A 56,369-nucleotide genomic window follows, 5' to 3' on the forward strand; every position below is an offset into this window, starting at 1 on the left:
GGCCACGCTCCTTAGCGCTCCCGCCGCGCCTTGGCAAAGCCGGCCGCGCAGTCCCGCGTTGACAGGAACGCTTCGGCAGGTCATCGCTAGAGTTCGATTTTCCGAACGCCTGGACCGGCAAGACAAATCCTACTGCCGAAGCGGACGATATGAGCGATCTCTCCCCCAGCCTGGCCGATCCGCAGAAGGAGGCGAACGAACCCTCCAGCCCGGTCGCGCGCTTCGGGCCCGAGACGCCGCTCTTGATGGATTGCGGGGTGGTGCTCGACCATTGGCAGATCGCCTACCAGACCTATGGCACGTTGAATGCAGCGAAATCGAACGCGGTGCTGGTCTGCCATGCCCTGACCGGCGACCAATATGTCGCGAGCCGCAACCCGATCACCGGCAAGGGCGGCTGGTGGACGGCGATGATCGGGCCTGGCAAGCCGATCGATACCGACCGCTTCTTCGTGATCTGCGCGAATGTCATCGGCGGCTGCACCGGCACCACCGGGCCGGCCTCGACCAACCCGGCCACGGGCAAGCCCTGGGGCCTGTCCTTCCCGGTCGTCACCATCCGCGACATGGTGCGGGCGCAAGCGGCGCTCGTCGACTCCCTGGGCATCGAGACGTTGTTCTGCGTCGCCGGCGGCTCGATGGGCGGCATGCAGGTGCTGCAATGGGCGGCGAGCTATCCGAGCCGCGTGTTCTCGGCGCTGCCGCTGGCAACGGGAGCCAAGCATTCAGCCCAGAACATCGCCTTCCATGAAGTCGGCCGGCAGGCGGTGATGGCCGATCCGGAATGGCGGCAGGGGCGCTATCTCGAAGAGGGCACGCGCCCGGCCAAGGGGCTGTCGGTCGCGCGGATGGGCGCGCATATCACCTATCTCTCGGAGCAGGCGCTGCACCGCAAGTTCGGCCGCAAATTGCAGGACCGGGAAGCGCCGACCTTCTCCTTCGACGCCGACTTTCAAGTGGAGAGTTACCTCCGCCATCAAGGGCTGAGCTTCGTCGAGCGCTTCGACGCCAATTCCTATCTCTACGTGACGCGGGCGATGGATTATTTCGACCTCGCCGCCGACCATGACGGCGTACTGGCCCGGGCCTTCGCGGGCACCAAGACGCGCTTCTGCGTGGCCTCCTTCACTTCCGACTGGCTGTTCCCGACGGCGGATTCACGCGCGATCGTGCACGCGCTCAACGCGGCCGGCGCCTCGGTCTCCTTCGTCGAGCTGGAGAGCGACAAGGGTCACGACGCCTTCCTGCTGGAAGAGCCCAATCTCTTCGCCACGACACGCGGCTTCATCGGCGCGGCGGCACGGGCGCGGGGGCTTTGAGAATGCGGAAACCCTGCCGTCATTCCGGGGCATCGCGCAGCGATGAGCCCGGAACCCAGAACCGATGCCATTCATCCAGAGGGCATCGGCTGGCAGGCGGCTTGATGAACAGAAACTGCGGTTCTGGGTTCCGGGCTCGGGCCTTTGGCCCGCCCCGGAATGACGGCAGTGGATTCCGCGCGAAAGAAAGCCTTTCCGGATGACCCTCCCCGACAGCACCCAGACCAACCGCATCGACCTGAGGCTCGTCGCCGAGATGGTGCAGCCGGGCACGCGCGTGCTTGATGTCGGCTGCGGTGACGGCGCCCTGTTGGCGTTGCTGGCCGAGACCCGTCGGGTCGATGCGCGCGGCATCGAATTGTCGCGCGAGGGCGTGGCGGATTGCGTCGCGCGCGGGCTCTCGGTGATCCAGGGTGACGCCGATACCGACCTCGGCGACTATCCCGATGACTCGTTCGACTACGTCATCCTCTCACAGACGATCCAGGCGACGCGCAATCCCCGCCTCGTGCTGGAGCAGATGCTGCGCATCGGCCGGCACGCCATCGTCTCCTTCCCGAATTTCGGGCATTGGCGGATGCGCTCGCAGGTGTTCTTCCAGGGGCGGATGCCGGTGACGGACGCCCTGCCCTATGCCTGGTGGGACACGCCCAATATCCATTTCTGCACGATCCGCGACTTCGTCACGCTGTGCGACCAGATCGGCGCCCGCAAGGAGCGCGCGGTGGCGCTCGACGCCGCCGGCGGCCGGGTCGGCGTCAACGCACCCTGGTGGTTCTGGAACCTGTTCGGCGCGCAGGCGGTGTTTCTGCTGAAGCGGGGATAGCACCAACCTGCCCCCTCTCCCCTTGCGGGAGAGGGTTGGGGTGAGGGGTCGCGCGACGGTCACCGTCATTGCGCGCGTAGCGGAGCAGTCCAGGTAAACGGTTCAACCGTTCCCATGGATTGCTTCGTCGCTTCGCTCCTCGCAATGACAGAAAAGGCCACGCGACCCCTCATCCGTCTCGGCTTCGCCGAGCCACCTTCTCCCGCAAGGGGAGAAGGGAAGGCAACCGCGTCAGTTCAGCGCCACGCCAGCCGGGCGCTTCTCCTTCACGCCGGGAACGGCCCCCAGCATCAGCGAGCCCGGCCCGACGGTGATCGGCACGTCCTCGCCGTCGACGATGTCGCCCGCGAGGATGGCTTCCGCCAGGGGATCCTGCACCGACTTCTGGATCACGCGCTTCAATGGGCGCGCGCCATAGGCCGGGTCGTAACCCTTGTCCGCCAGCCACTCGCGCGCCTCCTTGGAAAGCTCGAGCGTGATCTTGCGATCGACCAGCAGCTTCTGCAGCCGGGCCATCTGGATATCGACGATCGCGTCCATGTCATTCCGCCGCAGGCGATGGAACAGGATGATGTCGTCGATCCGGTTCAGGAATTCCGGCCGGAAGGCGTGGCGGACCACGCCCATGACCTCGTCGCGGACGGCATCGCTGTCCTGGCCGTCGGGCTGGTTCACCAGGAATTCCGAACCGAGATTCGAGGTCATGATGATCAGCACGTTGCGGAAATCGACGGTGCGGCCCTGGCCATCGGTCAGGCGGCCGTCGTCGAGCACCTGCAGCAGGACGTTGAACACGTCCGGATGCGCCTTCTCGACCTCGTCGAACAGCACGACCTGATAGGGCCGGCGCCGCACGGCTTCCGTCAGGGCCCCGCCCTCCTCATAGCCGACATAGCCGGGAGGCGCGCCGATCAACCGGGCGACCGAGTGCTTCTCCATGTACTCGGACATGTCGATGCGCACGAGCGCCGTGTCGTCGTCGAACAGGAACGAGGCGAGCGCCTTGGTCAGCTCGGTCTTGCCGACGCCTGTGGGGCCGAGGAACATGAAGGAACCGATCGGACGGTTCGGGTCCTGCAAGCCCGCACGGGCACGCCGAACCGCGGTCGACACCGCCTCCACCGCCTCCTTCTGCCCGACGACGCGGGCACCGAGAACCTCCTCCATGCGGAGCAGCTTCTCCTTCTCGCCTTCGAGCATCCGGTCGACCGGCACGCCGGTCCAGCGCGAGACGACGGCAGCCACGTGATCGGGCGTCACCGCCTCCTCGACCATGCCGGCGCTCTCGCCCTTCTCCTCGATCTCGGTCAGCTTCTTCTCGAGCTGCGGGATCTCGCCATAGGCGAGCTCGCCTGCCCGCTGGTACTCGCCCTTGCGCTGCGCCTGAGCGAGCTCGTTGCGGGCATTGTCGAGCTTGGTCTTGATCTCCGCGGCGTGGCCGAGCTTGTCCTTCTCGGCCTTCCACTTGGCCGTGATGGTGTCTGAACGCGACTCCAGGTCGGCCAGCTCGGATTCGAGCCGCTTCAGCCGCTCCTTCGAGCCGGCATCGCTCTCCTTCTTGAGCGCCTCCTGCTCGATCTTGAGACGGACGATCTCGCGGTCGATCGAATCCAGTTCCTCGGGCTTCGAGTCGACCTGCATGCGCAGGCGGGCCGAGGCTTCGTCGACGAGGTCGATCGCCTTGTCGGGCAGGAAGCGGTCGGTGATGTAGCGGTTCGACAAGGTCGCAGCCGAGACCAACGCCGAATCCGTGATGCGGACGCGGTGATGCTGTTCGTACTTCTCCTTGAGACCGCGCAGGATCGAGATGGTGTCCTCGACCGTCGGCTCCTCGACGAAGACGGGCTGGAAGCGCCGCGCCAGCGCAGCGTCCTTCTCAACATATTTGCGATACTCGTCGAGCGTGGTCGCGCCGACGCAGTGCAGTTCACCACGGGCGAGTGCCGGCTTCAGCAGGTTCGACGCATCCATCGCGCCGTCGGTCTTGCCGGCGCCGACGAGGGTGTGCATCTCGTCGATGAACAGGATGACGCCGCCATCGGAGGACGAGACCTCGGTCAGCACGGCCTTCAGCCGCTCCTCGAACTCGCCGCGATATTTCGCACCGGCGATGAGCGAGCCCATGTCGAGAGCGAGCAGCTCCTTGTCCTTCAGGCTCTCGGGCACGTCGCCATTGACGATGCGCAAGGCGAGGCCCTCGGCGATGGCGGTCTTGCCGACGCCAGGCTCGCCGATCAGGACGGGATTGTTCTTGGTCCGGCGCGACAGCACCTGGATGGTGCGGCGGATCTCCTCGTCGCGGCCGATCACCGGGTCGAGCTTGCCCTCGCGCGCCGCGGCGGTGAGATCGCGCGCGTATTTCTTCAGCGCGTCATAGGCCTGCTCGGCCGACGCGGAATCGGCGGTGCGGCCCTTGCGGATCGCCTCGATCGCGGCATTCAGTGCCTGCGGCGTCACGCCGGCCTTCGACAGCGCCTTGCCCGCCTCGCTGTCCTTCTCGATCGCGAGAGCCAGCAAAAGCCGCTCGACCGTGACGAAGCTATCGCCGGCCTTCTCCGCCGCCTTCTCGGCAGTATCGAAGACGCGTGCGAGGCCCGGCGTCAGGTTGAGCCCGCCCGAACCGCCCGAGACCTTCGGCAGCTTGGCCAGCGCCTGGTCGACAAGCTGCAAGGCGACGCGCGACTGGCCGCCGGCCCGGTCGATCAGACCCGCCGCCATGCCCTCGTTGTCGTCGAGCAGGGCCTTCAGAAGATGTTCGGGGGTGAACTGCTGGTTCCCCTCCCGCAAGGCGATCGTCTGCGCCGCCTGGAGGAAACCCTTCGCGCGATCGGTATATTTCTCAATATTCATTCAAATCACTCCGCCCGCAGGCCACGCCCCGTAGCAACGTGAACCTGCTGCCCTTTCATCAGGATGGGGCGCCGCGATGGGCCGCCCCTCGCCCTCCAAGATAGTGTGACATTGGCGCAACGGAAGAGGGCCGCCGCAGAATTGACCTGGCGCAAGCGGCGGGCACAGATCGGGCATGGCCGGGACCAAGCGACAGCAGGCGATTCGGAAAGCCTTGAGGGCGGTGGCGCCGGGCATTCCGCTGTCCGATGCCGAGGCCGTGGTCGCCTTGGCGGAGCGGCGCCACATGAAGGACCTGCCACCCTCGACCGCGCTCTGGCTCGCGCTCGGCAGCCATGTCCGCCATGTCCATACCGATTACGAGCGCTTGCTGGGAGAGGGCTACGACCGCGACGCCGCCCGCTTCTTCGTCGCGGATGACACCGATGCCGTGCTCGCCGGCTGGGGCTGCCAGCGTTCGGTCAGTGACGGCGAAGACGAGTAATGTGGCATCGGCTCCCCCGAAGGCCGATTCCCACTATTCGGGCCGATGCCGGGAACTGATCGAAACGGATACAGAATTTGATCTGTCAGGACCGCCTAGTACGGCTATGGTCCGCCACCTTGCCTCAGCCGGACCCGACCATGCGCATCGAGACACTCTACCGCTATCCCGTGAAGGGGCTCTCGCCGGAACGGCTCAAGCGCGCAGCATTGCCGGCCGGCGGCTTTTTCCCGGGCGATAGGCTTTTCGCCATCGAGAACGGCCCCTCCGGCTTCGATGTGGCCGAGCCCGTGCATCAGCCCAAGATCAAGTACCTCATGCTGATGCGCAACGAGTCGCTGGCCCGGCTCAAGACCCGCTACGACGACGCCAGCGGCGATCTCGTCATCCATGAAGATGGGCAGGAGGTGCTCCGCGCGGCGACCGCCAACGAAGAGGGCCATGCCGCAATCTCGCGCTTCTTCACGGGCTTCATGCCCGAGGAGCTGCGCGGCGAGCCGAAGCTGCTGACCGCGCCGCCGACTTACCGCTTCACCGATTCACGCTCCGGCTTCGTCTCGATCATCAACCTCGCCAGCGTCGCCGATCTCGAAGCGCGCCTGGGCCAGCCCGTCGATCCCCTGCGCTTCCGCGGCAACCTGATGGTCAGCGGTCTTGCACCCTGGGCCGAGAACGATCTTGTCGACCGCGAGTTGACCGGCCCGGGCGGCCTGCGCCTGCAGGTGATCAAGCGGATCGAGCGCTGCGCCGCGACCAATGTCGACCCCGAGACCGGCGCGCGCGACATGCAGATCCCGAGGGCGCTGATGAAGAATTACGGCCATGTCGATTGCGGCATCTATTGCCGCATCCTCGCCGAAGGCACGCTGAGCGAAGGCGACAGGCTGACGGCCGCGGACGCGCCGGCCGAACTCGGCATCGCCTGACACTCGGCCGTCATGCTCGGGCTTGACCCGCGCATCTCAGGAAGGAGAGGCGCCTCATCTTGCACGGGATTCTCGGGTCAAGCCCGAGCATGACGGCCGTCCCAACGGGTATCGGCAACGTGCAGCAAAGAAAAAGGGCCCGAGAGGGCCCTTTCTCATATCCAAACGCTGCCCCGGGAACGGCTTACTCGGCAGAGCCGTCCGTCTCCGAGCCCAGCGCATCCATGACCTCGCGCGGCGAACGGCGGCGGCGGGTGCGCTTCGGCGCCGCTTCCGCAGCCTCCTCGGCAGGCGCGTCGGCTGCAACCGGCTCGGCTGCCGGGGCCTCGACCGGCTCCGGCGCAACAACACGCACGGGGTTGGTCAGGAAGGACGGCAGTGCGGCGGCGACGTCGTCACCCGCATCGGCCTCGGCTTCACGCTCGCGGCGCGGGCGACGCTCGCGCTGGGGACGCTCGCTCCGCTCCGGGCGCTCGAAACGACGCGGCTCGCCCTGGGCCTGCTCGGGAGCCGCCTCGATGGCGCCGCCTTCGCTGACCGGGATGTCGGAGCGCGGCGCGTCGGGGCGCGGCGCATAGCCGCCGGGAGCGCCCTGTCCGCCCTCGGCATTGCGGTCGAAACGACGCTCGCCGCGATCCTGGCGATCGAAGCGACGCTCGTTGTTATTGTTGTTGCGGTCGTTGTTGAAACGCTCGCGGCGGTTCTGGCGATCAAAGCGCTGGCCGCCCTGCTGCTGGCCTTCACTGCCGTCGCCCTCGGCACGCTGGCCGCCATGGCCGTTATAGCCATTCGGGTTGCCGTAGCCATTGGAGCGCATCTCCGGCTGCGGGCCGGTGCCGGGCTGGAAGGCCTGGCCTTCCTCGTCGCCCTCTTCCTCGCCCTCGTCCGCATCTTCGACGAAGGCGCGGTTCGGTGGGAAGGAATGGCCAAACTGCTGAGTCATCTGCTCCTGCGCCGCAAGCAGGATGCGATAATAGTGCTCAGCGTACTGGAAGTAACTCTCAGCAGCAACGGTATCACCCGAAGACTGGGCATCACGCGCAAGCTGCAGATACTTCTCGGCGACATTTTGCGCCGTACCGCGAACCTTTACGTCCGGCCCGTTGGATTCGTAGCTACGCTGCAGCGGGTTGGGAGATTTGCGATTACCGTTATTGTTGCCGCTGTTATTGTTGCGGCCGCGCATACGCCGGTTCTGACCTGGTCTCATTCGCGTCTGTCTCGCGCTTCTGTGTTCAAAGCAACCGTGGTGCCGTCATGCGCGTCGCGAAGCACAGCGGGTTGCGACGCTGTGTCGTGCTAAGGTGACCTGAAGGGGCGATACGCCGTTCCTGGTCTTCACGCGCTCTTTTCCAAAAAAGGGGCTTCAACCCCACGAGCCGATCGGCGCCACGCGCCTTCGGGGCTCCATCCGGCTTGTCAGCTGCACCATCCCGGGAACACGCCCGCAAACGATGCCGAACTCGAGCAAATCCTGTACGATCGGGAACTGCCCAGAAGCCCGGCTCTGACGCCACCAGCTTCGGCTGAATGCTGCATAGCTGCTTTTGGCTGCTTCTCCAAGCGAAATCGACCAAAAGCCTGTGCATTCTCAAGCGAGCGTGAAGATGAGTGCCCGCTCATGCCCTCCAAGATCGTAGCGGCTGCCCCGGAATTCAAGCCCTCCCGCCTGCATCAACGCAACGACATCCGGCCCCTGCCCTGCCCCGATTTCCAGAACGATGACGCCGCCCGGCGCCAGCAAGGGCGGCAGCGACGATGCGAAGAGGCGGTAGGGACCGAGCCCATCGGCACCGCCGTCGAGCGCCAGCATGGGATCGTGCTCGCGGACCTCGACGGAAAGCGTCGCGATCTCGGCCAAGGGGATATAGGGCGGGTTCGAGACGATGAGATCGAAGGGGCCGACGAGGCCTTCGGTCCAGTTCCCCTGCCGGAATGCCACCCGGTTCTCCAGACCGTTAAGCGCGGCATTGCCGGCCGCGGTCCGGCAGGCTTCATCCGACAGGTCGATGCCGAGACCGCGCGCCCGCGGCAATTCGCTGAGCAGCGCCAGCAGCAGGCAGCCGGTGCCGGTACCGAGATCGAGCAGCGCCAGCGCTTCATCGCGGCGACCTTCCAGCTGGACGAGCGCCGCTTCGACGATCGTCTCGCTATCGGGCCGGGGCTCCAGCGTCGCCGGCGAAAGGCGGAAGGTCAGCCCCCAGAACTCGCGCTCGCCGAGGATGCGCCAGACGGGCTCCCGAGCGAGCCTACGGCGCAGAAAGCCATCGAAAGCCGCGGCAGCTGCCGCATCGAGCGTATGGTCAGGATCGAGATCGCGCGTAGCCAGCACACCTTCGAGCAGTAGTCGTGCATCGAGCCCCGCCGACTCGATGCCGGCTTCGCGCAAAGCTTGAACGGCCAGGCGCCGCGCCTCCCTCACGGTCGGCACGGCGCCCTCCCCTTTAAGGAAACCGGACGAACGAGCGGACCTACATGGTCCCGTTCATCTTTTTGTCCATGCACTGGCGCATCTTGATATTCAGCGAGCTCTTGCTTTCGCGCGAGCCGCTCAAGTCCATCTGACAGGATTTGCGCGCCTGCGCCTGGGTCATCGAGCCGTGCAGCGGCGCGGGCTGCCCAGCGGTCATCCTGCGGAAGACCTTGCTTTCCTGGGCCTGCGACGTCGCCGTCATCGCGGTCGTCATCAGTCCAGCCACGGCAAGAGCGGAAAACAGCTTCATCATGGGAGATCCCCCTCTTCGCTGGTGTCGGTACGTCACCAACGCTCTCGACGCGATTTGGTTTCATCTCAAACGACGCCTTCATCAGCGAGCAATTTCGCCTGATGCTCGGCAGTCAGCGCATCGATGATCTCGTCCAGGACGAGCCCCTGCATCATCTCGTCGAGCTTGTAGAGGGTCAGATTGATGCGATGGTCGGTCACGCGCCCCTGCGGGAAGTTGTAAGTGCGGATGCGTTCCGAACGATCGCCGGAGCCGACCTGCGAACGCCGATCGGCCGAGCGTTCCGCATCGATGCGCAGGCGCTCCATGTCGAAGAGCTTGGCGCGCAGGAGTTCGTAGGCCCGCGCCTTGTTCTTGTGCTGGGAACGCTCGTCCTGGACCAGCACGACGGTGTTGGTCGGGATATGGGTGAGGCGCACCGCCGATTCCGTCTTGTTGACGTGCTGGCCGCCGGCACCGCCCGAACGCAATGTGTCGATGCGGATATCGGCATCGTTGAGGGTGACGTCGACATCGGTCGCGAGCGGCAAGGTTGCGACCGTCGCGGCGGAGGTATGGATGCGCCCGCTCGCCTCGGTATCCGGCACGCGCTGGACGCGATGGACGCCGGATTCGAACTTGAGCCTGGCATAGACGCCGCGCCCGTTGATCTCGGCGACGACCTCCTTGAAGCCACCCATCGTCCCCTCGCTCTCTGAGAGGATATCGACGCTCCAGCCCTTCTGGGCGGCGTGGCGCTGATACATGCGCAGCAGGTCGCCGGCGAAGAGCGAGGCCTCGTCGCCGCCCGTGCCCGCCCTGATCTCGAGGATGACGCCGCGCTCGTCGGCCGCATCCTTCGGCAGCAGGGCGACCAGGATCTCGCGGGCGCGCGCGTCGATCTCGGCGCGGGCCGCGTCGCGCTCCTCATAGGCGAGGTCGCGGAATTCGGCATCGGTCGCGGGATCGGCGATCAGCGCCTCGGCCTCCTCCAGCGAGACCTGCGCCTGCCGCCAGGAGGCGATCGCCGCGACCACCGGATCGAGCTCGGCCAGTTCCTTGGCGAGCTCGACGGTGCGCGCGGCCTCGGTCGCATGGTTGATCTCGTCGGTCGCGGCGGCATGGCGCGCCACGATGACGTCGAGACGGTCCTGAGGAAGCTGAAGGGACATTCAGTGAACTCGTGAAACGAATGGAAGAGGCGACGGCGCAAGCTACGTCGCTAGACCGGAACCTTGAACTCGGCCGCGAAAGCCGCGAGCTGCGGGCGCAGGTTGGTCGCGCCTTCCGGCGAGGCCAGCATCCAGTCCATGCGCTCGCGCAATTTGCCGGCATCGAGCGCGCGCAGCATCGCCTTGACCGGCCCGATCGAGGCCGCCGACATCGAGAAGCCGCGATAGCCCAGGCCGATCAGGGCCATAGTCTCCAATGGCTTGCCGCCCATCTCGCCGCAGACGGTGACGGGGCAACCGGTCTCGGCCGCAGCCTCGATGATGCGCCGCAGCGCCCGGAGCGGACCGACGCCCAGAGGATCGAAGCGATCGGCGACGCGCTTGTTCTCGCGATCGGCGGCGAAGAGGAACTGCATGAGGTCGTTGGTGCCGATCGAGAGGAAATCGGCCTCGCGCGCGATCTCCGGCAATTCGAAGAGCAGCGAGGGCACCTCGACCATGACGCCGACGCGCAGGTCGCGCGGCGGCGCGACGCCCTGCTTCTCCAGCATCACCTGCTCGCGGCGGATGATCATGCGGGCGCGACGGAACTCCTCGGTGGTCGCGACCATCGGCAGCATGATCTTGAGGTCGCGACCGGCGCCAGCGCGCAGCATCGCACGCACCTGCGCCCGAAGCAGCCGCGGCTTGTCGAGGCCGATGCGGATCGCGCGCCAGCCCAGCGCCGGGTTCTCCTCCTCGACGCGCTCCATATAGGGCAGCACCTTGTCGCCACCGATATCGAGCGTGCGGAAGGTGACGGGACGCTCGGCCGCAGCCTCCAGCACGGCCGCGTAGAGCGCCTGCTGCTCGGCGGTGGTCGGCATGTGCTGCGCCACCATGAACTGCAATTCGGTACGGAACAGGCCGATGCCGGAGGCCGCGGTCGCCTCGATATTCGGCATGTCGACGATCAGGCCGGCATTGATCTGCAGGGTGATGTCGACGCCGTCGCGAGTGACCGCCGGCAGCTCCTTCAGCTTCTGATACTGTTTCTGCTTGCGGGCGCGCAGCCGTGCCTTGTCCTTGTAGGCGTTCTCGACATCGGGCTGCGGGCGGATCTGCACCTCGCCGGCCTGGCCGTCGACGATGATGGCGTCGCCGGACTCGACCAGCGCCGTCGCGTTGACGACCTCGCCGACGGCGGGGATGCCGAGCGCGCGGGCGACGATGGCGATATGGCTGGTCGGCCCGCCCTCCTCCAGCACGAGCCCGCGCAGATGGGCGCGATCGTAGTCCAGCAGCGCCGCCGGCCCCATCGAGCGGGCGACGAGGATGGCGTTCTCCGGCAGGTTCTCGCGGGCGACCCCGTTCGCCTTGCCGACCAGCGTGCGCAGCAGGCGATTGGCGAGATCGTCGAGATCGTGCAGCCGCTCGCGCAGATAGGGATCCGTCTGGCGCAGCATCTTGGCGCGGGTGTCGGACTGGACGCGCTCGACCGCCGCCTCGGCGGTCAAGCCGGTCATCACGACCTCGCGCATGCGGCGCAGCCAGCCCTGGTCATGGGCGAACATGCGGAAGGTCTCGAGCACGTCGCGATGCTCGCCGGTATGGGCGACATCGCCGCGCTCGACCAGTTCGTCGATCGAGGCGCGCATCTCGCCGATCGCCGCCTCGAGCCGGCCGACCTCGGCCGCAGGATTCTCGGCGATGAGATTGGTGATCGCGACGCGCGGCTCATGCAGCACGGCATGGCCGAGGCCGACGCCATCGGCCAGCGCCACGCCGACGCCATGGATCGGCCGGTCGAGGCCGATCGAGGCGCCCGGCGCCGCCAGCGACTTGAGGCCGCCGGCCGCGATCATCTCCGCCATCAGCATGGCGGTGGTCTGGAGGCTCTCGACCTCCTCCTCGGAATAGATCCGCGAGGCCCGGTTCTGGATGACGAGCACGCCCATCACGGCGCCGCCGCGCAGGATCGGCACGCCGAGGAAGGAGCGATAGACCTCTTCGCCCGTCTCCGGACGGTAGGAGAAGGAGGGGTGCGCCTGCGCGTCCGACAGGGCCAAGGGCTCGGCCTCGCTCGCGATCAGGCCGACGAGGCCTTCGCCCGCGCGCATGGTGGTGAGGTGGACCGCCTCGCGGTTGAGACCTTCGGTGGCGTAGAGCTCGAGGGAGCCGTCCTCGCGCAGGACGTAGACGGAACAGACCTCGGCGACGAGATTGCCGGCGATCAGGACGACGAGGCGATCCAGCCGCTCCTGCGGACTGATCGATGCCGCCATGACCTCGCGGAGACGGCGCAACAGAACGCCCGGTCCTCCGAGAGCGCCTCGCATCGATCTCAGCCCTCCGCCCGCCTCCTCAGCCATCGACGATACGATGCCTGTCCAGACCTGAGTCGCCCACTCCGATCATGCTGCCTTCTAGCGACGAAAGACCTTATTCGGCAAGGGCCGCGAGCAAGATCCCCAGCATCCCCCCAAGATTTCGGTCGTTTCCGGGCCTCAGCGCCAAGTCTCAGGGACGCACCAACGTGAGATGAGAGCTCCCAAAAGCCCTCTGCTTGCGGCCCGCCCCTGCCGACATCTTGCGTACACCGGCTTCCGGCCCAGCCGATGACGCGGCGGATGCCTCGCCCCGGTTTGCTCGCCGCGCCCCGGCTCGCGGCTCCTTGCGCGCACCGCCGGCGACCGGCGCCTCGGCGACGGCATCCTCCCCCGACAGCGCCAGCAGGTATTGCCGCGTCCACCAGTCAATATCGGTCGAGGCGATGACAGCATAGAGCTTCTCGAAGCGCCGGATACGCTCGCTCTTCGGCATGGCGAGTGCGGTGCGGATCGCTTCCGCCACCTCATAGGAATCAAACGGGTTCACGATCAGCGCCTCGTCCATCTGCTGGGCGGCGCCGGCGAAGCGCGAGAGCACGAGCACGCCGGGGTCGGCAGGGTCCTGCGCCGCGATATATTCCTTGGCGACGAGGTTCATGCCGTCGCGCATCGGCGTGACCAGGCCAACCTGAGCGCGGCGATAGAAGCCCGCCAGCGCCTTGCGCGAATAGGCCTTCTTGACCACGCGGATCGGCGTCCAGTCGAACTCGCCGAGCTGGGCGTTGAGGCGTCCGGTGACTTCGTCGGACTGGCGGTCGAGTTCGGCATATTCGGGCACGTCGCTGCGCGAGGGCGGCGCGATCTGCAGCAGGCTGACCCGGCCGCGTTCCTGGGGGTGGTTGCGCAGAAACTCGCCGAAGGCTTCGAGGCGCTGCACGATGCCCTTGGAATAGTCGAGCCGGTCGACGCCGATGACCAGCTTGCGCTCGCCCAGCGATTCCTTGGTGGCGCGAAGCGGCGTCGCAGCCTGGCGGGCGGAGGCGACCGCAAGCCGGCGGAAGCCTTCGACATCGATGCCGATCGGGAAGGCCTGCACCGACGTTTCGCGGGCGCCGAGCCGCACGCGCCTTCCGTCCGAGCGGGCACCGCAGAGCGACACCAGCCCGCCGATCAGATTGCGGGCGTCGACTTCGGTCTGCATGCCGACGAGATCATAGGCGGCCATGGTGCGGATCAAGGTCGCGCTGAAGGGCAAGGCGCCGATGACCTCGGCCGCCGGCCAGGGGATGTGGTGGAAATAGCCGATACGGTTGGTGACGCCGCGCCGGCGCAGCTCCGCCGCCAGCGGGATCAGGTGGTAGTCGTGAATCCAGATGAGGTCGTCGGGTTTGATCAGCCCGGCGAGCGCACGGGCGAAGCGGCGATTGACGCCGAGATAGCCCATGTAGTCGCTGCGCTGGAACTCGGTCAGGCCCAGGCGATAATGCATCAATGGCCAGAGCGCCCGGTTCGAGAAGCCGAGATAGTAGCTCTGCCGCTCGGCCTCGCTGAGATCGGTGACGGCGTAGGTGACATTGCCATGCTCGACCTGCCGGACCTGCGTCGGGCCGCTCTCGCTCACCGTCCCGCTCCAGCCGAACCAGAGGCCGCCCCGCTGCTCCAGCGCCTCGCGCAACGCGACGGCCAGACCTCCCGCCATCACCTTTTCATGGCGATCGGGAATCGTGACGCGGTTGGAAACGATGACAAGACGCATAAACTCGCATTCTCCGGCAGGGGCCGCCCGCATTTCGCCATCGGCGGCAGGAACAGAACGCTTCCGAAAGCGTAATGTTTCCGTGGTGCGGACGCGGTCACATGGCAGCGCTGTGGCAGCCGTGCGGTGAAATCGCGACGACATGGTAGGCTTTCGACAGATCGAGGCAACCCCTCGAACCCTATTTTCGACAAGGCCGCGGCCCGTCGAAAAGACAGAAAAGGATGTCCTTGGCTGTATGGCCGCTCTTCTGCCGCCTTCTCTGCCCAGATACGAGACGATGACGACCTTGATCGAACCCGATATCGCTGCAAACGTTCACGAGATCGCTCTCGCGGATCGTGAAATCGCTCTGTTCCTCGATTTCGATGGAACGCTCGTGGAGATTGCGCCCTCTCCGGAGGATGTCCAGCTCGACCGGCGCGTGGCTCCGGCGCTGACAACGCTGCGCACGCAGCTCGGCGGCGCGCTGGCGCTGGTCTCAGGCCGCCCCATCGGTTTTCTCGACGAGATGCTGGCACCGCACCGCTTCGACACCGCCGGACTCCACGGCGCCCAGATTCGCGTCGGCGACGAGATCCTTTCGCGGGCCGACTCCCATGAGGGCATCCGCGCCGCCCTGCGCGATCTCGTCCGCTTCGCCAACAGCCATGTCGGCATCATCGTCGAGGACAAGCGCATTTCCGTCGCGCTGCATTGGCGCCTCGCTCCGGCACTGGAGGACGAAGCTCTGGCTCTGATGCGCGGCATCGCCAAGCGAATGGGGCCGGGCATGCGCCTGCAGGAAGGGAAAGCCGTCGCCGAGCTGGTTCCGGCCGGTGCCAGCAAGGGCCATGCCATCGCCTGGCTGATGGCGACCCCGACCTATGCCGGCCGCCGGCCGGTCTTTATCGGCGACGACATCACCGACGAGGACGGGTTCGAGGCGGTCAACGCCATGGGCGGAATCTCCGTCCGCATCGGCACGGACCGCGAAAGCCATGCCACCTGCCGGCTGCCTTCGCCCACCGCGCTCAGGCATATCCTTCTCGAAGCCGCCGAAAGCGGCCATCTTTCCGCTGCCAGCTTCAAGCAGGATTGACCGACCATGACCGTGACGACCTCGGCCGCGGGGCAGCACTCCGCCTCGCTCGACCTCGGCGTGATCGGCAATTGCTCGATTGCCGCCCTTATCGACCGCCGCGCCCGCATCGTCTGGGGCTGCTTCCCGCGCTTCGACCGCGACCCCGTGTTTTGCTCGCTGATCGACAACCAGGCCGAGGGCGGCGATGCCGACCCCGAAAAGGGCTTCTTCGGGATCGAGCTCGTCGGCATGACGCGCTGCGAGCAGGGTTATCTCGACAACACCGCGATCCTGTCCTCCGTGCTCTCGGACGACCAGGGCAACGCGATCGAGATCCTCGATTTCGCGCCGCGCTTCGTCCGCTACGAGCGTTTCTTCCGGCCGCCGCAGCTGGTGCGCCGAGTCCGGCGCGTCTCGGGCCGGCCGCGTATCCGCGTGCTGGTCAAGCCCTGTCTCGGCATCGGCGAGAAGCCGGACGAGATCACCCGCGGCTCCAACCATGTCCGCTTCGTCGGCGCCGACCAGACGATAAGACTCACGACCAACGCACCGCTCTCCTATGTCGTCGAGGGTACGCCCTTCGCCGTGGACCAGGCCTATTCCTTCTTCATCGGCCCCGACGAGGCGCTGCGCGCCGAGATCGAGACGACCTCGCGCGAGTTCCTCGACAAGACTACCGACTACTGGCACGACTGGGTGCGCTCGCTCTCGATCCCCTTCGAGTATCAGAAGGAGGTGATCCGGGCCGCGATCACGCTGAAGCTCTGCTCCTTCGAGGAAACGGGCGCGATCGTCGCGGCCTTGACGACCTCGATCCCGGAGGCGCCGGGCACCCAGCGCAACTGGGACTATCGCTATTGCTGGCTGCGCGACGCCTATTTCGTCGTGCATGCGCTGAACCGGCTCGGCACGACGCGGACGATGGAGGACTATCTCGGCTTCATCACCAATATCGTCGACACCTTCTCCGAAAGCGGCGCCGAGCATCTGCCGCCGCTCTATCCGATCACGCGCGGCGGCTCGCTCACCGAGTTCGAGGCGAGCAACCTGTCAGGCTATCGCGGGCACAAGCCGGTGCGCTTCGGCAACGGCGCGGCCGTGCAGATCCAGAATGACGGCTATGGTGCGGTCGTGCTGGCGGCGACGCATTCCTTCTTCGACCGACGGCTGATCCAGCCCGGCAAGGAGACATTGTTCGGGCAGCTCGAACGCATGGGCGAGCTCGCCATCGCCGTGTTCGACAAGCCCGATGCCGGCCCGTGGGAATTGCGCGAGAAGGAGGCGGTGCATTCCTTCTCCAGCGTGATGTGTTGGGCGGCCTGCGACCGGCTCGCGCGCATCGCCGGTACGCTCGGGCGCGCCGACCGCAAGGAATTCTGGAAGAGCGAGGCCAAGCGCCTGAAGAGCACCATCGCCGAGCAGATCTGGAATGAGACGAAGGGCCATTTCGCCTCGACCTTCGGCGGCGAGGATCTCGACGCTACCTTGCTGCTGCTCGCCGAGCTTGGCTTCGTCAAGCCGGACGACGCCCGCTTCGTCGCCACCGTCGAGGCGATCGGCCGCGATCTCAAGCGCGGCGACCTGCTGCTGCGCTACGCCACGCAGGATGATTTCGGCTACATGCACACCGGCTTCCTGATATGCGCCTTCTGGTATGTCGATGCGCTCAATGCGATCGGGCGCAGCGACGAAGCCAAGGAACTGTTCGGACGCATCCTGCAGCGGCGCAACAGCTTCGGCCTGCTCTCGGAGGATGCCGACCTGAAGACAGGCGAGCTCTGGGGCAATTTTCCGCAGACCTATTCGCATGTCGGCCTGATCAACTGTGCGATGCGCCTCAGCCGGGATTGGGAAGAGGCGTTCTGAGCGCCCGCCGTCATGGCCGGGCTTGACCCGGCCGTCTCGTGACGAGATCGCTCTGGCTGGAAGCGCTCCATTCTGCCTGAGATGCTCGGGTCAAGCCCGAGCATGACGGCTGCTCGCCGTCACCCCACCTTGGCGGCGGCCCGCATCACGGCAAGCGCCAGCACCTGCGCCGCCGGGACGATACTCTCGACTTCCAGGAACTCGTCCGGCGTATGGGCCATGCCGCCGATCGGGCCAACACTGCACAAGGTCGGGGTGCCCTGTGCGGCGGTGAAACCGGAATCGGCGCAGCCGCCGGTGAATTCCGCGGTGACACCAATGCCGAAGGCGGCCGCCGCCTCGCGATAGGTGTCGTAGAGCGCGGCCGATTCCGAGGAGCGCTCCAGCGGCAGGAACTCACCCTTGATCGAGAGCACGGCGCTGGTGCCGGCCACCTCCGGCGCCTCGACGATCGCCTTGATCTTGCCGACCATCTCGTCGCGCTGGGCGGCGGTGACATAGCGCAGGTCGATCTCGCACCAGGCGCTGGGCGCGATGGTGTTGACGGTCTGGCCGCCGCCGATCAGGCCGACATTGACGGTGATGCCCTTCTCCAGATCGGTAAGCCCCTGGAGCTTCGGGATCTTGTGGCCGAGATCGACGATGGCTGAGGCGCCTTTCTCGTAATTCGCACCGGAATGGGCCGGCTTGCCGGTGAATTCGGCGCGCATGAAGACGCCGCCCTTGCGGCCGCTGGTGACGGACTGCTTCTGATCCCTGGCGAAATCGGTGCCGGCCGGCAAGCGGCTGGGCTCGGCATTGAAGACGCAGCGCGACTCGCGCGCAGCCGCCTCGATCACCGGACGCGACGACGGCGAGCCGATCTCCTCGTCGCTGGTCGTCAGCATCAGCAGCGGCGCGGCCAGGCCGCCGCATTCGGCGAAGGCGGCTGCGACGAAGGCCGAGATCATCACCCCCGCCTTCATGTCGGCGACGCCCGGCCCATAGGCGCGCGCGCCCTTGATCGTGAAGGGCCGGCGCGTCGGCTCGCCCTGCGGGAAGACGGTGTCGCGATGGCCGAGCAGCATGACCGGACGCTGGTCATTGGCGGTGGGGTTGGGCAGGCGCGCCCGGACCGCGTCGCCGAAGCGGCTGTCCGGCACGATCTCGACATCGAGCCCGTTCGCCTTGTGGAAGCGCGCGACGACATCGCCGGCCCGGTCGACGCCGGCCTTGTCGTAGGAACCCGAGTCGGTATCGACGAGCTCGCGCAGCAGCGCGACCATGCCCTCCTTGCGGCTTGCCAGCCACTCGGTGACCTTCTTCTCCTCGGGGGTCAGGGCGCTTTGGCTCAGGGCGCTCATGGGCTCACTCACATTCGTTCCGGATGGGACAATATGGGCAGCTTATCGCCATTGCGACAGCCGGCAATGGCAAGCGGCGCCAACTATGCCATTCATGCGGCGCATGGCCTCGACGCTTCGTCCTTTCGGCATGCAAATCAGGCGATGCCGACAGACCAGGCCAGGGCATAGGCAAGCGTCCCGATCGCCATCGGCACAAGCGGATTGACCTTCGAGCGATAGGTCACGAGCGCGGTCGCCGCCGTGATCGCATAGCCGACGAGGCCGGCATCGGCGGCAAGTGTCGCGACCACGCCGCTCGCCAGCATCAGGCCGAGTGCGATCGGCACCAGTGCGAGCGTAACGATCCGGACGAGGCGGCTGCCCCCGAAGCGCTGCAGGCCGCGGCTGGAGGCGAGCGCCAGCAGGCAGGAGGGCAGCAGGAGTGCCGTCGTCGCGACGAGCAGGCCGGTCGCGCCGGCGACATGCCAACCGATGACGCTGCCGAGCATGATATTGGGGCCGGGTGCCGTCTGCGCGATGGCGAAGAGGCGGGCGAAGGTCGGCGCATCCATCCAGGCGAGGATATCGACGACCTGGCGGTGGATTTCCGGCACCACGGCATTGGCGCCGCCGATCGCCATCAGCGAGATCGTGCCGAAGGTGACGATCAGCTGGAAGTAGATGCCGCGTTCCATCAGATACGCCGCGCTCCCAGCGTCGCCGCGACCAGCCCGAGCGGCACGAGCACCAGCAAGGTTGACAGCATCGGCAAGCGCAGCAGGCCGACCGCGACGAAGGCGGCCCCGGCCATGATCCAGGCCCAGCGCGCGAGGCCGGCCTTCGTCAAGAGCCGCAAAGCAGTGCCGAGGATCAGCCCGGCGGCGCTGGCGGCGGCGCCGGTCAGCGCGACCTGCGCCAGGGGATGGCCGGAGACGGCGTCATAGCCGTTCGCGAGCGCGACCAGGCAGAGCAGCGGCATCGCCATCAGCGCGAAGACGCAGGTCAGTGCGCCGATCCCGCCACGGAAGCGGTCGCCCAGCATTACGGCGGCATTGACGGTGTTCGCGCCGGGCAGCGCCTGGCAGATGCCCATCAGTTCGGCATAGCCGCGATCGTCGAGCCAGTTGCGCTCGCTGACGATGATATGGCGCGCTACCGGCCCGACGCCGCCGAACCCCATCAGGCCGATCTTGAGAAAGCCGGTGAACAGGTCCGGCAAGCCCGGTCGAGGCGTTTTCGATGCGGTTTCGAGCGTCGACATCCCGAGTGGCTAGCGCCGCGCTTCCATCGCCATGCGCAAGGCGAAGCCGGCGAGCACCGTGCCCATCAGCCAGCGCTGCACCAGCGACCAGAAGGGTCGCGTCTTCAGGAACAGCGCGACGCTGCCGGCTGCCGTCGCGATCAGGGCGTTGACGCTGCCACTGATCGCGATCTGAACAAAGCCGAGCACGACCGATTGGCTCAGCACATGGCCGGCGGCCGGGTCGATGAATTGAGGCAGGAGCGCGAGATAGAACATCGCGATCTTCGGATTGAGCAGGCTGGTCAGGAAGCCCATCGCGAAGAGCTTGCGCGGCCCGTCATGGGGCAAATCGCGGACATGAAAGGGCGAGCGCCCGCCCGGCCGCACCGCCTGCCAGGCAAGCCAGAGCAGATAGGCCGCGCCGCCGAGTCTCAGCACGTCATAGGCATAGGGAACGGCGAAGAGCAGCGCGGTGATGCCGAAGGCGGCGCAGAACATGTAGACGAAGAAGCCGAGGATGACGCCGCCCAGCGAGATCAGCCCGGCGCCCCTGCCCTGCGCGATCGAGCGCGAAATCAGGTAGATCATGTTGGGGCCGGGCGTCAGCACCATGCCGAGCGCGATCAGCGAGAAGGTGATGAGGGTCGTCGTCTCGGGCATGCGAAGCGCTCCGGCGGAACTCAGCGCTTGGACCATGGATCGCGAGAACCGGCAATCGGCTGCGTCATGGGAACGGCCATGCAAGGCCCTCTTACCGCACCTCGTCGACCAGGAAGAGGTCGGTATCGTCAGGCTTTGCTCCCGCCGCCGTCAGCATCGCATGGATCTGGCCTCGGTGATGGGTCTGGTGGTTGAAGAAATGGGCGATCACGAAGGCACGCGGCCTGCCCATTTCGCGGCCGGCCGCGCGTGAGTACCAGATCAACGTGCCGCGCAGCCAATCGGCCGTAACGCTTTCGGCCCAGTCGAGAATGAACTGGTCGCGCTGGCGCCGGCGCGCGCAGAACTGTGCCCAGCCATCGAAATAAACCGCCGAGTCGCGCCCGCCGACAGAGGGCTTCTCGCTGCCGGCGAGGCGGCTGAGCCAGGTCTCATCGCCCCAGAGCACATGATTGAAAGTGCCGTGGATCGACTTGAAGAAGGCGCCGCGATCGAGCTTGCGCGCCTCGTCGGTCAAGCCGTCCGCAGCCGCCATCAGGCTGCGGTTCTGCCAGGCATTGTAGCGGGCCATGGTCTGGACGAAAGCGGGATCGACCATGGCAGCCTCCTCGTCAGATGACGTTGGCCTCCTTGAGCGGCCGGTTCGCAACGATGCGCTCGTGGCCGAGATCGGCAAGATCGAGCGAGCGATAGCGGCCATGCGCGATATGCTCGGCAAGCCCGCGCCCCACAGCCGGCGATTGCTGCAGGCCATGGCCCGAGAAGCCGTTGGCGAGATAGAGGTTCGGCAGACCGACAGCAGGGCCGACGATGGCGTTATGGTCGAGCCCGCACATGTCGTAGGGCCCGGCCCAGGCGCGGCCGGGCTTGATCTGCTCGAAAGCCGGGATGCGGGTGGCGAGCGCAGGCCAGACCACCTCCTCGAAGAAACTCCAGTCGACATCCTCGGCGGCGGGATCGGTCTCGATCCATTCGACATCCTGCTCCGGCGTCAGAGGCGAGCAGCTGCCGATGAAGAGCTGGCCTTCCGCCGTGCGCTTGCCCTCCTGCCGGCACCAGGCGCCAGTCGTGTCGATCAGGAGCGGGCAGCCATCGACATCGCCCTTGCAGGTGAAGGAGAAGACATAGCGCTTCATCGACTTCACCGGGATTGCGACACCTGCCGTCGCGGCGAGCTTTGCGCCATGGGTGCCGCTGGCATTGACCACGGCGCCGCAGGCGATGCGGCTGCCATCGGCGAGCTCGACCGCAGTGACACGGCCGCCTTCGGTGACATAGCCGGCGACCTCGCCCTGCCGATACTCGACGCCGAGGCTGCGCGCCTTCTTGCGAAAAGCCTGGAGCAGCGCCCAGCCGTCGAACCAGCCCTCACCGCTCACGCCGAAGGTGCCGCAGGCGAGATCCTCGGTATTGAGCCAGGAGAAGCGCTGCTTCAGCGTCGTGGGATCGTAGAGCGCGATATCGGCGCCCTCGGCTGCCTGCAGCTTCTGGTTGGCCTCCAGGATCGGCGCACCCGCTTCGCTGGCGAGATAGAGATAGCCGCCCTCATGCAGGTCGATGGCCGGAACCTCGCCATCAACAGCGAGATGCTTCCCGATATTGCGCAGGAAATCGATGCCGAAGAGCGAGATGCGGATATTCACCGCGCTCGAAAACTGCTGGCGGATCGAGGCGGCCGAGAGCGCCGAGGCCGAGAAGCGGTAGGTCGGGTCCTTCTCGATCACCAAGACCTTACCCGTGAAGCCGGGATCTGCGGCGAGATGATAGGCGACGGAGGAGCCGATCGCGGCGCCTCCACAGATCACGACATCGGCGCTTTCGGAGACGGGCGGCATGGCAGGCCTCGCGCAGCCGGCTTCGATGGAAAAGCCGGGTTGGTGAATTTCGCGCATGAATGAACGAGCGCGAGGCGCTTGTCGAGAGGCGCTTCAATTCGGCGGCGCGCATTCCCCGAGCAGCCAATCACGAAAGGCGATCACGGTCGGCAGATTAGCCTTCTCCTCGGGATAGACGAGGTAGTAGCCGTCCTTGCCGGTCACGGGCCGGTCGATGGGGATGACGAGGGCGCCAGAGCGCAATTCCTCCTCGACCAGGAAACGCGGCACGATGGCGAGCCCGAGGCCCGCCACTGCCGCCTGCGCGATCATCGCGAACTGCTCGAAGCGCGGCCCCATCAAGGCTCGCTCCGGCGCGAGCCCCTGCTGCTCCAGCCAGTTCGCCCAGGCGCGCGGCCGGGTCGATTGCTGCAGCAGCGGCGCCCGCAGCATGTCGGCTGCCTCCGTGATGCCGACGCGCGCCAGCAGCGAGGGCGCCGCGACCGGCACGACCTCCTCGCCCATCAGGCGATGAAGCCGCGCGCCCGGCCAGTTCTCGGCACCGAAATGCACGGCGGCGTCGACCTGCTCGCGGGCGAAATCGAAGGGCACCAGCCGCGTGGTGAAATTGATGGTGATGCCGGGATGCGCTTCGGTGAAGCGCGGCAGGCGCGGAATCAGCCAGCGCGTGCCGAAGGTCGGCAGGGTCGCGAGATTGAGCACGCCCGCGGCACCGCGGAAGGCCATGGCAGAGACGGTCGCGGCGGCAAGACGAGACAGGCCGTCGCGGATATCGTTGGCATAGGCTGCACCCGCCGCCGTCAGGCTGACGCGCTTCTTCACACGCTCGAACAGGCTGACGCCGAGCACCTTTTCCAGATGCGCGACCTGCCGGCTGACCGCGCCCTGCGTCAGGTTCAGTTCCTCCGCCGCGCGCGTGAAACTGCCATGCCGGGCCGCCGCCTCGAAGGCGGCGAGTGACGACAGCGAGGGCACCGAGAGGCGACCGGGAACGAGCGCATCATCCATGATTAATTCTCATCAAGTCGTGAGAACATATCGGTTGCCGTCGCGCCATGAAAGAGGGCATTGTTCCGGCCTCAAGCGCGGCGGCCTCCGGTTCCCGCGCTTTTATGTCATGCGCCCCAGGGCATGCGCCCTTTGGCTCCCGCTCGCGACCGCTGGAAGACACAGATGGCCACATCCCTGCCGAAAGACACGCTCGCCCTGCTCAAGCGCCTCGGCGTCTCCGAAAGCGCCTATGCCGATGCAGGCCTCTCGGCCGGCTCGCCGATCACCGGCGAGACCGTCGTGACGCTGCGCGAGACCTCGCCGGCCGAAGCCGAGGCCGCGATCGGCCGGGCCCAGTCCGCCTATCTCGCCTGGCGCAAGGTGCCGGCGCCGCGTCGCGGCGAGTTCGTCCGCCTGCTCGGCGAGGAACTGCGCGCCGCGAAAGCCGATCTCGGCCTGCTGGTGACGCTCGAAGCCGGCAAGGTCACCTCCGAAGGCCTCGGCGAGGTTCAGGAGATGATCGACATCTGCGACTTCGCCGTCGGCCTGTCGCGCCAGCTCTACGGCCTGACCATCGCCACCGAGCGCCCGAACCATCGCATGATGGAGACCTGGCATCCGATCGGCGTCGTGGGCGTAATCTCGGCCTTCAACTTCCCGGTCGCGGTCTGGTGCTGGAACGCGGCACTCGCCTTCGTCTGCGGCGACAGCGTCGTCTGGAAACCCTCCGAGAAGACCCCACTGACCGCGCTCGCCGTGCAGGCCATCGTCGAGAAGACGATGAAGCGCTTTGGTTCGGAAGCTCCGATCGGCCTCTCCGAGGTCCTCGTCGGCGGCCGCGAGCTCGGCGACATCCTCGTCCAGGACCATCGCGTTCCGGTCGTCTCGGCCACCGGCTCGACCCGCATGGGCAAGGAAGTCGGCCAGAAGCTGGCCGCGCGCTTCGCCCGCGCCATCCTCGAACTCGGCGGCAACAACGCCGCAATCGTCGCCCCTTCGGCCGATCTCGACATCGCGCTGCGCGGCATCGCCTTCGCGGCGATGGGCACCGCCGGCCAGCGCTGCACCACTTTGCGCCGCCTGATCGTGCATGAAAGCGTCTATGACGCGCTCGTGCCGAAGCTCGCCAAGGTCTATGCTAGCGTGAAGATCGGCGATCCCCGCGAGGCCGGCGTGCTGGTCGGCCCGCTGGTCGACGAGGCCGCCTATCAGGGCATGCAGAAGGCGCTCTCCGAGGCCAAGGCCGAGGGCGGCAAGGTCCATGGTGGCGAGAAGGTCGATGTCGGCTCCGGCGGCTTCTATGTCCGCCCGGCCCTGGTCGAGATGCCCAGGCAGTGCGGCCCGGTCGAGCGCGAGACCTTCGCCCCGATCCTCTACGTGATGAAGTACAAGTCCATCGACGAGGCGATCGCGATCCAGAACGCCGTTGGCGCGGGCCTGTCCTCCTCGATCTTCACGCTGAACATGCGCGAGGCCGAGCTCTTCGTCTCCGACGAGGGTTCGGATTGCGGCATCGCCAACGTCAATATCGGCCCCTCGGGCGCCGAGATCGGCGGCGCGTTCGGCGGCGAGAAGGAGACGGGCGGCGGCCGCGAGGCCGGCTCGGACGCCTGGAAGGCCTATATGCGCCGCGCCACCAACACGCTGAACTACGGCACCACGCTGCCGCTGGCGCAGGGCGTCAGCTTCGACGTGGATGCGTGATCGGTAGATAAGGAAACACCGCCGTCATTCCGGGGCGGGCCGAAGGCCCGAGCCCGGAACCCAGAACCGATGCCCTCTTCAAGAGGGGCGAACCGTTCCACTGATCTGGTTTCTGTTCCGCGGTTCTGGATTCCGGGCTCTTCGCTCCGCGAAGCGCCAGAATGACGGTTCTGGAATCTGAGGGAGACGAACACCATGGCCGGCAGCCACAAGCTCGCGAAATTCACCTGGGACGATGCCTATCTGCTCGACGAGCAGCTGAACGAGGACGAGCGGCTGATCCGCGACACGGCCCGCGCCTATGCGCAGGAGAAGCTCGCTCCCCGCATCCATGACGCCTATCTCGACGAGAAGACCGATCGCTCGATCTTCAACGAAATGGGCGAGCTCGGCCTGCTCGGCGTCACCGTCCCCGAGGAATATGGCTGCGCCGGCGCCAACTACGTCTCCTACGGGCTCGTCGCCCGCGAGGTCGAGCGCATCGACTCCGGCTACCGCTCGATGATGTCGGTGCAGTCCTCGCTGGTGATGTTCCCGATCTATGCCTATGGCAGCGAGGAGCAGCGCAAGAAGTACCTGCCGAAGCTGGGCAGCGGCGAATGGGTCGGCTGCTTCGGCCTGACCGAGCCGGATGCCGGCTCCGATCCCGGCGGCATGAAGACCCGCGCCGAAAAGGTCGCCGACGGCTACAAGCTGACCGGCTCGAAGATGTGGATCTCGAACTCGCCGATCGCCGACGTCTTCGTCGTCTGGGCGAAATCGGCCGCGCATGACAACCAGATCCGCGGCTTCATCCTCGAAAAGGGCATGAAGGGCCTCTCCGCGCCGAAGATCGGCGGCAAGCTCTCGCTGCGCGCCTCGATCACCGGCGAGGTCGTCATGGACGGCGTCATCGTTCCCGAAGAGAACCTGCTGCCGAACGTCTCGGGCCTGTCGGGCCCGTTCGGCTGCCTCAACCGCGCCCGCTACGGCATCTCCTGGGGCGTGATGGGCGCCGCCGAGGATTGCTTCCACCGCGCCCGCCAGTACGGGCTCGACCGCAAGCAGTTCAACAAGCCGCTGGCCCAGACGCAGCTCTACCAGAAGAAGCTCGCGGACATGCTGACCGAGATCACGCTCGGCTTGCAGGGCTCGCTCCGTGTCGGGCGCCTGCTCGACGACGGCAAGATGGCGCCGGAGATGATCTCGCTGGTCAAGCGCAACAATTGCGGCAAGGCGCTCGACATCGCCCGCCAGGCCCGCGACATGCATGGCGGCAACGGCATCCAGATCGAGTATCAGGTGATGCGTCACGCCGCGAACCTCGAGACGGTGAACACCTATGAGGGCACACATGACGTCCACGCGCTGATCCTCGGCCGCGCGATCACCGGCCTGCAGGCGTTCTTCTGAAACCCACCCGTCATCCCGGCCGCAGCGAAGCGGAGCGCCGGGATCCATCGTAGAGCCGAATCCCTGCCAAGGATTGGCCCTTCGATGGATCCCGGGACAAGCCCGGGATGACGGCGTTCAGGCTATCTTCATGTCCCTTCCTACGCCCTCCGCCTCTCCCCTCGCCGGCCTGCGCGTCCTCGAACTGGCGCGCATCCTCGCAGGTCCCTGGATCGGCCAGCTCCTGGCCGATCTCGGCGCCGATGTCGTCAAGGTCGAGGCGCCTGAGGGCGACGACACCCGCAAATGGGGCCCGCCCTTCGTCGAGGGCACTGGCGACGAGCATCTCTCCGCCGCCTATTTCCACGCCGCCAATCGCGGCAAGCGTTCGATCACGGCCGATTTCCGCACGCCTGAGGGACAGGCGCTGGTCCGGCGGCTCGCCGCCCATGCCGATGTCGTGATCGAGAACTTCAAGGTCGGCGGCCTCTCGAAATACGGTCTCGACGCGGCCTCGCTGCGCAAGGAGTTCCCGCGCCTCGTCTATTGCTCGGTCACCGGCTTCGGGCAGGACGGCCCCTATGCGCCGCGCGCCGGCTACGACTTCCTCGTCCAGGGGATGGGCGGAGCGATGTCGATCACCGGCGAGCCGGCGGGCGCGCCGATGAAAGCGGGTTACGCGGTCGCCGACATCTATACCGGGCTCTATGCCACGGTCGGCATCCTCTCGGCCTTGCGCCAGCGCGATGCCACCGGCGAAGGCGCGACGCTTGATCTCGCTCTGCTCGACTCGCAGGTCGCCGTGCTCGGGAACCAGGCGATGAACTATCTCGTCGGCGGCAACCCGCCGCCGCGGCTCGGCAACGCCCATCCGAACATCGTGCCTTATGACGTGTTCCCGGTCGCGGACGGCCATATCATCATCGCGACCGGCAATGACGGGCAGTGGCGCAAGCTCTGCGAGGTGCTGGGCGAGCCGGCGCTGGCCGACCACCCCGACTATCTCGACAACAAGTCGCGCGTGAAGAACCGCGTGTCGCTGACGGCCCGGCTGCACGAGCTCTGCCGGCGCCAGAGCAAGGCCGACCTGCTGGCCGGGCTCGAAAAGGTCGGCGTGCCGGCCGGGCCGATCAACGATATCGGCGAGGTCTTCGCCGACCCGCAGGTGATCGCACGCGGCGTCAGGGTCGACCTGCCGAGCGGGGCCGCGAAGGCGGGCAGCATTCCGACCGTCGCCTCGCCCATCGTCATGAACGGCGTGCGGCAAGTGGCAGGGCGGCCTAGCCCTCGGCTCGGCGAACATGCCGACGACATTTTGAACGACCCGGCCTGGGGAGGGCCGCAGCATGGCTAATCGCACTGGCGGGCAGATCCTCGTCGACCAGCTTCTGATCCACGGCGCCACCGACGCCTTCTGCGTGCCGGGCGAGAGCTATCTTGCCGTGCTCGACGCGCTGCACGATGCCTCGATGAAGGTCACCATCTGCCGGGCCGAGGGCGGCGCCTGCATGATGGCGGAAGCCGCCGGCAAGCTCACCGGCAAGCCCGGCATCTGCTTCGTGACGCGCGGCCCCGGTGCGACCAATGCCTCGCCCGGCATCCATATCGCCGACCAGGACTCGACGCCGCTGATCCTCTTCGTCGGCCAGATCGACGGCAGCATGCGCGAGCGCGAGGCCTTCCAGGAGCTCGACTACCGCGCCGTCTTTGGCACGATGACGAAATGGGCGACCGAGATCGACGATGCCGCGCGCATCCCCGAGATCATCAGCCGCGCCTTCCATGTCGCGACCTCCGGCCGCCCCGGCCCGGTCGTGATCGCGCTGCCCGAGGACGTGCTGACCGACCTCGCGGATGTCGCCGACGCCGAGCCCTATCAGGTCACCGAGCAGCACCCCGCCCCGGCGCAGATGGCCGATCTCGCCAAGCGCTTCGCCGTGGCCAAGTCGCCGATCGCGATCCTCGGCGGCTCGCGCTGGAGCCCGGAGGCGATCGCCGACTTCCAGGCCTTCGCCGAGCGTTTCGACCTGCCCGTCGCGGTCTCGTTCCGCCGGCAGATGCTGTTCCCGGCGGATCACCCCAACTTCGCCGGCGATCTCGGCATCGGCCCGAACCCGAGGCTGCTCGCCCGCATCAAGGAGAGCGACCTCGTCCTGCTGGTCGGCGGGCGCCTCTCGGAGATGCCGAGCCAGTCCTACACCCTGTTCGGCATTCCCAATCCGGGCCGGCCGCTGGTCCATGTCCATGCCGATCCGGAAGAGCTCGGCCGGGTCTATCGCCCGACGCTCGCGATCAACGCCTCGCCGGCCGGCTTCTGTGCCGCGCTCAATGCGATCGAGCCGCCGAAGGCCCCGGCCTGGAAGGGCGCCGGCGCTGCCGCGCATGAAGCCTATATCGCCTGGAGCGAGCAGCCGGCGCCCGTGCCCGGTGAGTTCCATCCCGGCGAGATGGTGCGCTGGCTGCGCAGCCAACTCCCCGACGACGCCATCCTATGCAACGGCGCCGGCAACTACGCGACCTGGGTGCACCGCTTCCACCGCTTCAACAAATTCGCGACGCAGCTCGCGCCCACCTGCGGCTCGATGGGCTATGGCGTGCCGGCGGCGATCGGCGCCAAGCGGATATTCCCGGAGCGCACCGTCATCGCCTTCGCCGGCGATGGCTGTTTCCTGATGAACGGCCAGGATTTCGCGACGGCCGTGCAGTACGACCTGCCGGTGATCGTCGTCGTGGTCGATAACGGCATGTACGGCACGATCCGCATGCATCAGGAGCGCGAATATCCCGGCCGCGTCTCGGCGACGACGCTGAAGAACCCGGATTTCGCGGCGTACGCCAAGGCCTTCGGCGGCCATGGCGAGCGGGTCGAGAAGACCTCGGAGTTCGCTCCTGCCTTCGAGCGCGCGGTGAAGAGCGGCAAGCCCGCGATCATCCACTGCCTGCTCGACCCCGAGGCGATCACCCCGGCGAAGTCGCTTTCGACGATCCGGGCCGAGGCCTTCGCGGCGCAGAAGAAGGGCTAAGGGTCACTGGGTTTCCTCGAAACCCGCCGTCATCCCGGGCTTGACCCGGGATCCATCGGAGGGCTCCGGGGCTCTATGATGGATCCCGGATTTGCGCGGCTGCGCCGCTTGTCCGGGATGACGCCGCGTCTCTGTTACGCATCGGCCTGCACTAAGGCTGGCCAAACCACATCCGCCGCATCAGACCGTCCCGGAGGACGTATTGATGCAGCAGGGCCGCGCCTGCATGGATGAAGGCGAGCGCGGCCAGGATGTCGAACAGCGTCGCATGCGCCCGCAGCATTGCATCGTAGACGGCCTGATCCGGGCCGATCGGATGCGGCACGGAAAACAGCCCGAAGAACAGCGTCGGGATCTGGATCGGCGCGGCCGCCGCCATCAGGAAGCCGGTGACCGGCAAGGCCAGCAGGCATAGGTAAAGCCCGCCGTGAACGACGGCGGCTGCAACATGCTGCCAACGCGGCATCGGGAGCGGCGCAGGCGCCGGCAACAGAAGCCGGGCAGCGGTGCGCAGCAGAACGAGTCCGGCGAGCGTCAGGCCGAAGGACTTGTGCCACTGGTAGAGCGCGAAGCGGGAGAGCAGGTCGCGCGTCTCGTCGCCCATCAGGCGGGAGAGCCCGTATTGCAGCAGGATCAGCAGCAACGTCGCCCAATGCAGCAGGACGATGAGCGGATGCCAGTTGCGGGGGTGCATCACCGGATATCCCAGAGCATCGGATGCCGTCATTGCGAGCGCAGCGAAGCAATCCAGGGGGACTTGGTGAAGCGCTTCAACCCTGTCCCCCTAGATTGCTTCGTCACTTCGCTCCTCGCAATGACGGTCTTCGCCATCCGCCCCGAACGGAACACACTCTACCGCGAAACCACGCCCTTGATATCGATCTCGACCTGATCGTCGACGATATTGACCTCGCGGCCGATCCCGAAGGCCGCACGCGAGAAGCTCGCATTGGCGTGGAAGGGGAGATTGCCGCCCGCGCGCAGCCCCGCCGGATCGCTTTCGGCGACAGCCGTGACTGTGACCGGCAGCGAGGCGCCGCGGATGGTGAGCTGACCCGTGATCGAGAGGCTGCGCTCACCGGTCCGCACCACCTGCTGGGACACGAAGCTGGCGACCGGATAGTGTGCGACGTCGAGCATCGTCTGCCCCTTGATGAAGCCGTCGACGAGATCGGCCCCCGTCCGCAAGGACCCGGTCTGGATCGTCATCCTGATTCGGCTGTGCTCCGGCCGATCGAAATCGAGCGCCAATGTGCCGTCGACGGTACCGAAGCGGCCGCTTGCCGTCTGGATGCCGAAATGGCGCGCCACGAAAGCGACCTCTCCGCCGCCTTTCGACAGCGACCAGTTCTCCTGCGCGAATGCCGAAGCGGGGAGCGGCCCCAGCAGAGCCGCGACAAGCAGCACACGCATCATCATGGCATGGCTCCTCGGCAGCCGGATCGTACCCTTATTAAGCGCAGCTTCCCGCCGACCGGCAGAGGCAGACACGCAGATGTGAGAAAGCCGGAGTTCTCCGGGAAAGATTCTTAACCGCTTTCGTGAACCCGGATCGAACCTTTCGCGACCACTCGTCGTTGATAAGGCGACGACAGGGAGGCAAGGCGATGACGCGAGCAGGAATGATGCGATGGGCAGTGGCCGCAGCGCTCATCTTCTCGGCCGCTCCCGGCGCCCAGGCGGCCGGCTTCTTCGATGATCTCGCCCGCGCCTTCTTCGGCGGTGGGCCGCGCCTGCGGGCGTCCCCGATCTACGAATATGACGACGAGCCGCGCGTTCGCGCGCCGCGTGCCCGGGCGCCGGAGGTGTCCTCGAAACCCAAGCCGGCGATCGTCCAGCTCGATCCCCAGGCCGACAAGCAGTGGTATCTCAAGGACCCGACGCTCCGGCGCGGCGACATCGTCGTCACCGCCGGCGGCGTGCTCGTCTATCAGGGCCGCGATGCCGATGCGGCGCGCCCGGCCGATTTCGTCGCGCTCGGCGGCAGCGATTCGAAGGGCTGGAAGCAGCAATTGCAGACGGCTGCCGCCGGCGGGCGCGCCCGCTTCGGCAACCTCAGCACACCGGCCAAGGCAGCCGTGACAGCCGAGGCCGGCGAGTAGGCCTTAGCGCGGCTTCACCCCGTCGAAGGTCGACCGGATCGCGCGGGCCAGCGCGATTGCCGCCCAGCCCTGGAAGATCAGCTCGACCGCCAGGAAGGTGCCGAGCACCCACAGGCTGGACGCCGGCCATTGCGCCAGGATCATGCCGCCCAGAAGCAAGGACAGCAGGCCCGAGAAGGCGACCCAGCCCCAGGCGGGCAATTCCCGGCTCTGGAAGGCGACGACAAGGCGCAGCACGCCGGTCGCGACCAGGGCCGCACCGGCCAGCAGCGTCAGCGAAGCCGTCGTGACCAGCGGATTGACGAAGGTCATCACGCCGACCGCGACGTAGAGCACGCCGATCAGGATGTGCCAGAGGCGGCTCCTCCAACCCTGATGGCGGAACGCATCGATCAGCACCACGATACCTCCGACGAAGATCATCGCGCCAAACCAGATCGCGCTCGCGAGACTGAGAAGCGCAACGGCGCCCAGCCCCAGCACGCCCAGAATGACGAGCACGATACCCTCGGCCAGCAGCCAGCCCGAATTGCGCCGGAGCGGGACGAGATGCGTGGCGAGCGAGGAACCCGAGCGAGGCGAGGATTCTGCAGGCGTGGTCATGGCCGACTCCGGTTGGGCGGGCCGCGACAGTCAATGCGACCCGTCAGGACAGGAGCCATCAGAAGCCCGCGTGACGACTTCGTCAATGATCCGCCGCAAAGCGGCAGATCACGTCACGAGCCAACTCGGCTGGAAGCGCCTCAACCGAGCTTTGCGGCAACGAGCTTGCGCAGGCCGCGCAGATCCTTGACGAAGCCGCGGATGCCTTCGGCCAGCTTCTCGGTCGCCATGGCGTCCTCGTTCATCGCGAAGCGGAAGGCCTTCTCGTCGAAGCCGAGCTTTCTGCTGACGCCCCCCTCCATTTGCGGCGACGAAGCCGGCGAGAGACGGCGCGGCAGGTCACCGGTCGCGGCGGCGAGCTCGTCGAGCAGGCCCGGCCCGATGGTCAGGCGGTCGCAACCAGCGAGAGCCTCGATCTCCCCGGTGTTGCGGAAGGAGGCACCCATCACGACCGTCTTGATGCCGAAAGCCTTGTAATAGGCGTAGATGCTCTTGACCGAGACGACGCCGGGATCGGTCTCGGCGGTGTAGGGGCCGCCACCGGCCTTGACGTGCCAGTCGAGGATACGGCCGACGAAGGGCGAGATGAGGAAGGCGTTCGCCTCGGCCGCAGCAACAGCCTGCGGCAGTGCAAAGAGCAGTGTCAGGTTGCAATCGATGCCCTCGCCCTGCAGCACTTTGGCGGCCTGCAGCCCCTCCCAGGTCGAGGCGATCTTGATGAGGATGCGGTCCTTCTCGACGCCGCGCTCCTTGTAGGCGGCGATCACGGCGCGGGCCTTCGCGATGGTCGCGTCCGTGTCGAAGGAGAGATCGGCATCGACCTCGGTCGAGACGCGGCCGGGGACGATCCTGGTCAATTCCGCGCCGAAGCTCACCGCGAGGCGGTCGCAGACGGCATGGACCGCCTTCTCGCCGCCGCCCTGCTTCTTGCCCCAGCCGATCGCCTCGTCGACGAGATGCGCATAGGCCGGCGTCTCCACCGCCTTCAGGATCAGCGTCGGATTGGTGGTGCAGTCGACAGGCTTCAGGCGACGCACGGCCTCGATATCGCCGGTGTCGGCGACGACGGTGGTCACCTGGCGGAGCTGGTCGAGCTTGGAGGCGGTCATCAATTCGGTCCTCGGCATTTCTTCTTATCGTAACGCGTCACTGTGACGCCTGTTCGCTGCGATTGCGAGAGCGATGAAGCAGCCCTGCCATGCGGCGCGCTGACGCTGCGTGTCATGGCGATGGAAGCGGGGGAATCCCCTCTCTTTCCAGGCTACGGCATTCACAGATCGCGAGTGAAGAGCGTAGCTTCCCTTCTCCCCTTGCGGGAGAAGGTGGCCCGCAGGGCCGGATGAGGGGTCGCGCCGCCTTCTCCGATGAGCGTATCGCAACGGGAGCCGGGATTGCCGATGTCGCGCGCCCCCTCATCCGCCCGCCGGCACCTTCTCCCGCAAGGGGAGAAGGGAGATACCCGGCCATCCCCGATCAGTGAATGTCGCGTAGCCTGCCGGAGGCCTCTTGCTCCTCTCCCGGAAGGCGATTCGAACCACCCTCAGCTCTTCACCGCGCCCGAGGTCAAGCCGCCGACCATGTTCTTACGGAACAGGTAGTAGATCGCCGCCGGCGGGATGGCATAGAGCAGGCCCGCCGCCATCAGCAGGTTCCAGGGCGCATCGTCGGCCGAGAGGAAAAGACCGAGCCCCACCGCCAGCGGAACCGCCTTCTCCGAGGAGAGCAGCAGGAAGGCGTAGAGATACTCGTTCCAGGCAAGCAGCAGCGCGTAGATGCCGATCACCACCATCGAGGGCTTCATCAGCGGCAGATAGACCAGCCGGAAGAGCTGGATCGAGGTCGCGCCGTCCATCACGGCGGCTTCGTCGAGCTCCTTCGGCAGCTTGTCGGAGGCCTGCTTCAGCACCCAGATCGCATAGGGAGAGGCCAGCGCGACCATGGCGAGGATCAGCGAGGCCTGGGTGTTGAGCAAGCCATAAGAGCCCATCGCCTTGTACATGGGGATGGCGAGGAAGGCGGCCGGGATCAGATAGGTCGCGAGCGCAAGGTTCATGATCGTGCGCCCGCCTTTGACCTTGAGGCGCGCGATGGCGAAGGCCGCGAAGGTGGCGACGAAGAGCGTGATCAGCCCCGTCGCGACCGCGATGAAGAAGCTGTTGAACATCTGCCGCCAGAAATTGTGCAGGTAGTAGTGCTGCTGGGCGAAGACGATCTGGAAGTTCTGCAGCGTCGGCTGGTCGGGCCAGAGCTTGCCCGCCAGCATCGATTCCTGGTTGGAAATCGAGAGCACGAAGAGGTGATAGATCGGCAGCAGCGTCCAGACCAGGACGGGGATCGCGACCAGCAGCAGCTTGCCTTCGTCGAGGAACTTCTTCATGCGTCCGGCCCCTTCGACAGGCGCTTCACCATCACGAAGACCATCGGCAGGATCAGCGGCATGGCGACGATGATCGAGGCGATGCCGAGATCGAGATTGTTGTTGCGCATGTAGCGGATGCCGAGCGTCGCCAGCACATGGTTGAGATCGCCGGGCCCGCCGCCGGTGAGCAGGTAGACGCTGTTGAAGTCGCCCAGCGTCCAGATCATCGAGAGCATGGTCGAGGTGACGTAGAGCGTCGCCAGCGACGGCCAGGTGATGAAGCGGAACTGCTGCCAGCGATTGGCGCCGTCGACGCTCGCGGCCTCGTAGAGGTCCGCCGCGATGGCGAGCCGGCCGGTGATCAGGATCAGCGTCCAGAACGGTAGCGACTTCCAGATATGGACGAAGATCGATGAGATGAAGGCGAGCGTCGGATCGGTGAGCCAGCCCGGCCCCTCCATGATGCCGAACCACTGGAAGAGCTGCTGGTTCAGCATGCCGTTCTCGGGGTTCAGCATCACCCGGAAGGACAGGATGGTCGGGATCGAGGGCACCGCCCAGGGCAGGATGAACAGCACCAGGACGATGCGGATCCAGGGCCGCTGCTGCACGAAGAAGCCCGACAGCCCGAGCGCGATCAGGAATTTCAGGTTCACCGCCACGAACAGGAAGACGATCGTGTTGACGACGGTGCGGATGAAGATCGGATCGGCGAAGAGCGCCCGGTAGGAGTTCCAGTTGAGGCCGAGCCAGAGGCCGTAGGCGACGGGATAGACCACCATGACGGCGAAGACGAGCACATAGGGCGCCAGCATGATGGCCCCCCACATCGCGCGGTCGCGCGTGAACCCCGATGCATCCTCGCGCGGTGCCGCAAGCGGCGCTGTCATGGCGGCTGTGCTCATGGACTCTCCGGATTTGTCAGAGGCTCTTGTCACCCAGTGAAAGATACGCCGCGGCAATCCTTGCCGCGGCGGGTCGTTGACGCAAGCGCAACGAAGGCGCGTGTCAGCCGGCGATCTGCTTGATGCGGGCGATCATCTCGTCCACGGCCTGCTCGGCCGGGATCTTGTCCTGGACCACGCGGTTCACGGCCTTGGCCCAGACGTTCTCGGCGTTCACGGTCGTGAAATTGTAGTTGTAGACGAACTGGAACGGCACCGTTCCGTCCTTGTACTGCTTGTAGACCACCGCGCGATGCGGGTCCTTGCCATCGGACCAGAACGGCGCCTCGATCGCCTTCAGCGTCGTCGGCACCCAGCGGCCGGCCGAGCCCTCGACGAAGGGGCGCAGGTTCTCGTCCTTCATGAAGAAGGCCATGAACTCCTTGGCGCGCTTCTTGTTCTTGGCATCGGCGAAGATCACCGCGGTCTTCACGGCGGCGAGGTTGGTCATCTTGCTGCCGTCCGCCTTGAGCGGGAACTCGGCGGTGCGGATGTTGTCCTCGTAGTTCTTCTTGGCCGTCGCCCGCTGCTCGGCGGTGAGCGCCGGGTTGTTCATGTCGTCCATGTGCTTGCCGGCGATCGAGATCGTGGCGTTGTGCGTGGCGACGGTGGTGCGGTTGTGGAAGGCGACGTTGTTGTCGGGGTCCAGCCAGTTCACCGAGGACGGCGGGGTGCAGCCGCGCTGGAAGACGTTGGCGTAGGACTTCACCGCCTCGACCATCGCCTTCCTGTTCTCGGGCTGGTCGAGCACGATCTTGCCGTTCTCGTCGACGACCTTGGCGTTATAGGCGTTGGCGAAGGTCAGGAACGAGTAGAAGGTGTCGGACGCGGCGATGCCCATCGGATGGCCGATGCCGTAGACGCGCTTGCCCTTGGCGCGCATCCCGCCCTGGACCTTGTCGCACCAGAAGTCCCAATAGCCGTTCCAGGTCTTCGGGATGTCGGCCTCCTTGAAGCCGGCCTCCTCCAGCATGTCCTTCCAGTAGGTGATGTGCATCATCTGCTGCTCGACCGGGAAGGCATAGTATGACTTTTTGCCGGCCTTGCCGTTCATCAGGAAGGTGGTCGAGAGCGCCATCGGCTGGATGTCGGCCTTGAGCGGCTCGAGCACGTCCGAGACATCCTCGAGCTTGCCGTCATAGGCCCATTTGCCGGTGGTGCGGAAATCATAGGTGGTGCAGAAGCCGACATCGGGAGGCGTGCCGGCATCGACCGCGCCGACCGATTTCGTCACGCAATCCTCGGTGGCGTAGAGCGAGAGCTCGACCTTGACGCCCGTCGCCTTCTGGAATTTGTCGACGACGGCGAGCAGCGCATCGTCCTCGCCCTTGTAGAAGCCCTTGGTGAACCAGGCCGTCAGCGTCTCCTGCGCCATGGCGGCGCCGGACCACCCTGCGAAAACTGCCGCGACAGCCGTTCCCATGGCGAAATGCCGAACCAGCTTCATCCGATATCCTCCCGTTTAAACCGTTTTAAAGCGACCTTGTGATCGTCTTGCCGCGACCCTAATCGAAAAGCCCCGCACGAAACAAGTCGGCCGAGCCTCGATAAATAGTATTTCTAATTCCAGAGTACGCAAGCGCCTCTCGACATGCGGCTGGTCGATCTCCCCGCGTTCCGCGAGCCCTCATCCTTCGAGACGCCGCTGACGCGGCTCCTCGGGATGAGGGCTCGGAAAACCGCAGCGCCGGATCGGGGAGATCCCGGCCCGCTTCATGGAACTGTCATGTGGCGCGGCTACCGGCAGCGCCATCTCGCAGACGCGATCAAGAGATGGAGTTCCCAGATGCAGCGCAAGGCCCTGAGCGCCTTCATCCTCGCGGCCGGCCTCGCCGCCGCGCCGCAGGTCCTCGCAGCGGAAGGCAAGCTGGTGCTCTATACCAGCCAGCCCAATACCGATGCCCAGCAGACGATCGACGCCTTCAAGGCGAAATACCCCAAGGTCGATGTCTCCTTCGTGCGCGACGGCACGCCGCGCGTCATGGCGAAGCTGAAGGCCGAGTTCGAAGCCGGCGCGCCGCAGGCCGACGTGCTGCTGATCGCCGATGCCGTGACCATGGAAGGTCTCAAGAAAGACGGGCGCCTGCTCGCCCATGACAAGGCGGATGTCGCGGGCTATCCCGCAGGCATCCACGATCCCCAGAAGATGTGGTTCGCGACCAAGCTGATCACCACCGGCATCGTCTACAATACCAAGGCCGCGATGAAGCCCGCGAGCTGGGCGGATCTCGTCAAGCCGGAGGCGAAGAACCAGCTCGCCATGCCGAGCCCGCTGAACTCGGGCGCCGCGCTGATCCATACGATCACGCTGACCAGCAACCTCAAGGACGGCTGGAATTTCTACGAGAAGCTCAGGGAGAACGGCACGCTGGCGGCCGGCGCCAATGGCGACATCCTGCGCCAGGTCGCGACCGGCGAGAAGCTCTACGGCATGATCGTCGACTTCATGCCGATCCGCGAGAAGGCCAAGGGCGCGCCGGTCGAGTTCGTCTTCCCGAGCGAGGGCGTCTCCGCCGTCAGCGAGCCGGTCGCGATCCTGAAGAGCAGCAAGAACCCGGAAGCCGCCAAGGCCTTCATCGACTTCCTGCTCTCCAAGGAGGGCCAGGAGCTCGCGTTGAAGCAGGGCTATGTCGCGGCGCATCCGGATGTTGCCCTGCCGGCCGGCTACCCTGCCCGCAGCGCGATCAAGCTGATGGCCTTCGACGCCGCCAAGGCGCTGATCGAGGAGACCGCGACCCGCAAGCGCTTCAGCACGATCTTCGAGTGATGGCGGCCCCGTTGTCGCGACGGCCGGCGCCATGACGCTGGCCATCGCCCGAAACAGCCGGCGGGAGCCCGCGATCGCGGCCCCGCCGGCTCCGCGCTTCCGCCTGCCGGAAGGCTGGGGCCTGCCGGCGCTCGTCGTCGCGGTCGCGCTGCTGCTCGGCGGCCTGCCCTTCTTCCGGCTGGCGCTGGCTGCATTTGCATCAGGCTGGCAGTTCGCGCCGGGCGAGGCCTTCGCCGAGATGGCGAGCCGCGCGGCGGTGACCGCGACCTGGCACACGCTGGAGACGGCCTCGTTCTCGGCGCTCGGTGCGCTCCTTGTCGGCGGCATCGCTGCGCTGGCGCTCGGCGTCACCGATATCAGCGGCAAGCGTCCCCTCGCCTTCGCCTTCGTGTTCTCGATGATGATCGCGCCGCAGGTGGCGGCGCTCGCTTTCCTCAGCCTGCTCGCGCCGAACTCGCAGTTCCTCTCGCTGATCGGCCTCGCGCCGCCGCCGGGGACGCCGAACCCGCTGCTCGGACGCGGCGGTATCATCCTCGTCATGGCGCTGCACCATGCGCCGCTCGTCGCGATCACGCTGTGGACCGGCTTGCGCAGCATCCCGCAATCGCTGGTCGAGGCGGCGCAGATGGAAGGCGCCGCGCCCGCAACCATCACCGCGCGGATCGTCATCCCGGTGCTGCGGCCACAGATCATCGCCGCAGGGCTCATCGCCTTCGTCGCGGGCGTCGGCAATTTCGGCATTCCCGCCCTGCTCGGCCTGCCCGTGAACTACCTGACGCTGCCGACGCTGATCTACCGCCGACTGTCGAGCTTCGGCCCGTCGAGCCTCGGCGAGACCGCGGCGCTCGCCGTACTGGTCGGCGCCGTCGCCGCGCTCGGCATCATCGCGGCCGCGTTCGCCGCCCGCAACCAGCGCGGCAAGGTCGAGATCGAGCGCCCGCTCGAGCCGTATTGGCTGCTCGGCTCGGCACATCCGCTGGTCGCGGCCGGTCTCTGGCTGCTGCTCACCCTGAAGCTCGGCCTGCCGCTGCTCGCCCTGCTCAGCGAAGCGTTGACGCCGGCGCTAGGCGTCACTCTCTCCTGGCAGACGCTGACCTTCGACAAGTTCACGGAAGTCCTGTTCCGGCAGGCCGTGACCATGCGGGCCTTCCGCAATTCGCTCCTCTTCGCCGGGAGCGCCGCACTGATCCTCGCCGCCCTCGCGATCGTCTTCGCCTATGCGCTGGAACGACGGCTCGGCAAGTTTCGGCGCGCCGTCGAATTGATGATCGAACTGCCCTATGCCCTGCCCGGCATCGTGCTCGCCATCGCCTGCATCCTGATCTTCCTGAAGCCATTACCATTGCTCGGTGTCAGCATTTACGGCACGCCCTTCATCATCCTTTTCGCCTACCTCGCCCGCTTCCTGCCGCTGGCGCTGAAGGCGCCGGTCGCGGCGATGGCCCAGATCGAGGCGCATCACGAGGATGCGGCGAAGCTCGATGGCGCCAATCTCGTGCAGATGCTGCGCTTCATCGTCGCGCCGATCCTGGCGCCGGCTGCCGCCGTCTCGGCGCTGATGGTCTTCCTCGTCGCCTTCAACGAGCTGACGGTATCGGCCCTGCTCTGGTCCTCGGGCACCGAGACGCTCGGCGTCGTGCTGTTCAGCCTGAAGGAAGCCGGGCTTGCCGGCGAGGCCGCAGCGGTGGCGGTCAGCGCCTGCGCCGTCATCCTCGCGGTCATGCTGGTGCTCGACCTGATCGGCCGCAACCGGCAGCACAACATCCTGCCCTGGCGGATTTGACGGGTCTGCCGGGCAGACGTGACGGAAAATTAAACTTGCGGGCGCCCTAGATGGAGCATGGGTGCCCATCAGACATTACAGGCCAGGCCGGAGACCGTTCCAGACGACCGGCAGATTCTTGTCATCGAGGATTCGCGAACCTTCTCGCTGGCGCTGCGGCAGATGCTCCATGCGGAGACCGGACTGCCCGTCACAACCTGCGCTTCATTGAAAGAGGTCAGCGACCTCATCGTCGCGGCCCCCGGCGCCTATGCGATCGCGGTCGTCGACCTCAACCTGCCGGACGCGCCGCGCGGCGAAGCACTCGACTGGACCGTGACGCACGGCATCCCTTCGGTGGTCTTCACCGCGACCTTCGATCTCGCCACACGCGGCCGGATCATGGAGCGGGAGGTCATCGACTATGTCCTGAAGGACAACGAGTTCGCCCTTCCCAATATCGTCGGCACGGTCAGGCGGGCGCTGAACAACCGCAATACCCGCATCCTCGTCGTCGACGACACCCGCACCACCCGCAAGGTGCTCGCGCGGATGCTGTCGATCCAGCAATATGCCGTGGTCGAGGCCGGGTCGGGGCAGGAAGCGCTGACGATCCTGGAGAGCAATCCCGACATCCAGCTCGTCGTCAGCGACTATTACATGCCCGACATGGACGGGTTCGAGCTGGCCCGGCGCATCCGCCGGCATCACCCGGCAGTGCGCGTTCTCGGCATCTCCTCCTCGACCGACCGGCAGACCTCAGCGGGCTTCCTCAAAGCCGGCGCGCATGATTTCGTCTCACGCCCCTTCGTGCTGGAGGAGCTGCAATGCCGCATCGCCTCCAATGTCGAGGTGCTCGACCAGCTCCGCCAGTTGCAGGACCTCGCGGCGCGCGACTTCCTCACCGGCCTGTTCAACCGCCGGCATTTCTTCGCGCGCGGCCGGCAGCTCGTTTGCGAGGCCCGGAAGATGGGCCTGCCGATCTCGGTCGCCATTCTCGACATCGATCATTTCAAGCGGCTCAACGACCGCCACGGCCACGACGGCGGCGACAGGGCTCTGGCGGCCGTCGCGCGGACACTCGGCAACATGGCCGAGCGCGGCTTCAACCTGCTGGCCCGCGTCGGTGGCGAGGAATTCGCCATCATCTTCCCCGGCGCCGATCTCGCCGAGGCCGCGAGCCTGTGCAGCGACATCCGGGCGGCCATCGCCGGCACGCCCTTCGTCATCAACGGCGAAACCCTGCCGCTCACCGTCTCGATCGGCGTCGCCGCGCTCGCGCCCGATGCCCTGCTCGAAACCGGCCTCGGCCAGGCGGACGAAGCGCTCTACGTCGCCAAGCAGGATGGGCGCGACAGGGTTCGCACTGCCGCCTGAGGCGCGGCAAACCGCCTCTCGACGAAGCGGCTTGCCTGGCGGTCACTCGTCTCAGACAGCGTAGCGCGGCGCCGGCTCGCGGGTCTGCGATGCCGCGATGATGGCGGCACGGGCTTGCTCGAAGCCGATCCAGAGCCCTTCATCCGCGACCGACGGCCAGGTGATGGTTTCGCCTCGGTCGAGCCCGGCCAGCGCAGCGTCGACGAGTTCGCCTACGACCATGACCTTCTCGGGATCGAAGCTTTCCAGCGGCACACCTGCAAGCTCCCAGATGTCGGTCGCCGTCGCGGGGGGATGCACGCTCTGGACCTTCACCCCCGTCCCCTCGACCTCCGCCTGCAGGCCACGCGAGAACGCCAGAACGAACGCCTTGGTCGCGCTGTAAACCGCACTATGCGGCAACGTGTGGAGGCTGAGGATCGACGCGATGTTGATGATCGTGCCGCGGTTGCGGGCGACGAGGCCCGGCAAGACCGCATGGGTCAGCCGTGTCAGCGCCGTGACGTTCAGCGCGATCTGCGCGATCGAATCGGCGGCTGGAGCCTTTGCGATCGGCGCGAAGCGGGCGATGCCGGCATTGTTGACGAACAGCTCGATATCACCCCGCGCGGCGAGATCCTTTTCGACGCGTGCGAGATCGGACTCGTTCGCGAGATCGGCGACCAGAATCGCGACCTTGCGGCCATGGGCTGAGACGATGCGGTCGGCGACCTCCTGAAGCCGATCGCGCCGGCGCGCGATCAGCAGCAGATCATAGCCGCGGGCCGCGAGGCGATCGGCATAGACAGCGCCGATGCCGGCGGAAGCGCCGGTGATGACGGCGAGCTTGCGGTGGGAAAGCGTGCTCATGATGAAAACCTTATTGATTGAGCGCTCAACTTTTTTGTTGAGCGCTCAATCAAATGGGATGTGGCATCCCTCTTTCAATAGTGCGGGGCTCAACTATTTTAGAGGCATGGATCAGATTCCAACCAGCGAGGCGGATGACGGCGTTGCTCCCGGCGTCGTTCCGGAAGCCGCCCTCGCGCTCGCCTGCACCAATACCGCCCTGCGCCGTGCGACACGGCGCCTCGGCCAGCTCTACGACGATGCCATCTCGCCGCTCGGGCTCAAGGCGACCCAATTCGGACTGCTCGTCGCCATCAACGGGCTTAGTCGAGAGGATAAGGGGCCGACGCTCAACGAGCTCGCGACGCACCAGCTTGTCCAGATCTCGGCGCTGACCCATGCATTGCGCCCGCTGGTTCGAGACGGTCTCGTCACACTTCACCCCGATCGGGAAGACCGACGCAGCAAGCGGGCAACCCTCACCCCTGCCGGCCGAAGCCTCATGCAGCAGGCCATCTCACGCTGGGCCGATGCCAACGGCCGGATCGAAACGACGCTCGGCCCGGCGGTTGCCGGAAACCTGCGGGCGCTTGCCGATCTGATATCGTCCGAGCGCTTCCTTGCCGCCTATCACGGTGGGCTGCCGTTGAAGCCCTAGGGCGACCGCCATCGAAGCGGCCTGCCAGTCGGCTCAGGCGCCGCCTTCCTCCGTGCTTATTCGGCGGCGGCGCGGTGCTCCACCCTCGCCTCGCCCATCAGCAGGGCGCGCGAAACCTTCACCTCGCGGACGACGAAATCGACGATGGCGCGCACCCGCGCCACGTCCTTCAGGTCGGCATGGACCAGCAGCCAGAAGGAGCGCGTGATCGAGACCGTCTCGGGCAGGACGGGCACGAGCCGCTTCTCCCCCTCCGCCATGAAGTGATGGATCACGCCGATGCCGGCGCCAGCGACGACGGCGTTCATCTGGGCGATGACGCTCGAACTCTGGACATGGGCGCGCAGGCCCTTGGCGACCTCGTCGAGATAGTCGAGCTCGGGTGAGAAGATCAGGTCGTCGATATAGCCGATGATGCGGTGCTCGAAGAGATCCTCCGGCTTGGTCACCGGCGGCATCGCAGCCAGGTATTCCGGCGAGGCGTAAAGCCCGAGGCGGTAGTCGGAGAGCTTGCGGGCGACGACCTTGCCTTCCTTGGGCGGCGCCAGCGTGATCGCGACATCGGCCTCGCGCTTCGAGAGCGAGAGCAGACGCGGCATGGCGATGAGCTGGATCTCCAGGCCCGGATAGGATTTCGCGAACAGCGCCAGACGCGGCGCCAGGAACGAGGTGCCGAACCCGTCCGGCGCGCCGATCCTGACCGTGCCGGAGAGCGCCATGTCGGCGCCGCCGATATCGCTCTGGATGGCCAGCGCCTCGGTCTCCATGCTCTCGGCCTTGGCGAGCAGGCGCTCGCCATGGGCGGTCAACGTGTAGCCTTGAGGGCGGCGCTCGAAGAGCTTGGCCTTCAGCGCTTCCTCCAGCGAGGTGATGCGGCGCGAGACAGTGGCATGATCGGCGCCGAGCCGGCGCGCGGCGGCGGTGAGCCTGCCTGAGCGTGCAACGGCCAGAAAGAAGCGGAGGTCGTCCCAGTCGAAGCGCTCCAAGGCTCTCTCCCGTATTTGTGTTTTCGCACGACCGGCGTTTCACACTCGCTATAGCCGTGCGTAAACGAGAATGGTAGGGAGATGACAAGATCAACACACCATCAGTTCGTAGGGAGGGCGCGATGCGTCAGGTTGGGCATTTCATCGGCGGCAAGCATGTCGCGGGCACTTCGGGCCGGACGGCCGACATCTACCAGCCGATGGACGGCACCATCATCGGCAAGGTCGCCCTCGCCTCAGCGGCCGAACTCGACGCCGCCGTGCGGAACGCCGCCGAGGCGCAGCCGAAATGGGCCGCTGTCAATCCGCAGCGCCGCGCCCGCGTGCTGATGAAGTTTCTCGACCTGATCGCGCAGAACAATGACGAACTCGCCGAGCTGCTCGCCCGCGAGCATGGCAAGACCATTCCCGACGCCAAGGGCGACATCCAGCGCGGCGTCGAGGTGATCGAATATTCGCTCGGCGTTCCCGGCCTGATGAAGGGTGAGTACACCGACGGCGCCGGCCCCGGCATCGACATCTACTCGATGCGCCAGCCGCTCGGCGTCGTCGCCGGCATCACGCCGTTCAACTTCCCGGCGATGATCCCGCTCTGGAAGCTCGGCCCCGCGATTGCCTGCGGCAATGCGTTCATCCTGAAGCCCTCCGAGCGCGACCCCGGCGTGCCGATGCGCTTCGCCGAGCTCTTCATCGAGGCGGGCGGCCCTCCCGGCATCCTCAACGTCGTCAACGGCGACAAGGAATCTGTCGACGCCATCCTCGACAATCCCGAGATCAAGGCGGTCGGCTTCGTCGGCTCGACCCCGATCGCGGAATACATCTACAGCCGTGGCTGCGCGAACGGTAAGCGCGTGCAGTGCTTCGGCGGCGCCAAGAACCACATGGTCATCATGCCCGACGCCGACATGGACCAGACGGTCGATGCGCTGATCGGCGCCGGCTTCGGCTCCGCCGGCGAGCGCTGCATGGCGATCTCGGTCGCCGTCCCCGTCGGCAAGGGCACCGCCGACGAACTGGTGAAGCGCCTGATCCCGCGCGTCGAGAGCCTGAAGATCGGTCCTTCGACCGACGTCAACGCCGATTACGGCCCGGTCGTGACCAAGGCGGCGATGGAGAAGATCAAGTCCTATGTCGACATCGGCGTCCAGGAAGGCGCCAAGCTCCTGGTCGACGGCCGCGACTTCAAGATGCAGGGCTACGAGAACGGCTTCTATGTCGGCGGCTGCCTGTTCGACAACGTCACCAAGGACATGCGCATCTACAAGGAGGAGATCTTCGGACCGGTGCTCTCGGTGCTGCGTGCCGACACCTATGAAGAGGCGCTGAAGCTGACCAACGACCACGAATACGGCAACGGCACCGCGATCTTCACCCGCGACGGCGATGCGGCGCGCGACTTCGCCTCGAAGGTCCAGGTCGGCATGGTCGGCATCAACCTGCCGATCCCGGTTCCGCTGGCCTATTACACCTTCGGCGGCTGGAAGCGCTCCTCCTTCGGCGACCTCAACCAGCACGGCCCGGACTCGATCCGCTTCTACACCAAGACCAAGACGGTGACGGCGCGCTGGCCGAGCGGTATCAAGGACGGTGCGAGCTTCGTCATCCCGACGATGAACTGAGACGCCACCGACGGAGGAGGCCATGGAGCGATCGCTGCGGATCATCGCATCGTCGCTCGTCCTCCTCTGCGGCATCTTGCCGGCCCTCGCTGACGACCCCGCGCCGGACGCTTCTTCCACGACCGAAGAAGCGCTCTGCGACGCGGCAGCCGGCGGCCTCCTTCGCCTGGACGATGCCCAGCTCCTCCGCTGCCGCCGGCTCTGGCAGCAGCGGGTCGCTGCGGCCAGGACCCGAAGCCAGGGTTATCTCGAACGGATGAGGGAAGAGGATCGGCTGCGACGGGAATTGCAGGCCAGCCTGCCGCCGCCACCGCCTCCGCCCGTCACCGTCGAGACCTTCCTCGGCGGCGATCTCGCCTATGGCGACGTGGTCGTGACCGACAAGGGGCCGCGCGTCTTCGTCGGCAAGGCCGGGGTGCCCGCGCGATCGGAGGATTTCGTCACCCTCGACTCCGGTCGGTCACCGCATCGCGGCAACGCCAAACCATATGACGGGGCCCATCCGCAGCCGCCACGGCCCCAGGCTGCAAAGCCGCGGACAACCGCCCTCAAGCCCCAGGAGCGCAAGCCTTGAGCCCGTTTTCCCTGACCGAGGACCAGATCGCCATCCGCGACATGGCGCAGGACTTCGCAGCCGAGACGCTCGCGCCCCATGCCGCGCGCTGGGACGAGGAGAAGCATTTCCCGGTCGAGGAGATGCGCGCAGCGGCGGCGCTCGGCATGGGCGGCATCTATATCCGGGACGATGTCGGCGGCTCCGGCCTGACGCGGCTCGATGCGGCCCTGATCTTCGAGGCGCTCTCGACCGGCTGCCCGACGGTCGCGGCCTATATCTCGATCCACAACATGTGCGCCTGGATGATCGACCGCTACGGCTCGGACGAACAGCGCCAGCGCTTCCTGCCGAAGCTCTGCACGATGGAGCATCTGGCGAGCTACTGCCTGACCGAACCCGGCGCCGGCTCCGACGCCGCCGCGCTGAAGACCAAGGCGGTGCTCGACGGCGATCATTATGTCCTCGACGGACAGAAGCAGTTCATCTCCGGCGCCGGGGTCTCCGACATCTATGTCGTGATGGCGCGCACCGGCGAGGCCGGCCCGTCCGGCATCTCGACCATCGTCGTCGAGAAGGACACGCCCGGCCTCTCCTTCGGCGCGAACGAGAAGAAGATGGGCTGGAACGCCCAGCCGACGCGGGCCGTGATCTTCGAGAACTGCCGCGTGCCGGTGGCGAACCGCCTCGGCCCCGAGGGCATCGGCTTCAAGATCGCCATGGCCGGGCTCGATGGCGGGCGGCTCAATATCGGAGCCTGCTCGCTCGGCGGAGCGCAGGGGGCGCTCGATCGTTCCCTCGCCTATGCCAAGGAACGCAAGGCCTTTGGCAGTGCCATCGCCGATTTCCAGGCCCTGCAGTTCAAGCTCGCCGACATGGCGACCGAGCTGGAGGCGGCCCGCAGCCTGCTCTGGCGCGCGGCGGCGGCGCTCGACGCCAAGACGCCGGACGCGACCAAGCTCTGCGCCATGGCCAAGCGCATCGCCACCGATACCGGCTTCGAAGTCGCCAACCACGCCCTGCAGATCCATGGCGGCTACGGCTATCTCGCCGATTACGGCATCGAGAAGATCGTCCGCGATCTCCGCGTCCACCAGATCCTGGAAGGGACCAACGAGGTGATGCGGATGATCGTCGCGCGTGGGCTGGTGGGGCGCTCGAAGGGGAATTGAGCCTATGCGGCGAGAGGCCTCACCCGGCTCTCGATCTCGCGGCCGGATGCCAGCCGGGCGATGCGCAAATCGTAATCGCTCTGCAGGGCCATCCACATCTCCGGCGAGGTCGCGAAGAACTGCGCAAGGCGCAGCGCCGTGTCGGCCGTGATCGCCCGATCGCCCTTGACGACCCCGGCGATGCGGCTGACGGGCACATCGATATCGCGCGCCAGGCGGTTCTGGGTGATGCCGAGCGGCTTCATGAATTCTTCCAGCAGGATTTCGCCGGGCGGAATCGAGGTAAACACCTGCTCGCCGAGGCCCTGCGGATCAGTGATAGTCGACGATTTCGACATCATGCGCCTCCCCATCCCTACAGATGAAACAGATCCGCCATTGCTCGTTGACGCGGATCGAATGTTGCCCGGCCCGGTCGCCGCGCAAAGCTTCCAGCCGGTTGCCGGGCGGAATGCGCAGATCGTCCAGCCGGGCAGCAGCGTGAAGCAGCAGAAGCTTGCGGCGGATGATACGTTCGATCGCGGCGAAGCGCCGGACCGGCCTGTCGTTGAAGAGCAGCTCGGCATCGCGCTGCGCGAAGGATCGGATCATCGATCGCCAAGGTATTCCGCTAAGAGTATTCCGTCAAGAAGAATGGAAGGAAGTGCAACATGACCAACATCGCCTTCATCGGCCTCGGCAATATGGGCGGCCCGATGGCCGGGAACCTCGTCAAGGCCGGGCATAGCGTCAAAGCCTTCGATCTCGTGCAGGCGTCGAAGGATGCCGCCGCAGAGATGGGCGTCGGCATCGCCGGCTCGGCGAGGGAGGCCGTTGCCGATGCGGAGGTCGTCGTCACGATGCTGCCCGCCGGCAAGCATGTACTCGCCGTCTGGGCCGACATCCTGCCGGCGGTGAAGCCCGGCACGCTCTTGATCGATTCCTCGACCATCGATGTCGAGAGCGCCCGCAAGGCTCATGCCCTGGCGGCCGAGCGCGGCTGCCTTTCGCTCGATGCCCCGGTCTCGGGCGGCACCGGCGGCGCCAAAGGCGCGACGCTGACCTTCATGGTCGGCGGCACGGAGGACGCCTTCGGCAAGGGCGAGCCGATCCTCGCCAAGATGGGCCGCAAGATCGTGCATTGCGGCGGCGCCGGCAACGGCCAGGCGGCCAAGATCTGCAACAACATGATCCTGGGCATTTCGATGATCGGCGTCTCCGAGGCCTTCGTGCTCGGCGAGAAGCTCGGCCTGTCGCACCAGGCGCTGTTCGACGTCGCCTCGACCTCGTCGGGCCAGTGCTGGTCGCTGACGACCTATTGCCCGGTGCCAGGGCCGGTGCCGACCTCGCCCGCCAATAACGAGTACAAGCCGGGCTTCGCCTCGGCGCTGATGCTGAAGGACCTCAAGCTGGCGCAGGAAGCGGCGCAGGCGGCGGGCGCCGCGACCCCGCTCGGCGCGGCCGCCGCGCAGCTCTTCGGCCTGCACAATGCCTGGGGCGAAGGCGGTACGGATTTCTCCGGCATCATCCATCTTCTGCGCGGACGCGGGGAGGCGTGAGACGCGCTTGCGCGGCATGGCGTCGCGGGTCTAGACCCGAAGCATGAACGACGCCCTGCCTCGCCGCGAACGCTCCTCCCTCACCGGCTTCGCGATCAACCGGCTCGACCGGCGCGAAGACCTGCGCAACAAGCCCGATGCGGTGACGGCCCTACGCCACCGCTCGGATACGCGGATCGCGGTCGTCGCCGGCGAGACGCCGATCCTGAAGCGGCTAGACGGCGAGGCGCTGACGGTCTGGTTCAGCCATGGCGAGACCGAAATGCTCGGCCCGGCCGCCGAGGAAATCTTTATGGGGCTGGCCGAGGACGGGACGCCCCGCTTCGGGCGCCTGCTCGACAAGGCCCTGGCCGAATCGCTGAAGGAACGCTCCGAACTGTTCGTCACCGATCTGCGCTCGGTCGCGCTGAAGCGCATCGTGCCGGAGGGCGAGGTCGGGCCGCTCGGCGAGGCGAAGGCCGTGCTCGACTGGCATGCCCGCCACCGCTTCTGCGCCCAGTGCGGCGGGCCGACCGTCGCCGGCGCCTCGGGCTGGCGGCGCGAATGCACCGCCTGCGGCGCGATGCATTTCCCGCGCACCGACCCTGTCGTGATCATGCTGGTGACGCGCGGCGACGCCTGCCTGCTGGCGCGCCAGGCCCGGTTCGCGCCGGGCATGTATTCCTGCATCGCCGGCTTCGTCGAGCCGGGCGAGACGATCGAGGACGCGGTCAGGCGCGAGAGCTGGGAAGAGGCGGGCTTGAGGGTCGGCGCTGTCCGCTACCTCGCCTCGCAGCCCTGGCCCTTCCCCTCATCGATCATGATGGGCTGCATCGCCGAAGCGCTCGGCGACGAGATCACGCTCGACATGACCGAGCTCGAAGAAGGCCGCTGGTTCCCGCGCGAGGAAGTGCTGCAGATGCTGGAAGGCAAGCATCCCGACGGCCTCGCCTGCCCGCAGCATATCGCCATCGCCAACACGCTGGTGCGGACATGGGCGCTCGAAGGCGAGCGCATCTAGCCCGATCCCTCCTTTGGAGAGCCGGACATGACCTCCGAGCAGCGTGCTATCGAGGAGCGCATCCGGTCCAGCTTCGTCAAACAGGGGCTGATGGCGACGCTGGGGGCCAGCCTCGGTTCCGTCGCACCGGGCTTCGTCGAGATCGTCCTGGTACCGTGCCCGGCCGTATCGCAGCAGCACGGCTTCGTCCATGCGGGCGCGGTCAGCGCCATCGCCGATTCCGCTGCGGGCTATGCAGGCTTGAGCCTGATGCCGCCCGGCCGCGGCGTGCTGACGACGGAATTCAAGATCAACCTCGTCGCACCCGCCGCGGGCGAGCGCATCGTCGCGCGCGGCGAGGTCGTGAAGAGCGGCCGGACGCTGACGCTGGCACAGGCCAAGGTGTTTGCCGAAGCAGGCGGGCAGGAGAAGCTCATCGCCCTGCTAACCGCGACGCTCATGACCATCGAAGGACGTGAAGGCGTCAGCGACTGAGGCGGACTGCCCTTTTTTTTTACGCCACCGCGGAATCGCACCGTCATCCCGGACAAGCTGCGCAGCAGCGCCGATCCGGGATCCATCATGGGGCTCTGCGCACTACGATGGATCCCGGGGCAAGCCCGGGATGACGGTGTGTTCCCGAGAGAAGATCCTGCCTGGCGAAGCCAAGTACGCCCCACAGGCCCTTACTCGCCCGCTTCCTCGATCGTTTCGCGGAAGTCGTTGGCGGGATAGACGCCCATGATCTTCATCTCCTTCGAGAAATAGGAGAGCTCGTCGAGCGCGCGCCTGAGCGCCGGATCATCGGGATGGCCCTCGACATCGGCATAGAACATCGTCGCCGAGAAATGGCCGTCGACCATGTAGCTTTCCAGCTTGGTCATGTTGACGCCGTTGGTGGCGAAGCCACCCATCGCCTTGTAGAGCGCGGCCGGGATGTTGCGGACGCGGAACATCAGCGTCGTCACGGTCTTGCCGAGGCCCTGGCGAGCATATTCCGGGTATTTCGAGAGCACGACAAAGCGGGTGGTGTTGTGCTTCTCGTCCTCGATATCCTCCATCAGGATATTGAGGCCGTAGACCTCGGCCGCGATGCGCGGGGCGATGGCCGCGCGCGTCGGATCGCCGGCCTCGGCCACCTGGCGGGCAGAGCCGGCCGTGTCGGCCGCGACCTCTGTCTTCAGGCCGAGCTTGCGGATCATCTTGCGGCACTGGCCGAGCGCATGGATATGGCTCTGCACGGTCTTGACCGTCGCCAGCGTCGCGCCGGGAACGCCCATCAAATGGAAGCGGATCGGCAGGAAATGCTCGCCGATGATGTGCAGCCCCGAACGCGGCAAGAGGTAATGAATATCGGCGACACGGCCGGCGATCGAGTTGTCGATCGGGATCATGCCGTAGCGGGCCGTGCCGTCGCTGACGGCCGAGAGCGCATCCTCGAAGGTGGCGCAGGGCAGAAGCTCGCAGTCCGGAAACACCTGAAGGGCCGCCTGCGAGGAGAAGGCTCCGGGCTCACCCTGATAAGACACGACGAAGGACATGGGACGACTTCAGGCTCCTCAGCTTCTTGTTGTCCGCCCTCCCGGAAGCGGGCCGCGATGCAGCCCCCGCCGGAACGGCTTTAGCGGGACGTCAGGATCGCGCGGGCGCGGTCGAGATCGGGCGGCGTGTCGACGCCGCGCGGCACATGGTCGATGACCATGACGTCGATCCGCATGCCAGCCTCCAGCGCGCGCAGCTGCTCCAGCTTCTCGCGCAGTTCCAGCGGCGATTGCGGCAGGCTGACGAAGCGATCGAGCGCGGCGCGGCGATAGGCATAGAGACCGACATGGTGATAGAGCGGCCCGTCGCCATGCGGCGCCGTGGCGCGCGTGAAATAAAGCGCGCGCATGTGGCCGGGCGCGATCTCGCTGCCGACGAGCTTCACGACGCTCGGCGCCGTCTTCTCCTCTTCGTCATCGATCACACCTGCCAGCGTCGCGATATCCACAGCCGGATCGGCGAGCGGCTTCACAGCGGCGGCAATGGCTGATGGAGCCAGGGTCGGGAAATCGCCCTGTACATTGACGATGATATCGTAATGCCGCTCGGGATCGAGGATGTCGGCCGCTTCCTTGATCCGGTCCGAGCCGGTCTGGTGGCTGGCGCTGGTCATCACCGCCTTGCCGCCGGCCGCCTCGATCGCGGCGGCGATTTCCGGCGCATCGGTCGCCACGGCGACGTCTCCGGCCCCGGATGCGACCGCACGGCGCCAGACATGGACGATCATCGGCTCGCCATGGATGTCGGCGAGCGGCTTGCCGGGCAGGCGCGTGGCCTGCATGCGGGCCGGGATCAGGATCAGCGGATGGGCCATTTTTGGAGCGTGCTCGGCTTGGGCGGCAAAAAGTCTCAAACGGTGCGTGCTTATACGAGTTGCAATGAAGCGCGCAAAGCGGTTAAGCAACGGCAGAAGCTGGAGCCTTTCGAGACTCCGGCCAAGCGCTATCTCGTCTCCCGCGCCTAGGGCCGCGGAGGGCACCAGGGTTCGGATACGATGAACATCGAAGCCAACAAGATCGCCGGCGCGGTTCTCTCCACGCTGCTCGTGGTGATGGGCCTCAACATGACGGCCGGCATCGTCTTCGCGCCGAAGAAGCCGGTCGTGACGGGCTTCGACCTGCCGAGCGAGGAACCGACCCATGGTGGCGGCGCCGCCGCAGCTGCCGTAGCCGAGGAGCCTATCGCAGTGCGCCTCGCCAAGGCCGACATCGCCAAGGGCGAGAAGGCCACTGCCGCCTGCAAGGCCTGCCACACCTTCGAGAAGGGCGGCGCCAACAAGGTCGGCCCGCACCTCTTCGGCGTCTATGGCCGCAACGAGGGTTCGATCGATGGCTTCGGCTATTCGGCGGCAATGAAGGGCCGCAACGACAAGACCTGGGACGCCGACGCGCTCGACCATTTCCTGAAGAACCCGAAGGCCTATGTCGCCGGCACGATCATGGCTTTCGCCGGCATCGCCAAGCCCGAGACCCGCGCCGACGTCGTCGCCTATCTGAATTCGCTCTCGGATTCGCCGCAGCCGCTGCCGAAGCCCTGATCTTCGGCAACCTGCGACCATCCGCTACGACAAGCCGGGCTTTCGCCCGGCTTTTTGTTTTGCGGCGCCTTGCCCCCGCCTTCGGCTTGCCCGCACAATCGACCTCCCGCCAGCCATTGCCGTAACCCTCCGCGCAGGCGACACAGGACAACGGCGAATCAGACGGAGACGCGAAACGATGGCGATGCGCATCACACGCCGCAGATTGCTGGAAGCTGCGGGAGCCGCGACCGTCGCGGGCGCCCTGCCTCAGCTTCCTCAGGCGGCGCTGGCGCAGGAAGCCGAATCGCATGGGCTCTCGACCTTCGGCGAGCTCGCCCTGCCGCCTGACTTCCCGCATTTCGCCTATGTGAACCCCAAGGCGCCGAAGGGTGGCAGCCTGACGATGCAAATCAAAAGCCGTCAGGGAAACCAGAATTTCGGCACGTTCAACACGCTCAACATCTACGTGCTGCAAGGCGACGGCGCAGCCGGGATGGATGCCTGCTTCGACAGCCTGATGACCGGCTCGGGCGACGAGCCCGGCTCGCTCTACGGCCTGCTGGCGAAGAGCGTCGCAGTTTCCGCCGACAAGCTGACCTATCGCTTCCGCCTGCGGCCGGAAGCACGCTTCCATGACGGTACGCGTGTAACGGCGCGCGACGTCGCCTTCTCGATGAACATCCTGAAGGCGAAGGGACATCCGCTCTATCGCCTGCTCTTGAGCGAGCTCGTCTCGTCGGAAGCGGAAAGCGACGACATCGTCGTCGTGAAGCTCTCGCCGAAGCGCAGCCGCGATCTGCACCTCATCGTCGCCGGCCTGCCGGTCTTCTCGGAAACCTATTGGTCGACCCGGGACTTCACGGCGTCGACGCTGGAGCCCCCGCTCGGCTCTGGCGCCTATAAGGTCGGGCGCTTCGAACAGGGGCGCTTCATCGAATTCGAGCGCGTTCCGGACTATTGGGCGAAGGATCTGCCGGTCAATGTCGGCACCAATAATTTCGACCGGATACGCTGGCTCTATTTCCGTGACCGCGACGTAGCCTTCGAGTCCTTCAAGAGCGGTGAAATCACCTTCCAGCAGGAATACACCTCCCGCATCTGGGCCACCGGCTACGACTTCCCTGCCACGCGCGACGGCAAGGTCAAGCGCGAGACGCTGCCTGTCACGGCGCCGTCGGCCGTGCAGGGATGGCTCCTGAATTGCCGACGCAGCAAGTTCGCCGATCCTCGCATCCGCGAGGCCATCGGCCTGGTCTTCGATTTCGAGTGGACCAACAAGAATATCATGTACGGCCTCTATGCCCGGGCGACCTCCTATTTCGAGAACTCGGATTTCAAGGCCGCGGGCGTTCCTTCGCCGGAGGAGTTGAAGCTGCTCGAACCATTCCGCGGCAAGGTTCCGGACGAGGTTTTCGGCGCCCCCTGGCTGCCACCCGTCTCGGACGGCTCCGGTAGCGACAGAGCTCTGCTGCGCCGGGCCGACGAGATGCTGCGCGAAGCCGGTTGCAAACGTGAGGGCGGAACGCTCAGGCTTCCTGACGGAACGCCGCTGGAGATTGAATTCCTCGACGACGGCGCGGCCCTGCAGCCTCATACCCAGCCGTTTCAGCAGAATCTCGGGCGCCTCGGCATCAAAGCTGGCTCCCGGCTCGTGGACTCGGCGCAATACCAGCGACGGCTGCGCGAATTCGATTTCGACATCATCGTCCTGAACCGCGGCGGAAGCCTGATTCCCGGCGATAGCCTGCGGAGCCTTTATGGCAGTGCCTCGGCCGACGTCCCCGGTTCGGATAATCTCTGCGGCATCCGCGATCCCGCCATCGACGCGATCCTCGCAGTTATCGCGCAGGCCAAGAGCTACGCCGAGGTGGTCGTCGCCACCAAATGTCTCGACCGGCTGCTGCGCGCCGGCCGCTACTGGATCCCGATGTGGTGGAACCCGAACGAACTCCTCGCCTATTGGGACATGTACGACCGGCCGGCGACCAAGCCGAAATACTCCTCCGGCGCGCCGGCGATCTGGTGGTACGACGCCGAGAAGGCCAAGCGGATCGGAAAGGCGTGATGGTGCAGAACCTCGACGTCATTCCGGGGCTTCGCGGAGCGAAGAGCCCGGAACCCAGAACCGATGCCGCCTGCCGTCTGGGCTCGGGCAGGTTCCGCTTCTCGATCAAGGGTATCGGTTCTGGGTTCCGGGCTCAGGCCTGCGGCCTGCCCCGGAATGACGGCGGAGCCTCATGCTGAGCTATATCGCCCGGCGCCTTGCGCTGATGGTGCCGACGCTGTTCGGCATCCTGCTCGTCTCCTTCGTCATCGTGCAGTTCGCGCCGGGCGGGCCGGTCGAGCGCGTGATCTCGCAGCTCCAGAACCCGAACAGCGGCGGCGCGGCCGACCGTGTCGGCGGCGGCCAGGCCGGCGACGCCGGGGCACATGGCGAGGCTAGCGCCTACCGTGGCGCCCAAGGTCTCGACCCCGCCTTCATCAAGGAGCTGGAGAAGCAGTTCGGCTTCGACAAACCGGCGCATGAGCGCTTCCTGAAGATGCTCGGCGACTATGCCCGTTTCGATTTCGGCCGCTCCTATTTCCGCGACGCGCCGGTGCTGCAATTGATCAAGGAGAAGCTGCCCGTCTCGATCACGCTCGGGCTGTGGATGACGCTGATCTCGTACGCGATCTCGATCCCGCTCGGCATCCGCAAGGCGATGAAGGAAGGCTCGCGCTTCGACACCTGGACGAGCGCCGTCGTCATCGTCGGCTATGCCATCCCGAGCTTCCTGTTCGCGATCCTGCTGATCGTGCTCTTCGCCGGCGGCTCGTTCTGGCAGATCTTCCCGCTCAGGGGCCTGACCTCCGACAACTGGGCGGAGCTCAGCCTCATCGGCAAGGCCAAGGACTATCTCTGGCACATCGCGCTGCCGGTGCTGGCCATGGCGCTCGGCGCCTTCGCCACCTCGACGCTGCTGACCAAGAACTCCTTCCTCGACGAAATCCGCAAGCAATATGTCCTGACCGCGCGGATGAAGGGCCTCAGCGAGCGGCGCGTGCTCTACGGCCATGTCTTCCGCAACGCCATGTTGATCGTCATCGCCGGCTTCCCCGGCGCCTTCGTGCATGCGCTCTTCGCGGGCTCGCTCTTGATCGAGACGATCTTCTCGCTCGACGGGCTCGGGCTCCTCTCCTTCGAGGCGATCGTCAACCGCGACTATCCCGTCGTCTTCGCCAATCTCTACATCTTCTCGCTGATCGGCCTCGTCGTGCATCTCATCACCGACCTGACCTATAGCTGGGTCGATCCGCGCATCGATTTCGAGAGCCGGGAGGCGTGAGCATGGACACGCTGATCGACGCTCCCCCGCCTGCCCTGCGCAGCGATATTCCGCTGGCGCCGGCCGAGGCCAAGCAGGGCTGGCTCAAGCTCTCGCCGATCAACCGGCGCCGGCTCAACAACTTCAAGGCCAACAAGCGCGGCTGGTGGTCGCTCTGGCTCTTCCTCGCGCTGTTCGTGCTCTCGCTCTTCGCCGAGTTCATCGCCAACGACCGGCCGCTCGTCGTGCGCTACAAGGACGAGTGGCTGTTCCCGGTCGCGGTGAACTACCCGGAAGAGAAGTTCGGCGGCTTCCTCGCCACGACCGAT

52 protein-coding genes and 1 pseudogene (1 of these 53 running past the window's edge) are annotated in these 56,369 nt (G+C 66.4%); 25 read left to right on the top strand and 28 right to left on the bottom strand.

The window, feature by feature from the left end; all coding sequences use genetic code 11:
- Nucleotides 1-149 precede the first annotated feature (149 nt).
- Entirely contained in the window at nt 150-1,319 is a 1,170-nt protein-coding gene (locus tag Q0Q02_RS13050) for a homoserine O-acetyltransferase (RefSeq protein ID WP_293810039.1), read from the top strand.
- 199 nt (nt 1,320-1,518) lie between these two features.
- A complete protein-coding gene (gene metW, locus Q0Q02_RS13055; protein WP_293810040.1) occupies nt 1,519-2,145 on the top strand; it encodes a methionine biosynthesis protein MetW in 627 nt (208 codons plus the stop codon).
- 231 nt (nt 2,146-2,376) lie between these two features.
- On the opposite strand, the gene clpB is transcribed toward metW, so the two are convergent.
- Nucleotides 2,377-4,995 carry an ATP-dependent chaperone ClpB gene (gene clpB, locus Q0Q02_RS13060; protein WP_293810042.1) on the bottom strand — a complete coding sequence of 873 codons (2,619 nt, stop codon included), beginning with the start codon at nt 4,993-4,995 and terminating at the stop codon, nt 2,377-2,379.
- Between the two features lie 175 nt (nt 4,996-5,170).
- Between clpB and Q0Q02_RS13065 the strand changes: the two genes are divergently transcribed.
- A complete protein-coding gene (locus Q0Q02_RS13065) occupies nt 5,171-5,479 on the top strand; it encodes a DUF2293 domain-containing protein (RefSeq protein WP_293810043.1) in 309 nt (102 codons plus the stop codon).
- 140 nt (nt 5,480-5,619) lie between these two features.
- A complete protein-coding gene (locus Q0Q02_RS13070; RefSeq protein WP_293810045.1) occupies nt 5,620-6,405 on the top strand; it encodes an MOSC domain-containing protein in 786 nt (261 codons plus the stop codon).
- Between the two features lie 184 nt (nt 6,406-6,589).
- On the opposite strand, the gene Q0Q02_RS13075 is transcribed toward Q0Q02_RS13070, so the two are convergent.
- The 7 genes and pseudogenes from Q0Q02_RS13075 to Q0Q02_RS13105 all read right to left on the bottom strand — a co-directional run bounded on the left by Q0Q02_RS13075 (nt 6,590) and on the right by Q0Q02_RS13105 (nt 14,347).
- The gene (locus Q0Q02_RS13075) at nt 6,590-7,348 is read right to left on the bottom strand and encodes a hypothetical protein (RefSeq protein ID WP_293810046.1); all 759 of its coding nucleotides are present in this window, start codon (nt 7,346-7,348) and stop codon (nt 6,590-6,592) included.
- Between the two features lie 60 nt (nt 7,349-7,408).
- A pseudogene (locus Q0Q02_RS23820) lies at nt 7,409-7,615 on the bottom strand (DUF4167 domain-containing protein); the annotation flags it as partial.
- 381 nt (nt 7,616-7,996) lie between these two features.
- On the bottom strand, nt 7,997-8,836 hold the full coding sequence (prmC, locus tag Q0Q02_RS13085) for a peptide chain release factor N(5)-glutamine methyltransferase (protein WP_293810050.1): 840 nt from the start codon (nt 8,834-8,836) through the stop codon (nt 7,997-7,999).
- A 40-nt stretch (nt 8,837-8,876) separates the two neighbouring features.
- Nucleotides 8,877-9,131: a hypothetical protein gene (locus tag Q0Q02_RS13090; protein WP_293810051.1), complete on the bottom strand. Its 255-nt coding sequence runs from the start codon at nt 9,129-9,131 to the stop codon at nt 8,877-8,879.
- Between the two features lie 65 nt (nt 9,132-9,196).
- Nucleotides 9,197-10,282: a peptide chain release factor 1 gene (prfA, locus tag Q0Q02_RS13095; protein ID WP_293810052.1), complete on the bottom strand. Its 1,086-nt coding sequence runs from the start codon at nt 10,280-10,282 to the stop codon at nt 9,197-9,199.
- A gap of 50 nt (nt 10,283-10,332) precedes the next feature.
- Nucleotides 10,333-12,600: a phosphoenolpyruvate--protein phosphotransferase gene (gene ptsP, locus Q0Q02_RS13100; RefSeq protein ID WP_293810053.1), complete on the bottom strand. Its 2,268-nt coding sequence runs from the start codon at nt 12,598-12,600 to the stop codon at nt 10,333-10,335.
- Between the two features lie 181 nt (nt 12,601-12,781).
- A complete protein-coding gene (locus tag Q0Q02_RS13105; RefSeq protein WP_293810055.1) occupies nt 12,782-14,347 on the bottom strand; it encodes a trehalose-6-phosphate synthase in 1,566 nt (521 codons plus the stop codon).
- Nucleotides 14,348-14,627: 280 nt separating this feature from the next.
- Here Q0Q02_RS13105 and otsB point away from each other — a divergent pair, with 280 nt between their 5' ends.
- Nucleotides 14,628-15,428 (top strand): trehalose-phosphatase, encoded by an 801-nt coding sequence (gene otsB / locus Q0Q02_RS13110; protein WP_293810057.1) that lies wholly within the window; start codon nt 14,628-14,630, stop codon nt 15,426-15,428.
- Nucleotides 15,429-15,434: 6 nt separating this feature from the next.
- Nucleotides 15,435-17,276, top strand: coding sequence for a glycoside hydrolase family 15 protein (locus Q0Q02_RS13115; protein WP_293810058.1), 1,842 nt, complete (start codon nt 15,435-15,437; stop codon nt 17,274-17,276).
- Nucleotides 17,277-17,395: 119 nt separating this feature from the next.
- On the opposite strand, the gene Q0Q02_RS13120 is transcribed toward Q0Q02_RS13115, so the two are convergent.
- The 7 genes from Q0Q02_RS13120 to gcvA form a co-directional block, all read right to left on the bottom strand.
- Nucleotides 17,396-18,619 carry a M20 family metallopeptidase gene (locus tag Q0Q02_RS13120; RefSeq protein WP_293810060.1) on the bottom strand — a complete coding sequence of 408 codons (1,224 nt, stop codon included), beginning with the start codon at nt 18,617-18,619 and terminating at the stop codon, nt 17,396-17,398.
- Between the two features lie 137 nt (nt 18,620-18,756).
- Nucleotides 18,757-19,296, bottom strand: a complete 540-nt coding sequence (locus Q0Q02_RS13125) for a chromate transporter (protein ID WP_293810062.1) — start codon at nt 19,294-19,296, stop codon at nt 18,757-18,759.
- Nucleotides 19,296-19,820 (bottom strand): chromate transporter, encoded by a 525-nt coding sequence (locus Q0Q02_RS13130; RefSeq protein ID WP_293810064.1) that lies wholly within the window; start codon nt 19,818-19,820, stop codon nt 19,296-19,298. Before Q0Q02_RS13130 ends, Q0Q02_RS13125 begins: the two co-directional genes overlap by 1 nt.
- A gap of 51 nt (nt 19,821-19,871) precedes the next feature.
- Nucleotides 19,872-20,504 (bottom strand): LysE family translocator, encoded by a 633-nt coding sequence (locus Q0Q02_RS13135; protein ID WP_293810066.1) that lies wholly within the window; start codon nt 20,502-20,504, stop codon nt 19,872-19,874.
- 91 nt (nt 20,505-20,595) lie between these two features.
- A complete protein-coding gene (locus Q0Q02_RS13140; RefSeq protein ID WP_293810068.1) occupies nt 20,596-21,102 on the bottom strand; it encodes a DinB family protein in 507 nt (168 codons plus the stop codon).
- A 13-nt stretch (nt 21,103-21,115) separates the two neighbouring features.
- Nucleotides 21,116-22,339 (bottom strand): FAD-binding oxidoreductase, encoded by a 1,224-nt coding sequence (locus Q0Q02_RS13145; RefSeq protein ID WP_293810070.1) that lies wholly within the window; start codon nt 22,337-22,339, stop codon nt 21,116-21,118.
- Between the two features lie 93 nt (nt 22,340-22,432).
- The gene (gene gcvA, locus Q0Q02_RS13150; RefSeq protein WP_293810072.1) at nt 22,433-23,347 is read right to left on the bottom strand and encodes a transcriptional regulator GcvA; all 915 of its coding nucleotides are present in this window, start codon (nt 23,345-23,347) and stop codon (nt 22,433-22,435) included.
- 165 nt (nt 23,348-23,512) lie between these two features.
- On the opposite strand from gcvA, the gene Q0Q02_RS13155 reads away from it, so the two are divergent.
- The 4 genes from Q0Q02_RS13155 to Q0Q02_RS13170 all read left to right on the top strand — a co-directional run bounded on the left by Q0Q02_RS13155 (nt 23,513) and on the right by Q0Q02_RS13170 (nt 29,427).
- Nucleotides 23,513-25,033: an aldehyde dehydrogenase family protein gene (locus Q0Q02_RS13155; RefSeq protein WP_293810074.1), complete on the top strand. Its 1,521-nt coding sequence runs from the start codon at nt 23,513-23,515 to the stop codon at nt 25,031-25,033.
- A 195-nt stretch (nt 25,034-25,228) separates the two neighbouring features.
- Complete coding sequence (locus Q0Q02_RS13160; RefSeq protein WP_089176658.1) at nt 25,229-26,425, top strand: acyl-CoA dehydrogenase; 1,197 nt, start codon at nt 25,229-25,231, stop codon at nt 26,423-26,425.
- 130 nt (nt 26,426-26,555) lie between these two features.
- A complete protein-coding gene (locus Q0Q02_RS13165) occupies nt 26,556-27,758 on the top strand; it encodes a CaiB/BaiF CoA-transferase family protein (protein WP_293810077.1) in 1,203 nt (400 codons plus the stop codon).
- Complete coding sequence (locus Q0Q02_RS13170) at nt 27,751-29,427, top strand: thiamine pyrophosphate-binding protein (protein WP_293810079.1); 1,677 nt, start codon at nt 27,751-27,753, stop codon at nt 29,425-29,427. Before Q0Q02_RS13165 ends, Q0Q02_RS13170 begins: the two co-directional genes overlap by 8 nt.
- Nucleotides 29,428-29,578: 151 nt before the next feature.
- Here Q0Q02_RS13170 and Q0Q02_RS13175 read toward each other — a convergent pair whose 3' ends face one another.
- Both Q0Q02_RS13175 and Q0Q02_RS13180 read right to left on the bottom strand, forming a co-directional pair.
- Entirely contained in the window at nt 29,579-30,121 is a 543-nt protein-coding gene (locus Q0Q02_RS13175; protein ID WP_293810080.1) for a cytochrome b, read from the bottom strand.
- A 158-nt stretch (nt 30,122-30,279) separates the two neighbouring features.
- A complete protein-coding gene (locus tag Q0Q02_RS13180; RefSeq protein ID WP_293810082.1) occupies nt 30,280-30,846 on the bottom strand; it encodes a YceI family protein in 567 nt (188 codons plus the stop codon).
- 218 nt (nt 30,847-31,064) lie between these two features.
- Here Q0Q02_RS13180 and Q0Q02_RS13185 point away from each other — a divergent pair, with 218 nt between their 5' ends.
- Complete coding sequence (locus tag Q0Q02_RS13185; protein WP_293810084.1) at nt 31,065-31,529, top strand: hypothetical protein; 465 nt, start codon at nt 31,065-31,067, stop codon at nt 31,527-31,529.
- Nucleotides 31,530-31,532: 3 nt separating this feature from the next.
- Here the strand turns inward: Q0Q02_RS13185 and Q0Q02_RS13190 are convergent, their stop codons facing one another.
- The 5 genes from Q0Q02_RS13190 to Q0Q02_RS13210 all read right to left on the bottom strand — a co-directional run bounded on the left by Q0Q02_RS13190 (nt 31,533) and on the right by Q0Q02_RS13210 (nt 36,882).
- The gene (locus Q0Q02_RS13190) at nt 31,533-32,132 is read right to left on the bottom strand and encodes an HdeD family acid-resistance protein (RefSeq protein ID WP_293810086.1); all 600 of its coding nucleotides are present in this window, start codon (nt 32,130-32,132) and stop codon (nt 31,533-31,535) included.
- A gap of 140 nt (nt 32,133-32,272) precedes the next feature.
- Complete coding sequence (tal, locus tag Q0Q02_RS13195; protein WP_293810087.1) at nt 32,273-33,241, bottom strand: transaldolase; 969 nt, start codon at nt 33,239-33,241, stop codon at nt 32,273-32,275.
- A 431-nt stretch (nt 33,242-33,672) separates the two neighbouring features.
- Nucleotides 33,673-34,509, bottom strand: a complete 837-nt coding sequence (locus Q0Q02_RS13200) for a carbohydrate ABC transporter permease (protein WP_293810088.1) — start codon at nt 34,507-34,509, stop codon at nt 33,673-33,675.
- Entirely contained in the window at nt 34,506-35,381 is an 876-nt protein-coding gene (locus Q0Q02_RS13205) for a carbohydrate ABC transporter permease (protein WP_367275035.1), read from the bottom strand. Before Q0Q02_RS13205 ends, Q0Q02_RS13200 begins: the two co-directional genes overlap by 4 nt.
- 118 nt (nt 35,382-35,499) lie before the next feature.
- Nucleotides 35,500-36,882 (bottom strand): ABC transporter substrate-binding protein, encoded by a 1,383-nt coding sequence (locus Q0Q02_RS13210; protein ID WP_293810092.1) that lies wholly within the window; start codon nt 36,880-36,882, stop codon nt 35,500-35,502.
- Nucleotides 36,883-37,221: 339 nt separating this feature from the next.
- On the opposite strand from Q0Q02_RS13210, the gene Q0Q02_RS13215 reads away from it, so the two are divergent.
- The 3 genes from Q0Q02_RS13215 to Q0Q02_RS13225 are packed head-to-tail and all read left to right on the top strand — an operon-like array spanning nt 37,222 to nt 41,341.
- Complete coding sequence (locus tag Q0Q02_RS13215) at nt 37,222-38,202, top strand: ABC transporter substrate-binding protein (protein WP_293810094.1); 981 nt, start codon at nt 37,222-37,224, stop codon at nt 38,200-38,202.
- Between the two features lie 31 nt (nt 38,203-38,233).
- Nucleotides 38,234-39,985, top strand: coding sequence for an iron ABC transporter permease (locus Q0Q02_RS13220; RefSeq protein ID WP_293810096.1), 1,752 nt, complete (start codon nt 38,234-38,236; stop codon nt 39,983-39,985).
- A gap of 57 nt (nt 39,986-40,042) precedes the next feature.
- Nucleotides 40,043-41,341, top strand: coding sequence for a diguanylate cyclase (locus tag Q0Q02_RS13225; RefSeq protein WP_293810098.1), 1,299 nt, complete (start codon nt 40,043-40,045; stop codon nt 41,339-41,341).
- A gap of 51 nt (nt 41,342-41,392) precedes the next feature.
- Here the strand turns inward: Q0Q02_RS13225 and Q0Q02_RS13230 are convergent, their stop codons facing one another.
- A complete protein-coding gene (locus tag Q0Q02_RS13230; RefSeq protein ID WP_293810100.1) occupies nt 41,393-42,190 on the bottom strand; it encodes an SDR family oxidoreductase in 798 nt (265 codons plus the stop codon).
- Between Q0Q02_RS13230 and Q0Q02_RS13235 the strand changes: the two genes are divergently transcribed.
- On the top strand, nt 42,189-42,827 hold the full coding sequence (locus Q0Q02_RS13235) for a MarR family transcriptional regulator (RefSeq protein ID WP_293810101.1): 639 nt from the start codon (nt 42,189-42,191) through the stop codon (nt 42,825-42,827). The two genes, Q0Q02_RS13230 and Q0Q02_RS13235, sit on opposite strands and share 2 nt — an antisense overlap.
- Before the next feature lie 56 nt (nt 42,828-42,883).
- On the opposite strand, the gene Q0Q02_RS13240 is transcribed toward Q0Q02_RS13235, so the two are convergent.
- Nucleotides 42,884-43,813 (bottom strand): LysR family transcriptional regulator, encoded by a 930-nt coding sequence (locus tag Q0Q02_RS13240; RefSeq protein WP_293810102.1) that lies wholly within the window; start codon nt 43,811-43,813, stop codon nt 42,884-42,886.
- A 122-nt stretch (nt 43,814-43,935) separates the two neighbouring features.
- Between Q0Q02_RS13240 and Q0Q02_RS13245 the strand changes: the two genes are divergently transcribed.
- From Q0Q02_RS13245 to Q0Q02_RS13255, 3 genes are read left to right on the top strand one after another with little or no spacing between them, the layout of a single operon-like run.
- Nucleotides 43,936-45,432, top strand: a complete 1,497-nt coding sequence (locus Q0Q02_RS13245) for a CoA-acylating methylmalonate-semialdehyde dehydrogenase (RefSeq protein WP_293810104.1) — start codon at nt 43,936-43,938, stop codon at nt 45,430-45,432.
- 22 nt (nt 45,433-45,454) lie between these two features.
- Nucleotides 45,455-46,006, top strand: a complete 552-nt coding sequence (locus tag Q0Q02_RS13250; protein ID WP_293810106.1) for a hypothetical protein — start codon at nt 45,455-45,457, stop codon at nt 46,004-46,006.
- Nucleotides 46,003-47,157: an isobutyryl-CoA dehydrogenase gene (locus Q0Q02_RS13255; RefSeq protein WP_293810108.1), complete on the top strand. Its 1,155-nt coding sequence runs from the start codon at nt 46,003-46,005 to the stop codon at nt 47,155-47,157. The genes Q0Q02_RS13250 and Q0Q02_RS13255 overlap by 4 nt, the downstream gene beginning before the upstream one ends.
- Before the next feature lie 2 nt (nt 47,158-47,159).
- Here Q0Q02_RS13255 and Q0Q02_RS13260 read toward each other — a convergent pair whose 3' ends face one another.
- Together Q0Q02_RS13260 and Q0Q02_RS13265 are read right to left on the bottom strand one after the other, a co-directional pair.
- A complete protein-coding gene (locus Q0Q02_RS13260; RefSeq protein ID WP_293810110.1) occupies nt 47,160-47,495 on the bottom strand; it encodes a HigA family addiction module antitoxin in 336 nt (111 codons plus the stop codon).
- Entirely contained in the window at nt 47,470-47,748 is a 279-nt protein-coding gene (locus tag Q0Q02_RS13265) for a type II toxin-antitoxin system RelE/ParE family toxin (protein ID WP_293810112.1), read from the bottom strand. The genes Q0Q02_RS13260 and Q0Q02_RS13265 overlap by 26 nt, the downstream gene beginning before the upstream one ends.
- A gap of 59 nt (nt 47,749-47,807) precedes the next feature.
- Here Q0Q02_RS13265 and mmsB point away from each other — a divergent pair, with 59 nt between their 5' ends.
- From mmsB to Q0Q02_RS13280, 3 genes are read left to right on the top strand one after another with little or no spacing between them, the layout of a single operon-like run.
- Complete coding sequence (gene mmsB, locus Q0Q02_RS13270) at nt 47,808-48,695, top strand: 3-hydroxyisobutyrate dehydrogenase (protein ID WP_293810114.1); 888 nt, start codon at nt 47,808-47,810, stop codon at nt 48,693-48,695.
- Nucleotides 48,696-48,738: 43 nt separating this feature from the next.
- Nucleotides 48,739-49,695, top strand: a complete 957-nt coding sequence (nudC, locus tag Q0Q02_RS13275; protein ID WP_293810116.1) for an NAD(+) diphosphatase — start codon at nt 48,739-48,741, stop codon at nt 49,693-49,695.
- Between the two features lie 27 nt (nt 49,696-49,722).
- On the top strand, nt 49,723-50,169 hold the full coding sequence (locus Q0Q02_RS13280; RefSeq protein WP_293810118.1) for a PaaI family thioesterase: 447 nt from the start codon (nt 49,723-49,725) through the stop codon (nt 50,167-50,169).
- 191 nt (nt 50,170-50,360) lie between these two features.
- Here the strand turns inward: Q0Q02_RS13280 and Q0Q02_RS13285 are convergent, their stop codons facing one another.
- Complete coding sequence (locus Q0Q02_RS13285; protein ID WP_293810120.1) at nt 50,361-51,215, bottom strand: prephenate dehydratase; 855 nt, start codon at nt 51,213-51,215, stop codon at nt 50,361-50,363.
- Between the two features lie 80 nt (nt 51,216-51,295).
- Entirely contained in the window at nt 51,296-52,030 is a 735-nt protein-coding gene (locus Q0Q02_RS13290; protein ID WP_293810122.1) for a 3-deoxy-manno-octulosonate cytidylyltransferase, read from the bottom strand.
- A gap of 180 nt (nt 52,031-52,210) precedes the next feature.
- Between Q0Q02_RS13290 and Q0Q02_RS13295 the strand changes: the two genes are divergently transcribed.
- From Q0Q02_RS13295 to Q0Q02_RS13310, 4 genes are all read left to right on the top strand, one after another.
- Nucleotides 52,211-52,753, top strand: a complete 543-nt coding sequence (locus Q0Q02_RS13295) for a cytochrome c family protein (protein WP_293810124.1) — start codon at nt 52,211-52,213, stop codon at nt 52,751-52,753.
- Nucleotides 52,754-52,937: 184 nt separating this feature from the next.
- Nucleotides 52,938-54,800, top strand: coding sequence for an extracellular solute-binding protein (locus tag Q0Q02_RS13300; protein WP_293810139.1), 1,863 nt, complete (start codon nt 52,938-52,940; stop codon nt 54,798-54,800).
- A 172-nt stretch (nt 54,801-54,972) separates the two neighbouring features.
- Nucleotides 54,973-56,061 carry a microcin C ABC transporter permease YejB gene (locus tag Q0Q02_RS13305; RefSeq protein ID WP_293810126.1) on the top strand — a complete coding sequence of 363 codons (1,089 nt, stop codon included), beginning with the start codon at nt 54,973-54,975 and terminating at the stop codon, nt 56,059-56,061.
- 2 nt (nt 56,062-56,063) lie between these two features.
- On the top strand, nt 56,064-56,369 hold the start of the coding sequence (locus Q0Q02_RS13310; protein ID WP_293810128.1) for an ABC transporter permease. 867 nt of this gene lie beyond the right edge of the window; 306 of the gene's 1,173 nt are visible here — the first part of the coding sequence; the start codon lies at nt 56,064-56,066; its stop codon lies beyond the right edge, outside the window.

Origin of the sequence: uncultured Allobosea sp., from assembly GCF_945956895.1 — a bacterium.
Classification (GTDB): domain Bacteria; phylum Pseudomonadota; class Alphaproteobacteria; order Rhizobiales; family Beijerinckiaceae; genus Allobosea.

Coding starts and splice junctions, on each gene's coding strand:
- Q0Q02_RS13050 (WP_293810039.1), top strand. CDS start 150: ATGAGCGATCTCTCCCCCAGCCTGGCCGATCCGCAGAAGGAGGCGAAC.
- metW (WP_293810040.1), top strand. CDS start 1,519: ATGACCCTCCCCGACAGCACCCAGACCAACCGCATCGACCTGAGGCTC.
- clpB (WP_293810042.1), bottom strand. CDS start 4,995: ATGAATATTGAGAAATATACCGATCGCGCGAAGGGTTTCCTCCAGGCG.
- Q0Q02_RS13065 (WP_293810043.1), top strand. CDS start 5,171: ATGGCCGGGACCAAGCGACAGCAGGCGATTCGGAAAGCCTTGAGGGCG.
- Q0Q02_RS13070 (WP_293810045.1), top strand. CDS start 5,620: ATGCGCATCGAGACACTCTACCGCTATCCCGTGAAGGGGCTCTCGCCG.
- Q0Q02_RS13075 (WP_293810046.1), bottom strand. CDS start 7,348: ATGACTCAGCAGTTTGGCCATTCCTTCCCACCGAACCGCGCCTTCGTC.
- Q0Q02_RS13090 (WP_293810051.1), bottom strand. CDS start 9,131: ATGATGAAGCTGTTTTCCGCTCTTGCCGTGGCTGGACTGATGACGACC.
- prfA (WP_293810052.1), bottom strand. CDS start 10,282: ATGTCCCTTCAGCTTCCTCAGGACCGTCTCGACGTCATCGTGGCGCGC.
- ptsP (WP_293810053.1), bottom strand. CDS start 12,600: ATGCGAGGCGCTCTCGGAGGACCGGGCGTTCTGTTGCGCCGTCTCCGC.
- Q0Q02_RS13105 (WP_293810055.1), bottom strand. CDS start 14,347: ATGCGTCTTGTCATCGTTTCCAACCGCGTCACGATTCCCGATCGCCAT.
- otsB (WP_293810057.1), top strand. CDS start 14,628: ATGACGACCTTGATCGAACCCGATATCGCTGCAAACGTTCACGAGATC.
- Q0Q02_RS13115 (WP_293810058.1), top strand. CDS start 15,435: ATGACCGTGACGACCTCGGCCGCGGGGCAGCACTCCGCCTCGCTCGAC.
- Q0Q02_RS13120 (WP_293810060.1), bottom strand. CDS start 18,619: ATGAGCGCCCTGAGCCAAAGCGCCCTGACCCCCGAGGAGAAGAAGGTC.
- Q0Q02_RS13125 (WP_293810062.1), bottom strand. CDS start 19,296: ATGGAACGCGGCATCTACTTCCAGCTGATCGTCACCTTCGGCACGATC.
- Q0Q02_RS13135 (WP_293810066.1), bottom strand. CDS start 20,504: ATGCCCGAGACGACGACCCTCATCACCTTCTCGCTGATCGCGCTCGGC.
- Q0Q02_RS13140 (WP_293810068.1), bottom strand. CDS start 21,102: ATGGTCGATCCCGCTTTCGTCCAGACCATGGCCCGCTACAATGCCTGG.
- Q0Q02_RS13145 (WP_293810070.1), bottom strand. CDS start 22,339: ATGCCGCCCGTCTCCGAAAGCGCCGATGTCGTGATCTGTGGAGGCGCC.
- gcvA (WP_293810072.1), bottom strand. CDS start 23,347: ATGGATGATGCGCTCGTTCCCGGTCGCCTCTCGGTGCCCTCGCTGTCG.
- Q0Q02_RS13155 (WP_293810074.1), top strand. CDS start 23,513: ATGGCCACATCCCTGCCGAAAGACACGCTCGCCCTGCTCAAGCGCCTC.
- Q0Q02_RS13160 (WP_089176658.1), top strand. CDS start 25,229: ATGGCCGGCAGCCACAAGCTCGCGAAATTCACCTGGGACGATGCCTAT.
- Q0Q02_RS13165 (WP_293810077.1), top strand. CDS start 26,556: ATGTCCCTTCCTACGCCCTCCGCCTCTCCCCTCGCCGGCCTGCGCGTC.
- Q0Q02_RS13170 (WP_293810079.1), top strand. CDS start 27,751: ATGGCTAATCGCACTGGCGGGCAGATCCTCGTCGACCAGCTTCTGATC.
- Q0Q02_RS13175 (WP_293810080.1), bottom strand. CDS start 30,121: ATGCACCCCCGCAACTGGCATCCGCTCATCGTCCTGCTGCATTGGGCG.
- Q0Q02_RS13180 (WP_293810082.1), bottom strand. CDS start 30,846: ATGATGATGCGTGTGCTGCTTGTCGCGGCTCTGCTGGGGCCGCTCCCC.
- Q0Q02_RS13190 (WP_293810086.1), bottom strand. CDS start 32,132: ATGACCACGCCTGCAGAATCCTCGCCTCGCTCGGGTTCCTCGCTCGCC.
- tal (WP_293810087.1), bottom strand. CDS start 33,241: ATGACCGCCTCCAAGCTCGACCAGCTCCGCCAGGTGACCACCGTCGTC.
- Q0Q02_RS13200 (WP_293810088.1), bottom strand. CDS start 34,509: ATGAAGAAGTTCCTCGACGAAGGCAAGCTGCTGCTGGTCGCGATCCCC.
- Q0Q02_RS13205 (WP_367275035.1), bottom strand. CDS start 35,381: ATGACAGCGCCGCTTGCGGCACCGCGCGAGGATGCATCGGGGTTCACG.
- Q0Q02_RS13210 (WP_293810092.1), bottom strand. CDS start 36,882: ATGAAGCTGGTTCGGCATTTCGCCATGGGAACGGCTGTCGCGGCAGTT.
- Q0Q02_RS13215 (WP_293810094.1), top strand. CDS start 37,222: ATGCAGCGCAAGGCCCTGAGCGCCTTCATCCTCGCGGCCGGCCTCGCC.
- Q0Q02_RS13220 (WP_293810096.1), top strand. CDS start 38,234: ATGACGCTGGCCATCGCCCGAAACAGCCGGCGGGAGCCCGCGATCGCG.
- Q0Q02_RS13225 (WP_293810098.1), top strand. CDS start 40,043: ATGGGTGCCCATCAGACATTACAGGCCAGGCCGGAGACCGTTCCAGAC.
- Q0Q02_RS13235 (WP_293810101.1), top strand. CDS start 42,189: ATGATGAAAACCTTATTGATTGAGCGCTCAACTTTTTTGTTGAGCGCT.
- Q0Q02_RS13230 (WP_293810100.1), bottom strand. CDS start 42,190: ATGAGCACGCTTTCCCACCGCAAGCTCGCCGTCATCACCGGCGCTTCC.
- Q0Q02_RS13245 (WP_293810104.1), top strand. CDS start 43,936: ATGCGTCAGGTTGGGCATTTCATCGGCGGCAAGCATGTCGCGGGCACT.
- Q0Q02_RS13250 (WP_293810106.1), top strand. CDS start 45,455: ATGGAGCGATCGCTGCGGATCATCGCATCGTCGCTCGTCCTCCTCTGC.
- Q0Q02_RS13260 (WP_293810110.1), bottom strand. CDS start 47,495: ATGTCGAAATCGTCGACTATCACTGATCCGCAGGGCCTCGGCGAGCAG.
- Q0Q02_RS13265 (WP_293810112.1), bottom strand. CDS start 47,748: ATGATCCGATCCTTCGCGCAGCGCGATGCCGAGCTGCTCTTCAACGAC.
- mmsB (WP_293810114.1), top strand. CDS start 47,808: ATGACCAACATCGCCTTCATCGGCCTCGGCAATATGGGCGGCCCGATG.
- nudC (WP_293810116.1), top strand. CDS start 48,739: ATGAACGACGCCCTGCCTCGCCGCGAACGCTCCTCCCTCACCGGCTTC.
- Q0Q02_RS13280 (WP_293810118.1), top strand. CDS start 49,723: ATGACCTCCGAGCAGCGTGCTATCGAGGAGCGCATCCGGTCCAGCTTC.
- Q0Q02_RS13285 (WP_293810120.1), bottom strand. CDS start 51,215: ATGTCCTTCGTCGTGTCTTATCAGGGTGAGCCCGGAGCCTTCTCCTCG.
- Q0Q02_RS13290 (WP_293810122.1), bottom strand. CDS start 52,030: ATGGCCCATCCGCTGATCCTGATCCCGGCCCGCATGCAGGCCACGCGC.
- Q0Q02_RS13295 (WP_293810124.1), top strand. CDS start 52,211: ATGAACATCGAAGCCAACAAGATCGCCGGCGCGGTTCTCTCCACGCTG.
- Q0Q02_RS13300 (WP_293810139.1), top strand. CDS start 52,938: ATGCGCATCACACGCCGCAGATTGCTGGAAGCTGCGGGAGCCGCGACC.
- Q0Q02_RS13305 (WP_293810126.1), top strand. CDS start 54,973: ATGCTGAGCTATATCGCCCGGCGCCTTGCGCTGATGGTGCCGACGCTG.